This is a genomic window from Thauera terpenica 58Eu (assembly GCF_000443165.1).
Lineage (GTDB): Bacteria > Pseudomonadota > Gammaproteobacteria > Burkholderiales > Rhodocyclaceae > Thauera > Thauera terpenica.
The window spans coordinates 1-46929 of the sequence record NZ_ATJV01000055.1 but is presented as its reverse complement, the minus strand read 5'-3'; the positions used below and the strand labels follow the sequence as shown (position 1 = coordinate 46929).

General features: G+C 63.9%; 56 protein-coding genes. 26 read left to right on the top strand and 30 right to left on the bottom strand.

Translation table 11 applies throughout. The annotated features are described in order from the left end of the window. Positions 1-199: 199 nt before the first annotated feature. Both M622_RS30460 and M622_RS30455 read left to right on the top strand, forming a co-directional pair. A complete protein-coding gene (locus M622_RS30460) occupies positions 200-1363 on the top strand; it encodes a UbiH/UbiF family hydroxylase (RefSeq protein ID WP_021249442.1) in 1164 nt (387 codons plus the stop codon). 18 nt (positions 1364-1381) lie between these two features. Beyond that, positions 1382-2113 carry a DsbC family protein gene (locus M622_RS30455; RefSeq protein ID WP_021249441.1) on the top strand — a complete coding sequence of 244 codons (732 nt, stop codon included), beginning with the start codon at positions 1382-1384 and terminating at the stop codon, positions 2111-2113. A 63-nt stretch (positions 2114-2176) separates the two neighbouring features. Here the strand turns inward: M622_RS30455 and mltA are convergent, their stop codons facing one another. Next, positions 2177-3433 carry a murein transglycosylase A gene (mltA, locus tag M622_RS30450; RefSeq protein ID WP_031346883.1) on the bottom strand — a complete coding sequence of 419 codons (1257 nt, stop codon included), beginning with the start codon at positions 3431-3433 and terminating at the stop codon, positions 2177-2179. A 75-nt stretch (positions 3434-3508) separates the two neighbouring features. Here mltA and M622_RS40705 point away from each other — a divergent pair, with 75 nt between their 5' ends. Genes M622_RS40705 through M622_RS30440 form a run of 3 tightly spaced genes read left to right on the top strand, consistent with a single transcriptional unit; the run spans position 3509 to position 5481 of the window. Next, positions 3509-3640, top strand: coding sequence for a hypothetical protein (locus tag M622_RS40705; RefSeq protein WP_021249439.1), 132 nt, complete (start codon positions 3509-3511; stop codon positions 3638-3640). After that, positions 3633-4505 (top strand): ATP-binding protein, encoded by an 873-nt coding sequence (locus M622_RS30445; protein WP_021249438.1) that lies wholly within the window; start codon positions 3633-3635, stop codon positions 4503-4505. The genes M622_RS40705 and M622_RS30445 overlap by 8 nt, the downstream gene beginning before the upstream one ends. A gap of 4 nt (positions 4506-4509) precedes the next feature. Beyond that, positions 4510-5481 carry a Nudix family hydrolase gene (locus M622_RS30440; RefSeq protein WP_021249437.1) on the top strand — a complete coding sequence of 324 codons (972 nt, stop codon included), beginning with the start codon at positions 4510-4512 and terminating at the stop codon, positions 5479-5481. Between the two features lie 2 nt (positions 5482-5483). Here the strand turns inward: M622_RS30440 and M622_RS0120290 are convergent, their stop codons facing one another. The 12 genes from M622_RS0120290 to M622_RS30385 form a co-directional block, all read right to left on the bottom strand. Continuing rightward, a complete protein-coding gene (locus M622_RS0120290; protein WP_031346882.1) occupies positions 5484-5696 on the bottom strand; it encodes a DNA gyrase inhibitor YacG in 213 nt (70 codons plus the stop codon). A gap of 5 nt (positions 5697-5701) precedes the next feature. Then, positions 5702-6457 (bottom strand): cell division protein ZapD, encoded by a 756-nt coding sequence (gene zapD / locus M622_RS30435; protein WP_021249436.1) that lies wholly within the window; start codon positions 6455-6457, stop codon positions 5702-5704. A gap of 87 nt (positions 6458-6544) precedes the next feature. Then, positions 6545-7180, bottom strand: coding sequence for a dephospho-CoA kinase (coaE, locus tag M622_RS30430; protein ID WP_031346881.1), 636 nt, complete (start codon positions 7178-7180; stop codon positions 6545-6547). A gap of 3 nt (positions 7181-7183) precedes the next feature. After that, positions 7184-8062, bottom strand: coding sequence for an SPOR domain-containing protein (locus M622_RS30425; protein ID WP_021249434.1), 879 nt, complete (start codon positions 8060-8062; stop codon positions 7184-7186). 57 nt (positions 8063-8119) lie between these two features. Then, on the bottom strand, positions 8120-9484 hold the full coding sequence (locus M622_RS30420; RefSeq protein WP_021249433.1) for a TrpB-like pyridoxal phosphate-dependent enzyme: 1365 nt from the start codon (positions 9482-9484) through the stop codon (positions 8120-8122). A 35-nt stretch (positions 9485-9519) separates the two neighbouring features. Then, positions 9520-10245 carry a type III pantothenate kinase gene (locus M622_RS30415; RefSeq protein WP_021249432.1) on the bottom strand — a complete coding sequence of 242 codons (726 nt, stop codon included), beginning with the start codon at positions 10243-10245 and terminating at the stop codon, positions 9520-9522. Further along, on the bottom strand, positions 10242-11021 hold the full coding sequence (locus M622_RS30410) for a biotin--[acetyl-CoA-carboxylase] ligase (RefSeq protein ID WP_281168223.1): 780 nt from the start codon (positions 11019-11021) through the stop codon (positions 10242-10244). Before M622_RS30410 ends, M622_RS30415 begins: the two co-directional genes overlap by 4 nt. Before the next feature lie 184 nt (positions 11022-11205). Then, on the bottom strand, positions 11206-12645 hold the full coding sequence (gene ntrC / locus M622_RS30405; RefSeq protein WP_021249430.1) for a nitrogen regulation protein NR(I): 1440 nt from the start codon (positions 12643-12645) through the stop codon (positions 11206-11208). Between the two features lie 33 nt (positions 12646-12678). Further along, positions 12679-13752: a nitrogen regulation protein NR(II) gene (gene glnL, locus M622_RS30400; protein WP_021249429.1), complete on the bottom strand. Its 1074-nt coding sequence runs from the start codon at positions 13750-13752 to the stop codon at positions 12679-12681. A gap of 52 nt (positions 13753-13804) precedes the next feature. Then, positions 13805-14290 carry a DUF4124 domain-containing protein gene (locus M622_RS30395; protein WP_021249428.1) on the bottom strand — a complete coding sequence of 162 codons (486 nt, stop codon included), beginning with the start codon at positions 14288-14290 and terminating at the stop codon, positions 13805-13807. A gap of 152 nt (positions 14291-14442) precedes the next feature. Continuing rightward, entirely contained in the window at positions 14443-15852 is a 1410-nt protein-coding gene (glnA, locus tag M622_RS30390; RefSeq protein ID WP_031346879.1) for a type I glutamate--ammonia ligase, read from the bottom strand. A gap of 218 nt (positions 15853-16070) precedes the next feature. After that, the gene (locus M622_RS30385; protein WP_021249426.1) at positions 16071-17264 is read right to left on the bottom strand and encodes a cation diffusion facilitator family transporter; all 1194 of its coding nucleotides are present in this window, start codon (positions 17262-17264) and stop codon (positions 16071-16073) included. Positions 17265-17326: 62 nt separating this feature from the next. On the opposite strand from M622_RS30385, the gene M622_RS30380 reads away from it, so the two are divergent. From M622_RS30380 to clsB, 4 genes are all read left to right on the top strand, one after another. Continuing rightward, entirely contained in the window at positions 17327-17779 is a 453-nt protein-coding gene (locus tag M622_RS30380) for a rhodanese-like domain-containing protein (RefSeq protein WP_021249425.1), read from the top strand. Between the two features lie 145 nt (positions 17780-17924). Further along, positions 17925-19025, top strand: coding sequence for a quinolinate synthase NadA (gene nadA, locus M622_RS30375; protein WP_021249424.1), 1101 nt, complete (start codon positions 17925-17927; stop codon positions 19023-19025). Positions 19026-19050: 25 nt separating this feature from the next. Next, on the top strand, positions 19051-19800 hold the full coding sequence (locus M622_RS30370) for an endonuclease/exonuclease/phosphatase family protein (RefSeq protein ID WP_021249423.1): 750 nt from the start codon (positions 19051-19053) through the stop codon (positions 19798-19800). Beyond that, positions 19797-20954: a cardiolipin synthase ClsB gene (gene clsB, locus M622_RS30365; RefSeq protein WP_021249422.1), complete on the top strand. Its 1158-nt coding sequence runs from the start codon at positions 19797-19799 to the stop codon at positions 20952-20954. Before M622_RS30370 ends, clsB begins: the two co-directional genes overlap by 4 nt. Positions 20955-20985: 31 nt before the next feature. Here clsB and M622_RS30360 read toward each other — a convergent pair whose 3' ends face one another. Together M622_RS30360 and gluQRS are read right to left on the bottom strand one after the other, a co-directional pair. Further along, positions 20986-21411, bottom strand: a complete 426-nt coding sequence (locus tag M622_RS30360; RefSeq protein ID WP_021249421.1) for a CoA-binding protein — start codon at positions 21409-21411, stop codon at positions 20986-20988. A 7-nt stretch (positions 21412-21418) separates the two neighbouring features. Then, positions 21419-22342: a tRNA glutamyl-Q(34) synthetase GluQRS gene (gluQRS, locus tag M622_RS30355; protein ID WP_021249420.1), complete on the bottom strand. Its 924-nt coding sequence runs from the start codon at positions 22340-22342 to the stop codon at positions 21419-21421. Between the two features lie 267 nt (positions 22343-22609). Here gluQRS and M622_RS30350 point away from each other — a divergent pair, with 267 nt between their 5' ends. Further along, the gene (locus M622_RS30350) at positions 22610-23053 is read left to right on the top strand and encodes a c-type cytochrome (RefSeq protein ID WP_021249419.1); all 444 of its coding nucleotides are present in this window, start codon (positions 22610-22612) and stop codon (positions 23051-23053) included. A 100-nt stretch (positions 23054-23153) separates the two neighbouring features. Here M622_RS30350 and M622_RS0120280 read toward each other — a convergent pair whose 3' ends face one another. The 10 genes from M622_RS0120280 to nosZ form a co-directional block, all read right to left on the bottom strand. Next, positions 23154-23735, bottom strand: coding sequence for a nitrous oxide reductase accessory protein NosL (locus M622_RS0120280; protein ID WP_088178590.1), 582 nt, complete (start codon positions 23733-23735; stop codon positions 23154-23156). Positions 23736-23788: 53 nt separating this feature from the next. Then, on the bottom strand, positions 23789-24160 hold the full coding sequence (locus M622_RS30345) for a toxin-antitoxin system TumE family protein (protein ID WP_021249417.1): 372 nt from the start codon (positions 24158-24160) through the stop codon (positions 23789-23791). After that, a complete protein-coding gene (locus M622_RS30340) occupies positions 24160-24429 on the bottom strand; it encodes an MJ0235 family protein (protein WP_021249416.1) in 270 nt (89 codons plus the stop codon). Before M622_RS30340 ends, M622_RS30345 begins: the two co-directional genes overlap by 1 nt. A 13-nt stretch (positions 24430-24442) precedes the next feature. After that, positions 24443-24994 carry a nitrous oxide reductase accessory protein NosL gene (locus M622_RS30335; RefSeq protein WP_021249415.1) on the bottom strand — a complete coding sequence of 184 codons (552 nt, stop codon included), beginning with the start codon at positions 24992-24994 and terminating at the stop codon, positions 24443-24445. A 24-nt stretch (positions 24995-25018) separates the two neighbouring features. Beyond that, positions 25019-25849, bottom strand: a complete 831-nt coding sequence (locus M622_RS30330) for an ABC transporter permease (protein WP_021249414.1) — start codon at positions 25847-25849, stop codon at positions 25019-25021. A gap of 10 nt (positions 25850-25859) precedes the next feature. Next, positions 25860-26819 (bottom strand): ABC transporter ATP-binding protein, encoded by a 960-nt coding sequence (locus M622_RS30325; RefSeq protein WP_031346875.1) that lies wholly within the window; start codon positions 26817-26819, stop codon positions 25860-25862. Then, entirely contained in the window at positions 26791-28077 is a 1287-nt protein-coding gene (locus M622_RS30320) for a nitrous oxide reductase family maturation protein NosD (RefSeq protein ID WP_021249412.1), read from the bottom strand. Before M622_RS30320 ends, M622_RS30325 begins: the two co-directional genes overlap by 29 nt. A 156-nt stretch (positions 28078-28233) precedes the next feature. After that, entirely contained in the window at positions 28234-28659 is a 426-nt protein-coding gene (locus M622_RS0120275; protein WP_031346874.1) for a hypothetical protein, read from the bottom strand. Positions 28660-28690: 31 nt separating this feature from the next. After that, positions 28691-30874 (bottom strand): NosR/NirI family protein, encoded by a 2184-nt coding sequence (locus M622_RS0120270; RefSeq protein WP_031346873.1) that lies wholly within the window; start codon positions 30872-30874, stop codon positions 28691-28693. Positions 30875-31061: 187 nt separating this feature from the next. Then, positions 31062-33017, bottom strand: a complete 1956-nt coding sequence (gene nosZ / locus M622_RS30315) for a TAT-dependent nitrous-oxide reductase (RefSeq protein ID WP_031346872.1) — start codon at positions 33015-33017, stop codon at positions 31062-31064. 289 nt (positions 33018-33306) lie between these two features. Here nosZ and M622_RS30310 point away from each other — a divergent pair, with 289 nt between their 5' ends. Genes M622_RS30310 through M622_RS30290 form a run of 6 tightly spaced genes read left to right on the top strand, consistent with a single transcriptional unit; the run spans position 33307 to position 37994 of the window. Next, positions 33307-34593 (top strand): ATP-binding protein, encoded by a 1287-nt coding sequence (locus tag M622_RS30310; RefSeq protein ID WP_021249410.1) that lies wholly within the window; start codon positions 33307-33309, stop codon positions 34591-34593. After that, a complete protein-coding gene (locus tag M622_RS30305; RefSeq protein ID WP_021249409.1) occupies positions 34590-35132 on the top strand; it encodes a response regulator transcription factor in 543 nt (180 codons plus the stop codon). Before M622_RS30310 ends, M622_RS30305 begins: the two co-directional genes overlap by 4 nt. Next, positions 35107-36033, top strand: coding sequence for a DMT family transporter (locus tag M622_RS30300; protein ID WP_021249408.1), 927 nt, complete (start codon positions 35107-35109; stop codon positions 36031-36033). The genes M622_RS30305 and M622_RS30300 overlap by 26 nt, the downstream gene beginning before the upstream one ends. 43 nt (positions 36034-36076) lie before the next feature. Next, positions 36077-36238: a DUF2256 domain-containing protein gene (locus M622_RS39685; RefSeq protein WP_021249407.1), complete on the top strand. Its 162-nt coding sequence runs from the start codon at positions 36077-36079 to the stop codon at positions 36236-36238. Continuing rightward, positions 36235-36456, top strand: a complete 222-nt coding sequence (locus tag M622_RS40035) for an FAD-binding domain-containing protein (RefSeq protein WP_021249406.1) — start codon at positions 36235-36237, stop codon at positions 36454-36456. Before M622_RS39685 ends, M622_RS40035 begins: the two co-directional genes overlap by 4 nt. Then, complete coding sequence (locus M622_RS30290) at positions 36453-37994, top strand: cryptochrome/photolyase family protein (RefSeq protein ID WP_031346869.1); 1542 nt, start codon at positions 36453-36455, stop codon at positions 37992-37994. The genes M622_RS40035 and M622_RS30290 overlap by 4 nt, the downstream gene beginning before the upstream one ends. Before the next feature lie 121 nt (positions 37995-38115). Here M622_RS30290 and M622_RS0120265 read toward each other — a convergent pair whose 3' ends face one another. The 4 genes from M622_RS0120265 to M622_RS0120260 form a co-directional block, all read right to left on the bottom strand. After that, positions 38116-38490, bottom strand: coding sequence for a helix-turn-helix domain-containing protein (locus M622_RS0120265; RefSeq protein WP_084520731.1), 375 nt, complete (start codon positions 38488-38490; stop codon positions 38116-38118). Between the two features lie 312 nt (positions 38491-38802). Further along, positions 38803-40026: a type II toxin-antitoxin system HipA family toxin gene (locus M622_RS30285; protein ID WP_021249403.1), complete on the bottom strand. Its 1224-nt coding sequence runs from the start codon at positions 40024-40026 to the stop codon at positions 38803-38805. Next, positions 40023-40436 carry a helix-turn-helix domain-containing protein gene (locus M622_RS30280; RefSeq protein ID WP_245543062.1) on the bottom strand — a complete coding sequence of 138 codons (414 nt, stop codon included), beginning with the start codon at positions 40434-40436 and terminating at the stop codon, positions 40023-40025. The genes M622_RS30285 and M622_RS30280 overlap by 4 nt, the downstream gene beginning before the upstream one ends. A gap of 42 nt (positions 40437-40478) precedes the next feature. After that, positions 40479-40718 (bottom strand): helix-turn-helix domain-containing protein, encoded by a 240-nt coding sequence (locus M622_RS0120260; RefSeq protein ID WP_017936955.1) that lies wholly within the window; start codon positions 40716-40718, stop codon positions 40479-40481. Between the two features lie 323 nt (positions 40719-41041). Between M622_RS0120260 and M622_RS30275 the strand changes: the two genes are divergently transcribed. The 10 genes from M622_RS30275 to M622_RS0120250 all read left to right on the top strand — a co-directional run bounded on the left by M622_RS30275 (position 41042) and on the right by M622_RS0120250 (position 46659). Continuing rightward, positions 41042-41518 (top strand): hypothetical protein, encoded by a 477-nt coding sequence (locus tag M622_RS30275; RefSeq protein ID WP_217995313.1) that lies wholly within the window; start codon positions 41042-41044, stop codon positions 41516-41518. A 17-nt stretch (positions 41519-41535) separates the two neighbouring features. Next, positions 41536-42180, top strand: a complete 645-nt coding sequence (locus tag M622_RS0120255) for a hypothetical protein (RefSeq protein ID WP_031346864.1) — start codon at positions 41536-41538, stop codon at positions 42178-42180. Then, positions 42177-42602, top strand: a complete 426-nt coding sequence (locus M622_RS30270; protein WP_021249399.1) for a hypothetical protein — start codon at positions 42177-42179, stop codon at positions 42600-42602. Before M622_RS0120255 ends, M622_RS30270 begins: the two co-directional genes overlap by 4 nt. A 114-nt stretch (positions 42603-42716) precedes the next feature. After that, positions 42717-43454 carry a hypothetical protein gene (locus tag M622_RS30265; protein ID WP_245543061.1) on the top strand — a complete coding sequence of 246 codons (738 nt, stop codon included), beginning with the start codon at positions 42717-42719 and terminating at the stop codon, positions 43452-43454. Then, the gene (locus M622_RS30260) at positions 43451-44170 is read left to right on the top strand and encodes a hypothetical protein (protein ID WP_021249397.1); all 720 of its coding nucleotides are present in this window, start codon (positions 43451-43453) and stop codon (positions 44168-44170) included. The genes M622_RS30265 and M622_RS30260 overlap by 4 nt, the downstream gene beginning before the upstream one ends. Further along, positions 44167-44850, top strand: a complete 684-nt coding sequence (locus M622_RS30255; RefSeq protein WP_021249396.1) for a GIY-YIG nuclease family protein — start codon at positions 44167-44169, stop codon at positions 44848-44850. Before M622_RS30260 ends, M622_RS30255 begins: the two co-directional genes overlap by 4 nt. A 22-nt stretch (positions 44851-44872) precedes the next feature. Beyond that, positions 44873-45244, top strand: a complete 372-nt coding sequence (locus tag M622_RS30250; protein WP_021249395.1) for a hypothetical protein — start codon at positions 44873-44875, stop codon at positions 45242-45244. 47 nt (positions 45245-45291) lie between these two features. Further along, positions 45292-45915, top strand: a complete 624-nt coding sequence (locus M622_RS30245) for an SEN1982 family lipoprotein (RefSeq protein ID WP_021249394.1) — start codon at positions 45292-45294, stop codon at positions 45913-45915. An 11-nt stretch (positions 45916-45926) separates the two neighbouring features. Next, positions 45927-46391, top strand: a complete 465-nt coding sequence (locus M622_RS30240) for a putative molybdenum carrier protein (RefSeq protein WP_021249393.1) — start codon at positions 45927-45929, stop codon at positions 46389-46391. Next, a complete protein-coding gene (locus M622_RS0120250) occupies positions 46378-46659 on the top strand; it encodes a hypothetical protein (protein ID WP_011806693.1) in 282 nt (93 codons plus the stop codon). The genes M622_RS30240 and M622_RS0120250 overlap by 14 nt, the downstream gene beginning before the upstream one ends. Here the strand turns inward: M622_RS0120250 and M622_RS0120245 are convergent. Continuing rightward, positions 46640-46929 (bottom strand): hypothetical protein (locus M622_RS0120245; protein WP_031346856.1); only part of this gene is annotated, 290 nt, incomplete at its 5' end. The genes M622_RS0120250 and M622_RS0120245 overlap by 20 nt on opposite strands.

The window sequence follows — 46929 nt, the reverse complement described above, 5'->3', positions numbered from 1 at the left end:
CCTCGTGAAAGTAGGTCATCGTCAGACTAATTATATGAAAAACCCCCTTGTGCAAAAAAATGTACAAGGGGGTTTTTGCGTGGACGAAAGAAATGTTTCCGCCGCGTAACTGAGCACTACAAATCGGATCGTCGGGCGTGACGCCCCTCAGTGCATCCGGCACAATCAAGGCACTTGATACAGTGCAGGAAAGTGGTCAATGAACTTCGACCTCATCGTGGTGGGTGGCGGGCTTGCGGGTGCGGCTCTGGCAGTTGCGCTGCGCCGGACGCCCCTCAAGGTGGCGCTCATCGAAACCGCGGCGCCAGTGATGCCGCTTGAGCTCGATCAGCGCGTCTATGCCTACAGCCCGGCGAGCATCCGTTTCCTCGAGGAGCTCGGCGTCTGGCAACACCTGCAGCGCGAACGCCTGCAGGCCGTCTCCGAAATGCGCATCTTCGGTGATGCGGGAGGCGCACTACGTTTTTCCGCTTACGACAGCGGCTTGCCTGAGCTTGCATGGATCGGCGAGTCGAGTCGCATCCATGGTGAGCTGTGGGAAAGCCTCAAGCGTCAGCACAACGTCACTGTTTTTTGCCCCGCGACCCCCGCAAGCCTGGAGTGCACTTCAGACTCGGCCACCCTGGGCCTGGCGGACGGGCGCAGGCTGCACGCCCGCCTCATCGTTGGCGCAGATGGACGTGAGTCGTGGGTGCGCAAACAGGCTGGAATCGATGCCCACATCTCGCCTTACAACGAGCGCGGCGTGGTTGCGAACCTGAGCTGCACTCAGCCCCACCGCGCGATCGCCTCACAGTGGTTTCGCGATGACGGCATCCTCGCCTGGCTGCCGCTGCCGGGCAATCGGATCTCTATGGTCTGGTCGGCGCCCGACGCGCTTGCCGACGAGCTGATGGAGCTCGACGATGGCGCGTTTTGCGAGCGTGTCGCTGATGCGGGTGCACGCCATCTCGGCGCGTTCGAGTTGATCACGCCTCGCGCCGCCTTTCCCTTGCGCCTGATGCGGGTGAGCACGGTGGTGCAGGCGCGGCTCGCCCTGATTGGCGATGCCGCACATGCGATTCATCCACTGTCCGGGCACGGCATCAACCTCGGTTTCCAGGATGCACGAGCGCTGGCCGGAGTGCTCAGCAAGGTTCCGGCCTGGCGTGATATAGGCGAACTATCGATCCTGCGCGCTTATGCGCGAGAGCGCGCAGAAGAGCCTTTCCTCATGCAGAACCTCACCCACGGGCTGAATCGACTGTTTGTGCCACGCAATCCCTTTCTTTCCGCGCTGCGCAACCTGGGGATGAACCTCACCGGGCGCTTGCCTGTCGTAACCAACGCCCTGACACGCTATGCGGTCAACGGGCGCTTTTGAATGGATCCGGAGAAATTGATGACCTTGACTGCTCACCCTGCTGTTACCCGTCCGCTTGCGCTTGCGCTGGGCCTTGCCCTCGCCGGGCTGGCGCAGGCCTCTGAAGACGAGGTCAAAAAGAGCATGGAGGCCTTCATCGGCTCGCCTGCAGTCGAAACCGTTACGCGCACGCCTTATGCCGGCCTGTACGAAGTTGTGCTGAAGAACGGTCAGCTTGTGTACACCGATGAAAAAGCGGCCTTCATCCTTGACGGTAGCATCATCGACACCAAGACCCGGCGTGATGTGACCCAGGCGCGCATGAACGAACTCTCCGCCATTGATTTCGCCTCCCTGCCGCTGGCGCAGGCGATCAAGCAGGTGAAGGGCAAGGGGACGCGGGTGATCGCGACTTTTGAGGATCCGAACTGCGGCTACTGCAAGCGCCTTGGCAAGGAGCTTGTCGGCATGGATGACGTGACCATCTATACCTTCCTGTACCCCATCCTCAGCCCTGATTCGACCGCCAAGTCGAACAACATCTGGTGTGCAAAAGACAAGGTGCAGGCCTGGAATGGCTGGATCGTGGACGGTAAGGAGCCGGCGGCGAGCGATTGCGATGCAAGCGCAGTGGCCAGGAACGTGGAGCTCGGCCAGAAGCTGCGCATCAGTGGCACGCCGACCATTTTTCTCGCCGACGGTACCCGGATCGGCGGTTACGTCCCTGCGGCCGAGCTGGAGTTGGCGCTTGAGGGCGTCAAGACCAAGTAGGCAGCACTGGTTCTGAACTGAGGAGGTCCCGCGGGCACCCGTGCCACGGGACCTCTCGTCTTCTTAGCGCGGCGGAGAAACGCCCTTGGGCAGCAACAGCCACATCTGTCCCTGCTGGCGCATGCGGCCGGCTTCGCGGCCGGCCTGCTCGCCGAAACCCCAGAAGAAGTCCGCGCGCACCGCTCCCTTGATTGCGCTCCCCGTGTCCTGGGCAAGCATCAGACGATTCAGGGGGCGTGTGCTCAGGGGGTGGGTGGTGGCCAGGAACACCGGCGCGCCCAAGGGCACGTAGCGCGGATCGACGGCAATGCTGCGGCCTTCAGTGAGCGGCACATTGAGCGCGCCAATCGGTCCGGCGTTCGACGCCGGCAGTTCACGGAAGAACACATAGCTGGGGTTCGTGTTCAGCAGTTCGCGCAGGCGATGTGGATTTTCGCGCGCCCAGCGCTTGATGCCGTCCATCGACGCCTGATCCAGGCTGAGCTCGCCCTTGCTCACCAGCCAGCGACCAATCGATTGATAGGGGTGGCCATTCTGGTCGGCATAGCCGACGCGCACATGTTGCCCATCCGGCAGTTGAACCCGCCCCGAGCCCTGCACCTGCAGAAAGAACAGATCGATCGGATCGTCCGCCCACAGCAGGACGGGGTAGGGTACTTGCGCGCCGCGCGCGGACAGCTCTTCCCGGCTCCAGTAGGGCAGGACCTTGTTGCCGACGACGCGCCCGCGCAGGCGAAGCGGCTTGAGCTCGGGATAGATGTCGCCCAGTTCGATGGTCAGCATGTCGCTGGGCACGCCGTGAATCGGCCAGGCGTATTGACTGTTTCGAGTACGACTGCCGCGGATGAGGGGTTCGTAGTAACCGGTCACCAGGCCCTCGCTGCTGGGGCCGCTGTTGAGCAGTTGCCAGGGTACGAAGTGCTGTTCGAAGTAACGCCGCACCTGGGCGCTGGATGGGGCGCTGCCCAGCGTCGAGGCCATATCGCACGCCGGCTTCCATGGGGGCTGGCGTGCCAGCCTGGAGCATGAGGCCAGCAGTGCCGGCCAGGCGGCCGCCGGCTCATCTTCGCTCCAGCCCTTGACCGAGCTCCAGTTGCCTTGCACCGCCGGCGGAGGCTCGGCTGTGGCGTCGGCCGGACGCACGATGGGCGTTGCAGAGGGTGCAGCGGGTGTCGCACACACGGGGCAGGGGGCACAAGGGCCTTGTGGCGGACACTTTGCGTTCACGTCAGGCGCGATGGACGGCGTGGTGCACGCTGCGAGCAAGGAGACGAGGAGCGCCAGGGCGTAGCGCGGAGCGCGAGCAGGAAACGGAATCATGAGGGGTATCATTCAGACTTCAAGACTTTCGGCCATCAGTATACCGGTGCGAACATCCCGATCCGGAGGTTTGCGATGTGGGTGATCTTTCTCGAAGCGGGGCTGGCCCTGTGCCTGCTGCTGATCATCGTCTGGAGCACCTGGCCACGACGACGGGACGAGCCGACTGCGCCCGATGCCAATGACGACAACAAACACGATGACTGAACTCGCAGACCTGCTGAGTCGCGCCGAGCGCGTGCTCGAGCGCCTCGAATCCCTGCTCCCTGGCCCGGCGGCTGCGCCCGACTGGGACGCCGCCGTGGCTTTCCGCTGGCAGCGCCGACATGGGCGTGCAGCGCTCACGCCGGTGCGCATGCGGCACCGCATCCGCCTTGAGGATCTGCAGGATATTGACGAGCAAAAGGCGCGCATCGATCGCAACACGCGCCAGTTCCTGGCCGGACGGCGCGCCAACAACGTGCTCCTGACCGGTGCCCGCGGCACCGGGAAGTCGTCCTTGACCAAGGCCTTGCTCAATGAGTACTGCGCGCAGGGCTTGCGCTTGATCGAGGTCGACAAGACCGATCTCGTCGACCTGCCCGAGATCGTCGAGATGGTGGGCACTCGGCCCGAGCGCTTCATACTGTTCTGCGATGACCTGTCCTTCGAGGAGGGCGAGGATGCCTACAAGGCCCTCAAGAGCGTGCTCGATGGGTCGGTCGCCGCCATGTCGGACAACGTGCTGATCTATGCGACCTCCAACCGTCGCCACCTCATGCCCGAGTATCACGACGAGAACCTGCAGGCTCGCCATGTCGGTGGTGAAATCCATCCCGGCGAAGCGACCGAAGAGAAGATCTCCCTCTCCGAGCGCTTCGGACTGTGGATTTCCTTCTATCCCTTCAGTCAGGCGGAGTACCTGGACATCGTCGCGCACTGGCTGTCGAGCTTCGGCGTGCCCGATGGCGAACTCGCGGCGGTGCGCCAGGAGGCGCTGCAGTGGGCCTTGATGCGCGGCTCACGTTCGGGTCGGGTCGCGTGGCAATTCGCGCGTGACTACGCCGGACAGCGGCAGGACGGTGAGCGCTAGGCCAATGACGCGAAAGCTTGTCGATGTCTCGGCTGCGGTGTTGTTGGCGCCTGACGGTCGTTACCTGCTCGGTCAGCGCGGAGCGGACACGGTCTATGCCGGCTATTGGGAGTTTCCTGGCGGCAAGGTCGAGCGCGGTGAAACGCCCGCCCAGGCACTGTGTCGTGAACTCGAGGAGGAGCTTGGAATCCACGTCACCCAGCTGCGGCCCTGGTTGAGACGTGAGCATGTGTATGAACACGCCCATGTGCGCCTGCATTTTTTCGAGGTCTCGGCCTGGGAGGGCGAACTCAGCGCCAAGGTGCATGCGGCGCTAGACTGGGTGCGCTCCGACGGCCCCGCGCCTGAGCCCATGTTGCCCGCCAATGGGCCCATCCTGAAGGCGCTGCGCCTGCCGCGCCTGATGGGCATCACCCATGCTGCCCAGCTTGGTATCGCGGCCCAGCTTGCCGCGCTCGATGCGGCGCTGGAGGCCGGCTTGCGTCTGGTGCAGGTGCGCGAGGCCGCACTCGATCCGGAGCGCAGGGAGGGCTTCGCCCGTGAGGTGGTGCGGCGGGTGGAGGCTTGCGGCGGGCTGGTGCTCATCAACGATGATCCTGCACTCGCCCGCAGGGTCGGCGCCCATGGCGTGCATCTGCCCACGCGCAGCCTGATGACGCTGCGCGAGCGGCCGGACTGCAGCTGGGTGGGGGCGTCCTGCCACGCGCGCGCGGAACTCGAGCACGCGGCCCGCCTCGGGCTTGACTATGCCTTGCTCGGACCGCTGGCGCCGACGGCAAGTCATCCGGGTGCTGCTGGAATCGGCTGGGCACGCTTCAGCGAGCAGGCCTCAGGCTTGCCGATGCCGGTGCTTGCACTGGGCGGCCTGGCCGCGACCGACATGGACACGGCGCGCAATGCCGGTGCTCATGGCATCGCTGCCATCCGTGGCGCATGGGCGCAAACGCACAACGGCCAGGGGCCAGGGGTGCGCTGAATTCAGTCGCGCTCGACACCCGGTGGCAGGAAGTCCTCGCCGTCGCTGGCGTCGGGCGGGGAGGCGGGCACGCTGTAAGCCTCGGATGCCCACGCGCCCAGATCGATCTGCCGGCAGCGCGCGGAGCAGAAGGGTCGATACTGGCTTTCCGCCACCCAGCTAACGGACGTACCACAGGTGGGGCAGCGGACAGTGCGTGGCTTGTCACTCGTCATCATGTTCACAGACTGCAGAAGGTGAGTTCAAAATTCACGTCGCGTTCGACCTGGCGCGGGCGGGCGACGGTCTCGGGCAGCATGAAGCGAATGTTGAGCGCGTACTTGTTGGCGCTGATCTCGGGGACCACCGCATCTCCATGCGGCACCCGCACGCGTAGCATCAGCGCGCTGCGACCGGCCATGGTGAGCTGGTAAGCGCCACAGCGCGCGAGTTGCGCCTCGGGGCGGCCACTGGCGCGCAGCAGGCGCAGCACGATCTCCAGCCCGGCGCGGATCGGCGTCATCGGCGACATCCACTTGTCGAGGTCGCCACGACGCAGGTCGGGATCGCGGTTCAGCCAGTAATGATAGGAAGGCAGGTCGAACTGGCAGACTCCGCCCGGTATTGCCGCGCGGCTGCGAATGCTCATCAGCCACTCGTTTTCACGCAGGTACTGGCCGATCTTGCCGGCCATCGACAGCAGGCCGGTTGAGGCGTGTTCAATCTCGTACAGCGCCCCGGCAAGGGCGTCTTCGGATATCTCGGGGTTGTTGCGGAAGGACATCAGGATCTGGCGCTGGCGTTCGAGCTCCTGCACCAGATCGACCTTGAGATCAGCACGTCCGGCCACTTCCAGTGTCTCGAAGATGGTCTGCAGCGCGACGTGGTGGTCTTGCGGGGCATCACGATCGGAAAAGTGCGCAACCTTGTCGAACAGGTCCTCGAGACGCAACAAGGTGCGGATGCGCTCGTTGAGAGGATATTCGTAGCTAATCACCGCACATTTTCCGCAAGCACTGCGCCCCTGTCGTCAGTCGCGATGATAGCACAGCGGTTTCGCCCAACTCCTTGAGTGGCGGGCACTTCAGGCGCGCTGGGCGGCAAGCGCCGAGTAGCGCAGATGCAGTGCATCGACCTGCTCGCGCAGGTGTTCGAAGGTGCCGCTGTTGTCGATCACATCGTCGGCGGCGGCAAGGCGCTGCTCGCGGCTGGCCTGCGCCGCCATGATGGCGCGAATCTGCGCCTCATCCAGCGCGCTGCGTGCTCGTACCCGTTCGATCTGTATCTCGGGCGGGACGTCGACCACGCACACGCGATCGCAGCGCGCACGATAGTCGCCGGATTCGATCAGCAAGGGCACCGCCAGAATCACGTAAAGCCCCTGTGCAGCCAGGCGCTGGCGTGCACTCTCGGCGCCAATGAGCGGATGCAGGATGGCCTCGAGCTGCCGGCGCGCGGCGGCGTCGGCAAAGACGCGCGCCCGCATCGCCGCGCGGTCGAGGCTGCCGTCCTCGGCAATGAGCTCAGCCCCGAACTGCGCACGGATCGCGGCCATCGCCGCTCCCCTGGGGGCGGTGAGTGCGTGGGCGATGGCGTCGGTGTCCACCAGGCTGGCGCCAAGCTCGACGAAGCGGTCGGCAGCGGCGCTCTTGCCGCTGCCGATGCCGCCGGTGAGGCCGATGACCAAGGGCGGAGAGGTGCGCGAAGAAGGTGTATTCATGGCTCAGCGCCGGGGGCAGGTGCTGCGATTGCGGTCGATGCCAGGCACGCTGCCCTCGACGCTGCGCAGCATGTCGGTGGGGAGCTCGGCCTGTACGCGATAGCGGGTGGTCATGCGCGCCTCCACGCCGGCGTTGCGCACGCCTTGATTGCGCAACTGGTTGAGCATTACGCGCGCACGGCTCTCGGTCTTGAACACGCCGAGCGAGATGGCGTATTGCGTAGGGCCGGGCTCTTGCACGATGAACAAGTCCTTGACGCCAAGTGCGCGCAGCTCGTCCGCCCGGCGCTCGGCCTGGCTGCGGCTGCCTTGCGCAGGAATGCGGACCCACCATGAATCTGGTATGTCGCTGCGGCTGCGCTCGGGGTCCGCGCCGCTGCGGCGCAGACGACGGCTGAGGGCGTCTGCCTGGGCCTCGCTCAGCGCGCTCCACACGAAGCAGCTTGTGGCAGGCGTTGTCGCGACAACAGGCGCCTCCACCCGCGCCGCAGCAGGCTCTGGCTGCGCTGGCGCGGGCTCTGCGGTGTCCTCCACAGGCGCTGCGGCGGCAGGCGGATCCTCTTCAATAGCCGTGTCGGCCACCATGGCGGCAGCGGTGTCGGCAGTGAGCACCTCAGGCGCCTCGGTGCCCGCGGCCGCCATGGGGGGCGACTGCGGCTGCGCGGGGGCCGCCTCATACGCCGGGCTCGCAGGCTGCAGCGATGCCTGCAGCCCTTGCGCAGGCGAATCAGTGGCAAGCCGGATGTGCTCGGGGTTGAGCTGCATGCTGATGCGCTCGTGCTCGCTCCCGGGTGTGCTCGTGCCCAGCCAGCCCTTGATGCCGGCGAAGGCGAGCGCATTCAAGGCGACGAGTACGAGGAGGGTGACGCGCAACAGGCTCATCGCGAGCGTCCGTGTGCTCGATACGCTGATTCATGCGCTCGCATCGCGGCCTCTCCCTCAGCCCGGCTTCGGCAGGTGGGCCAGCGAAGCCGCAACCGCGTCGGCTGGGTAGTCATAGTTCTCCAGCTTGCCCGCAAAGTAGCGTTCATACGAACTCATGTCGAAATGGCCGTGACCAGTGAGGTTGAACAGGATGGTCTTCGCCTCGCCCGTCTCCTTGCAGCGCAGGGCTTCATCGATTGCGGCGCGGATGGCGTGGCAGGACTCGGGTGCGGGGATGATGCCCTCGGCGCGCGCAAACTGCACGCCGGCATCGAAGGTGGCCAGCTGGGGAACGGCCACGGCCTCGATCAGACCGTCGTGGAACAGCTGCGACACCAGCGGTGAGTCGCCGTGATAGCGCAGGCCGCCAGCGTGAATGCCAGGCGGCATGAAGTCGTGGCCCAGCGTGTACATCTTCATCAGCGGCGTGAAACCCGAGGCATCGCCATAATCGTAGGCGAACTGCCCCTTGGTCAGGGTCGGGCAGGAGCTGGGCTCCACCGCGATGCAGCGCAGCTTCTCGGCGCGCTTGTCGCCGCTGGCCTTGTCGGCAAGGAAGGGGAAGGCGATGCCGGCAAAGCTCGAGCCGCCGCCGCAGGGACCGATCACCAGGTCGGGGTAGAGCCCGATCTTGTCGAATTGCTTCTTTGCCTCCAGGCCGATGATGCTCTGGTGCAGCACGACGTGGTTGAGCACCGAGCCCAGGGTGTAATTGGTATCGGCACGACTCGCGGCCTCTTCCACCGCTTCCGAGATGGCGATGCCCAGCGAGCCTTCATTGTCGGGGTTCTCAGCGAGCAGGCGACGGCCGGTTTCGGTCAGCGGCGAAGGGCTGGCGAAAACCTCCGCGCCCCAGGTCTGCATCATCAGCCGGCGATAAGGCTTTTGATCGTAGCTCACCTTCACCATGTAGACCCGGACATCGAGTCCGAACATCTGGCCCGCAAACGCGATCGATGAGCCCCACTGGCCAGCACCGGTCTCGGTGCTCAGGCGCTTGATGCCCGCCTGCTTGTTGTAATAGGCCTGAGGCACGGCGGAGTTGGGTTTGTGCGAACCCGCGGGGGAAACACCTTCGTACTTGAAGAAGATCTTCGCTGGTGTGCCCAGCGCCCGCTCCAGGCGTACTGCCCGCACCAGCGGGCTGGGGCGCCACAGGCGGTAGATTTCGCGCACTTCCTGCGGGATCTCGATCCAGCGCTGGGCGCTCATCTCCTGTTCGAGGATGGCGCCGGGGAAGATGGCGCCCATCTGCTCGGGCGTGGCGGGTTTGCCGTCCGGTCCCAGCGGCGGCGCCGGGGGTGTGGGCATGTCGGCGACGACGTTGTACCAGTGGGTGGGGATGTCCTTGGCTTCGAGTTCGATGCGGGTGGCTTCCATCGGGTGTCTCCCTGGGGTTCTTGATCGTTGGCGTGTTATTGAGGGTGCGAAGCGGCGAAAACGGCAAGGCCGTGCAGCACCAGGTTGTCAATGCGTTGCAGCGGAATGTCGAGCAGTTCGGCAAACCCATCGGCAGCACCGCCACTGAGCAGGCACAGCGCATCCGGCTGTGTGGCGATCTGGCGGAACATGCGCTCGACCGCGCCGGCTTGCGCCTGCAGGCAGCCCGAGCGGATCGCATCCAGCGTGCACCGTGGTTGCAGCCTGAACTTGCCGCTTGCGGACGGGAGCTGGGCCGTACCCCTGGCAAGCGATTGTTGCATGAGTTCGACGCCCGGCAGGATCAGGCCACCGAGAAAGTCGCCGCTGGCCGAGAGCAGGTCCACCGTGGTGGCGGTGCCGGCCATCACCACCACACTGGCGTACGCATGCACAGCGCGCGCGCCGATGAGCGCTGCCCAGCGATCGGCGCCGAGCTGGAGCGGATGCTCGTAGAGGTTGCGCACACCGCAGGCCTGTTGCCCGGGGCGCAGCCAGTCGATGTGCTCGCCGCCCAGCGCGCGGGCGATGCGCTCGGCGACGGCCGTGCCCGCCACGTTGCTGCCCACGATGCGGGCTGCGCTCAGCGCCTGCGGGCGCAGGCTGGCGAGGCGGTCGATGTCGTCGTGGACGAGCGCGCCTTCGGCCTCCACCCGCCCCTTCGATGCGCACTGCAGCCGCCATTTGATGCGGCTGTTGCCAGCGTCGATGAGCAGGATCATGTGCGCTCTCCACCCAGCGGACGCAAGGAAACGTCACCCGCCAGGATGCGTGTCACACCGTCGCTGGTACGCAGGAGCAGGGCGCCATCCTCATCCACGCCCAGGCAGATGCCGTCGCTCGCGTCGCGCTCGCCGCTGATGCGTACCGGGAGCTCGGCAAAGGCGTTGCGCTGCTCCCATGCGCCCCTGAGGGCGGGAAAGCCTGCAAGCGCATAGGTGTCGAGCAGCGCCTGAAGCTCGGCGAGCAGGCGCGCCAGCAGCGCGGGTCTGGAGGGCGGGGCGTGCTCGAGTGCCCGCATCAGATCGGTGACGCCGGCGTGGTGCTCGATGTGCGCATCCGGGGGCAGCTGCAGATTGATGCCGATGCCGATCACCGCGCTCAGCGAGCGGTCGCGTGCGGGGAGCAGCTCGACCAGAATGCCGGCGAGCTTTTCGCCATTGACCAGCACATCATTGGGCCATTTCAGCTGCACCCCGAGCACCCCCAGTTGCTCTATCGTGCGCGCCACGGCGAGGCCGGCCACCAGCGACAGCCCGGCAGGCACCGGCGCGCCGGGTGCGAAGCGCCACAGCAGGGAAAACGTCAGGCTGCCTTCTGCCCAGGATTGCCACTGTCGCCCGCGCCGGCCGCGCCCCGCGCTCTGGCGCTCCGCAACCAGTACATGCACCTTGCCATCGTCGGCCGGCGGGTGCTCCATCAGGCTGCTGTTGGTCGATGCGCAACTGTCCACCCACTCGATCGCAAAGCGTGCTGCGAGTGGACCCAGCTCGGCCACGGTGGTGGTCAGCGCGCCGGCAGGGGTGGAGGTGTCTGGGGTGGCAGGGGTGGGCACGGTGTGAATTTGCGAACAGCGGATGTGCGCACATTATCCGTCAACCGTGAGTCGCTTACGAGTCGGCCAGTCGGCCGGGCTTCCTGCGTCCGCGCTGCGGCCCACTTCTGTTCACTGGCTGGGGAGCTCAGCTGTCGCCGCCCTCGTCCTTGCCACTGGGCGGAGCGCCCTTGCGCTCGTCCTGCATGCCGAGCTCATGGATCTTGCGGCTGATGGTGTTGCGGCCGATTCCGAGCAGCTGTGCGGCCTCGATCCGACGTCCGCCAGTGGCGGACAGCGCGCGCTCGATCAGGGTGCGTTCGAAGGCGCGCGTGAGCTGCTCGAACACGCGCCCGGGCGCCGCGGCAAGGAGGCGATCGGATTCCATCCTGAGCCCGTCGATCCAGCTTGCGGACAGCTCACGCGCCGGCTGTTCGCGCATCTCCGCCGGCAGGTCGGCAATCTCGATCAGCTGGGCAGGGGCCATCACGGTCAGCCAGTGACACAGATTTTCGAGCTGGCGCACATTGCCCGGGAAGGGCTGGTGCTGCAGGAAGTCCACCGTGGTGTCGGCGACGCGCTTGCACTCCACGCCCAGTTCGTGCGCGCTCTTGCGCAGGAAGTGGCGCAACAGCAAGGGGATGTCCTCGCGCCGTTCGCGCAGCGCGGGCAGGCGCAGGCGGATGACGTTGAGACGGTGGAAGAGATCTTCGCGGAACAGCCCCTGGCGCACGCGTGCGTCCAGATCCTGATGGGTGGCGGCGATCACGCGCACATTGGCGCGCACCGGCTGCTGGCCGCCCACGCGGTAGAAGTGGCCGTCGGAGAGCACACGCAGCAGGCGGGTCTGCAGCTCGGCCGGCATGTCGCCGATCTCGTCGAGAAACAGGGTGCCACCGTCGGCCTGTTCGAAGCGGCCGCGGCGCAGCGTGGTGGCGCCGGTGAATGCACCGCGCTCATGGCCGAAGAGCTCGGACTCGAGCAGATCGCGCGGGATGGCGGCGGTGTTGATGGCGATGAAGGGGGCATCACAGCGCGGACTGTGACGGTGCAGGGCAAGCGCCACGAGCTCCTTGCCAGTGCCGGATTCGCCGTTGATGAGCACCGTGGCATGAGACTGCGCAAGGCGACCAATGGCGCGAAACAGCTCCTGCATGGCAGCGGCCTGACCGAGGATCTCGGGCGCGAGCACCGCCTCCGTCGCCGCACCATTTTGCTGCAGGCCCTGCGCAAGCGCACGTTGGATGAGCGCAAGCGCCTGATCGATATCAAAGGGCTTGGGCAGATATTCGAACGCACCGCCCTGAAAGCTCGACACCGCGCTGTCCAGGTCCGAGAACGCGGTCATGATGATGACCGGCAGCTGTGCATGGCGCAGCTTCATCTTTTGCAGCAGCTCCAGGCCAGAGGCGCCCGGCATGCGGATGTCGGACAGCATCACCGCGGGTGGCTGCGAGCTGTGGTCGAGTTCGGCGAGCGCCTCGGTCGCCGAGTCGAAGCTGCGAAATGGGATGTCCTCGCGGCTGAGTGCCTTTTCGAGCACCCAGCGGATGGAGCGGTCGTCGTCGATGATCCAGACCTTGTTCATTCGGCATGCACCATAAGGGTGCGTGAGCTGGGCTCACACACGGTCGGAAATCGGCAGCAGGATCGTGAAGCAGGTGCGCCCCGGGCGGCTGTCCACTTCGATCATGCCCTGATGTTGTTCGATGAAGCCCTGGGCCAGCGACAGTCCGAGGCCGCTGCCGCCGGCGCGCCCCGACACCAGCGGATAGAAGATCTGCTCGCGGATGTGGGTGGCGATGCCGGGGCCGTTGTCGATCACTTGCAATTCCAGTGCCAGCTTGTAGCGACGCTTTGCCAGGGTGACCTGGCGTGCCACCCGCGTGCGCAGCAGGATCTCGCCTGCGCCCTCCACTGCCTGCGCGGCGTTGCGCACGATGTTGAGAATGGCCTGGATGAGCTGCTCGCGATCGGCGCTGAGCTCGGGCAGGCTGAGGTCATAGTCACCGCGTATGTCGAGCGCGGGGAACTCAGCCAGGATCAGGCGGCGCACGCGCTCGAGCACATCGTGAATATTCAGCGGCGCCGGACGCATCATGCAGTGCGAGCTCAGCAGCCGGCTCATGAGCTCGTTCAGACGGTCGGCCTCGGCGATGATGACGGCGGTGAATTCGCGCAGTTGCGCATCGCCCAGTTCACGCTGCAGCAATTGGGCGGAGCCCCGGATGCCGCCGAGCGGGTTCTTGATTTCGTGCGCGAGATTGCGGATCAGCTCACGGTTGGCCTGTTGCTGCTGGAGCAGCTGCTCTTCGCGCGCAACCCGCAGCTGGGCGTCGATGGGACGGAACTCCAGCACCAGGCGGATGCCTGCGCTGTCGACCGGGCTCACCGTGCAGTCGAGCCGGATCGGATCGGCGTTGGGGTGCGCGACCGTCATGTCCTGGCCGGTATAGCTCCAGTTGCTGTGCAGCGCGTTGTCGAGCGCCGCAGCCAGTCCCGGCGGCTTCCCCAGAAGCAGGCTCAGGGGCATGCCGAGGAGCTTGTGACGGCTGATCGCGAACAGGTTTTCCGCGCTGGGGTTGAGGTGGCGAATGCACAGGTCGGCGTCGACCAGCACCACCGCCGTCGACAGCAGCTCAATCCCGGCGAACAGTCCGTTGTTGATCAAGGGGGTGGATCTGGGTTTGGGCATGGGGGCGTCCCGTTTTGTGTCCAGGATGCCAAGCAAGACGCGCGCCAGTGCTCTACTTCAGGCCGGAGATCTCGCGCCGCAGCGCCTCGATGTTGCGTTTGTGCAGTTCAAGCTTGTCCTTGAAGGGTTGCAGCCGGTCGAGCACTTTCTGGTAGTTGCGCTCGTTGCCGAGCCGGATCGACTCCTGCTCAAGGAGGCTGTGCTCGGCTTCCGCCAGCGCCTTCTCCTCGGTCGCCAGCTCGGACTCCAGCACCTGGCGTCGACCATCGTCGCGTGCGCGCTGGTCGTCTGCGCTGACGCGCGGGAAGGCCGGTGAGGTGGAGGAGGAGCTGCCCGGACTTGCTGCCGGGCGCCGAACCGGAGCCGGCACGGTCGACACCGCCTGGCCTGAGTCGAGCAGCTTGCAGCCACGCGCCAGGCTGGGGTCGTTGGTGTAAGTCACCCTGCCATCGCCATCGATGCATTTGTATACCGCAGCCTGTGCGGGAAGGGCGGTATGCAGCAGCAGGATCAGGGGGAGTGCTCGAAGCGGTCGCATGCTCGTGTCGGTGGGGGCTTTGCCGGAGCGGACGGCAGGCCGGGCGGAAAGAGTCAGTCCGGCGCTGTGCGGGCGCAGTCAAGCTCGATTAGACCCGATAAAAAAAGGACGGGCAATGCCCGTCCTTTGTGCGCTGCGCTTGGAGTCCTGGCTTAGAGGCTGTAATACATGTCGAACTCCACCGGGTGGGTGGTGATGCGCATGCGGTCGACCTCTTCCATCTTCAGGGTGATGTAGGCGTCAATGAAGTCATTGGAGAACACGCCGCCACGGGTCAGGAACTCGCGGTCCTTGTCCAGATGTTCCAGCGCCTGCTCGAGGCTGGTGCACACGGTCGGGATCAGCGCGTCCTCTTCCGGTGGCAGATCGTACAGGTTCTTGTCGGCCGGATCGCCGGGGTGGATCTTGTTCTGGATGCCGTCCAGGCCGGCCATCATCAGCGCCGCGAAGCACAGGTAGGGGTTGGCCAGGGGGTCGGGGAAGCGCGCCTCGACACGGCGCCCCTTCGGGTTGGCGACGTAGGGGATGCGGATCGAGGCCGAGCGGTTGCGCGCCGAGTAAGCGAGCTTGGTCGGGGCTTCGTAGTGCGGCACCAGGCGCTTGTAGGAGTTGGTGCCCGGGTTGGTGATGGCGTTGAGCGCGCGCGCGTGCTTGATGATGCCGCCGATGTAATACAGCGCGGTCTCGGACAGGCCGGCGTAGCCGTTGCCAGCGAACAGGTTCTGGCCGTCCTTCCAGATCGACTGATGGACGTGCATGCCGGAGCCGTTGTCACCGACGATGGGCTTGGGCATGAAGGTGGCGGTCTTGCCGTACTGGTGCGCGACGTTGTGCACGATGTACTTCAGCACCTGGGTCCAGTCAGCGCGCTGGGTGAGCGTGCTGAAGCGGGTGCCGATCTCGCACTGGCCGGCATTGGCGACTTCGTGGTGATGCACTTCGACCGGCACGCCGCAGGCTTCGAGCGCCAGGCACATGGCGGCACGCACGTCGTTCAGGCTGTCGACCGGCGGCACCGGGAAGTAACCGCCCTTGACGCGCGGACGGTGGCCGGTGTTGCCGCCTTCGAACTTCTCGGCGGTGGACCAGGCGGCCTCTTCGGAGATGATCTTGCTGTACACGCCGGACATGTCGATCGACCATTCGACGGCGTCAAAGATGAAGAACTCGGGCTCGGGGCCGAAGTAGGCGGTGTCGCCGATACCGGTGCTCTTCAGATAGGCCTCGGCGCGCTTGGCGATCGAGCGCGGATCGCGGTCGTAGCCCTTGCCGTCCGAGGGTTCGACGACGTCGCAGGTGATGACCAGCGTGGCCTCGTCGAAGAAGGGGTCGAGATAGGCGGTGGACGGCTCCGGCATCAGGATCATGTCCGAGGCCTGGATGCCTTTCCAGCCGGCCAGCGAGGAGCCGTCGAAGGGGTGGCCTTGCTCGAAGTGCTCTTCCTCGAAGGCCGAAACCGGCAGGCCGACGTGGTGTTCCTTGCCGCGGGTATCGGTGAAGCGCAGGTCCACGAAGCGGACTTCGTTTTCCTGGATCATCTTCATGACGTCTTGAGCGTTCATTTTCACTCCTGGTGAGATGAGGCGTTGTGTGCGTTGAGCGGGGCGCGCTCCGGTTCGGTACCGGAGCGCGGAATTTGATGAGTCAGATAAAGCACTAAGTGTGCCAGGCTGGCACATGCATGAAGATCATTGTGCCACACGGGGCCTTGCACGAAAGTCTCGGTCAGTGGGCTTTCGTGATGCACTGCATTGGGGCGAAAGTCAGCATGCATGCACCATCATGGTGCGATCGGCGTGTAAAAGCTGATCGAGCGGTAGTGCGCCTGTTGCGCCAGCCAGTCCTGGGTGCGCCGCCGCAGTGCCTGCGCATCGGCCGCGGCAGGCGCGGTGTCCAGCAAGACGTCGACATCCACGCGCCCGCCCAGGTAATGGATCTGTACGCGTTTGGGCACGGCCACATCGGGGCCGAGCAGGGTGGCGACCGTAGCGAGCACATCCGCGCGTTCGGGTAGTCGCCCGGGCGGCACGGCCTGCAGGCTGTCGTCGTCCTCGGGGTCGATATGCACAAGCACGTCCTGCACTTCGGGATGGGCGGCGCGCACGCGCAGATAGACGCTATCGGACACGCGGTGGCCTTCGGAGACGGTGAGGCGGGGCGCCACCTGCACGTGGGCATCGCAAAGCACGCGGCCGGCCATGCGCCGCGTGCGCATCTCGTGCAGGCCGATGACGCCCGGCGTTTGCTCGATCGTCTGGCGCAGATGTTCAAGCTCCTGCTCGGACACGCCGGTGTCGATCAGTTCGCGGATCGCCGTCCACCCCAGGCGCAGGCCCATGTGCAGGATCAGGAAGCCGACCACGGCTGCGGCCAGCGGCTCGAGGAAGGGGTAGCCCGCCAGGCTGCCGCCGATGCCCACTGCCACCACCAGTGATGAGGCTGCGTCCGAGCGCGCATGCCAGGCGTTGGCTTCGAGCAAAGGCGCCTTCAGTCGGTGCGCGGCAGCGAGGGTGAAGCGGAACAGGCTCTCCTTGGCGATCAGGGTCAGCACCGCCACGCCGAGGGCGACCGGATGCAGATCGGGCAGGGCGTTCATGTTCTGCAGCCGCAAGCCCGAGTTCCACAAAAAGCCCACGCCTACCGCGGCCAGCACGGCGCCGAGCACCATGGTGGTGGCAGTCTCGATGCGACCGTGGCCATAGGGGTGGTTGATGTCGGCGGGGTCGGCGCCATGGCGCGCGGCCAGCAGCACGAGCAGATCAGTGACCAGATCCGACAAGGTGTGCGCGGCATCGGCCACGAGGCTGAAGGCGTTGGCAAACAAGCCGATGACGAACTGGGCGACCGCGAGCGTGGCGTTGGTGGCGACGGCCACCAGGGTGGTGCGCTGAATGTCGCGCTTGCGGGCATCGTCGTTGTCGGGGTGCGCGCGCGCAGCACGCGGCAGCTGCGGATGAGACAGGGGAGGGGGCATGCGAGGGGCCAGAAAGGACGCGCTATACTTGGCGCAAGACATGATTTTAGACGGATGATCGCATGGGAACCCTGTCCGACCTGCTGGCCCTTGCGCGACAGCGTGCGCTCAAGCTCGGTCTGCCCTATCAGGGCGCACTGACGCCAGCTGAAAGCTGGGAGATCTGGCAACTCGCGCCGGGCGCGAAGCTGGTGGACATCCGCACCCGTGCCGAACTCGATTGGGTCGGTCGCGTGCCTGCTGCAGTCGAGCTCGAATGGTCATCGTGGCCGGGCATGCAGCGCAACCCCAACTTCCTGACCCAGCTCAGGCAGCAGGTCGATACCGAGGCCTTGGTGATGTTCCTGTGTCGCTCGGGCGTGCGCTCGGACGGCGCCGCCCGCCTTGCCGCCGGCGCGGGCTACAGCAATTGCTACAACATTCTCGAAGGCTTCGAGGGTGACAAGGACGGCAAGGGCCAGCGCAATCGCATTGGCGGCTGGCGCCATGCCGGTCTGCCCTGGCACCAGGGCTGACGTTTTATTACAAACCGGGTTTGCGCCGCGCCGGAACCCCTGCCGCCGCCGCAGGGTCCGATGCGCAAGGTCACATCCAGCCACGAACCCACCCTACCCAAAGTCAATGGACGCATTCTCTTCTGACAGGAGCCGGATTCGCCTCATGCAAGTAGCCACCATCAGTTTCGACCGTTTCAACGCGCTCGCCGACGCCGAGGCGCATGAGCGCATCCGTGCCGCCCGCGCCCGCCTTGGCGAGCGCGCAGTGCTGCTGTGCCACCATTACCAGCGCGCCGATGTCTATCAGTACGCCGACCTCACCGGAGATTCGCTCAAGCTCGCGCGCCTCGCCTCGCAGACCGAAGCCGAGTTCATCGTCTTCTGCGGCGTTCATTTCATGGCCGAGGTTGCCGACATCCTGTCCAAGCCCAGCCAGGTCGCCATCCTGCCCGACCTCGCGGCGGGTTGCTCGATGGCCGACATGGCCAACCTGGCCAAGGTCGAGCGCTGCTGGCGCGAACTGGCCGAGGTCCTCGACGCGCCTGATGAGATCATCACGCCGGTGACCTACATCAACTCCGCTGCGGACCTGAAGGCCTTTTGTGGTGAGCATGGCGGCATCGTGTGCACTTCCACCAATGCCCCGACCATTCTCGACTGGGCCTTTGCCAAGCGCGAGAAGGTGCTGTTCTTCCCCGACCAGCACCTCGGGCGCTGGAGCGGTTACAAGAAAGGCATCGCGCTCGAGCAGATGGTGGTGTGGGATCCCGACCTCGAATACGGCGGCCTCACGCCCGAGCAGATCCGCAATGCGAAGATCCTGCTGTGGAAAGGGCACTGTTCGGTGCACCAGATGTTCCAGCCGGCGCACATCGACCGTTGGCGCGAGAAGAATCCGCAGGGCTTCGTCATCTCCCACCCGGAAAGCAGCCTGGAGGTGTGCCAGAAGTCGGATTATGTGGGTTCGACCGAGTACATCATCAACACCATCAGCGCGGGCCCGGCGGGCAGTCACTGGCTGGTCGGCACCGAGCTCAACCTGGTCAGCCGCCTGGCCGAGGAGATGAAGCCGCAGGGCAAGGTCGTGCAGTTCATGGCGCCGACGGTGTGCATGTGTTCGACCATGCAGCGCATCGATCCGCAGCATCTGGCCTGGGCGCTGGAAAATCTTGCCGACGGCAAGATCGTCAACCAGATCAAGGTGCCCGGGCGGGAGGCCGAACTCGCACGCATCGCTCTCGATCGCATGCTGGCTTTATCCTGATCCGCCTTGCGTGGAGAGGCGGTCGATGACGCTGAGGATCTGTTCCTACAATATCCACAAGGGCTTTTCGCAGTTCAACCGCCGTATGGTGGTGCATGAGCTGCGTGATCGCTTGCGCACGCTGGATTCCGATCTGGTGTTCCTGCAGGAGGTGCAGGGCCTGCACCTCGCTCATCCGCAGCGTCATTCGAGCTGGCCAGCGCAGCCGCAACATGAATTTCTGGCTGAGGAGAGCTGGCAGCAGACCGCCTACGGCGGCAATGCGGTCTACGACCACGGCCACCATGGCAATGCCATCCTCAGCCGCCATGCCATCCTCAGTCAGGCCAACCAGGACGTCTCGGCGCACCGCTTCGAGCGCCGCGGGCTGCTGCATTGCGAGATCCAGCTGCCCGGGGTCGCGGCCGCGGTGCATTGCGTCTGCGTGCACCTGGGGCTGACCGGAGGGGGGCGCCGACGGCAGATGGAGGCGCTCGCCGAGCGCATGGAAGATCTGGCACCCGATGGGGCGCCGCTGATCATTGCGGGGGATTTCAACGACTGGCGCAATCGAGCCGACCGCCTGCTCGCCGATCGGCTCGGGCTGGTCGAAGCCTTTGGCGGCGGCATCGGGCGCCCGGCGCGCAGCTACCCGAGCGCGCTGCCGTTTTTCCGTCTCGATCGCATCTATGTGCGTGGCTTTCGCGTGCGTCGTGCCGAGGTGCATTTCGGTGCGCCCTGGGCACAGATCTCCGATCACGCAGCGCTCACGGCCGAACTGGAACCGCTGGCTTGAAGCAGTGCCAGCCCGGCAATGCGGTGCGCTTGCTGGAGAATGGCGAACAGTATTTTCCCGCGCTGGAGGCGGCGGTCGATCGCGCCGAGCGTGAGATATTCCTGCAGGTCTACATCTTCGAGGATGATGAAACCGGGCGCCGCATCGCTGCGGCACTGGAGCGCGCGGCCGCCCGCGGCGTTACGGTAAAAGTCATGGTCGATGGCTTCGGTAGCCGCCGTTTCCTCATGCGGCTGCTGCCGCGCCTGCATGAGCAAGGTGTTCAGGTACTGATCTATCGCCGCGAGGTGCGCAAGTTGTCGCTGCATCGTCACCGCTTGCGCCGCCTGCATCGCAAGGTTGTGGTCATCGACGGGCGCGAAGCCTTTGTCGGCGGCATCAATATCATCGATGACTTCACCGCCGGCGGCCCGCCTCATCCGCGTTACGACTTCGCCGTGCATGTGCGCGGGCCGGTGCTCGCGCCCATCGTCAGCTCGATGAACCGCCTCTGGCGCCTGGTTGCCTGGGCCAGCTTTCGTCGTCGCCAGCAACTCCCCCTGCTGGCACCGGCGCAAGCCGAGCCGGTGGGAGAGATCTGCGCGGCTTACGTCGTACGCGACAACCTGCGCTTTCGCCATGCGATCGAGGATGCCTATCTGGCGGCAATCGACGGCGCCCAGCGTGAGATTGTCATCGCCAGCGCGTATTTCTTTCCTGGCAGGCGCTTCCGCCAGGCTCTGATCGACGCCGCCGAGCGCGGGGTGAGCATCACCTTGTTGTTGCAGGGTATCGCCGACCATCCGCTGCAGCGTTACGCCACGCGGGCGCTCTATCCCTACTTCCTGCGCCAGGGCATCCGCTTGTTCGAGTATCACCGCAGCCACCTGCATGCCAAGGTGGCGGTGGTTGACGGCAGATGGGCGACGGTGGGCTCAAGCAATATCGACGCCTTCAGCCTGCTGCTCGCGCGCGAGGCCAATATCTTCATCGATGACAGCGGCTTTGCCACGCAGCTGCGCGCCCGCCTCGAGCACGCGATCTGCAATGGCGCGAGCGAGTTGCGCGCGACCGATTGGCGCCGTCTGTCGCTGCTGCAGCGCGCCCTCAACTGGGTTTCATACCAGCTCGTCCGCCTCGCGATCGGGCTCGCCGGCTACGGCGACAAGCACTGAGCCGCCAGGCTGAGATCGAGCTCCGCGCTGCTCAGCGTCCGATCAGGACCGCATGCTCGATCTTGGTGCAGCGATCGATCACCACCTTCAGCCCGGCGTCAGCGGCGCGCGCGCTCGCTTCGGGTGCGATCACGCCCAGCTGCAGCCACAGGCTGCGCGCACCGACGGCGATCGCGTCCTCGGCCACCGCCATCACTTCTTCCGACCTGCGAAACACGTCGACCATGTCAATCGGTCCGGGCACGTCACGCAGGCTGGGATAGCACTTTTCGCCCAGCACGTCGGTGCACGCCGGGTTGACCGGGATGATGGTGTAACCGGCTGCGCGCAGGTAGCGCGCGACCTCGTTGCTGGCGCGCTCGGGGCGGGGCGAGAGACCGACGATGGCAATGGTACGGGTGTCCTCGAGTAGGGCACGAAGGGCATTGCGGTCGGCGCTGATGTCATTGCTGTGCATGGAATCCTCAATCGATATCGACTGCCGGCGCGTGGCGGCAGCGGGGGACGGCGCTGAGTTGCCAGTGATGGAGCGCCCACTGCCAGAGCTCGGCGGTATTGGCGCGCCCCAATGCGGCAGGCGGAGCCTGGCCGAGAAAGCGGAGGGCCGCAAGCAGGGCGTGGGCGGGCGGGTGGGTGTCGATGGCACGGGCGAGGGTCTGCTTCGACAGCTTTTCGCCGGCGGCATTGGTGGCTACCGGCAAATGAGCATAGTACGGCGAGGGCAGGCCGAGCAGGCCTTGCAGGTGAATCTGGCGGGCGGTGGAGTCGAGCAGGTCGGCACCGCGCACGACGTGGGTGATGCCGGCGTCGGCATCGTCGACCACCACCGCGAGCTGATAAGCGAACAGGCCGTCGGCACGCAGCACCACGTAATCGCCCGAGTCGGCGGCGAGGTCTTCCTGTTGCCAGCCCTGAACGCCATCCTCGAAGCCCACCACGCCCTGCGCACGCACCCGCCAGGCGCGTGCGCTGCGCCCGGCAGGCAGGCCTTCACGACAGGTGCCGGGGTAGCGCCGTGAGCCATCGCGCGCGAGTCCGGAGTCGGCCATCTCGCGGCGCGTGCACGCGCAGGCAAAGGCGTGACCTGCTGCCTGCAGATGTTCGAGCGCGGCACGGTAGGCTTCGCTGCGCTGGCTTTGCCACACGATGTCGCCGTCCCACTCGAAACCGAAGCGTGCGAGCGTGGCGATGATGTGCTCTGCTGCGCCGGGCACGGTGCGTGGGGTGTCGACGTCCTCGATGCGCAGCAGCCAGCGCCCGCCGTGGGTGCGCGCATCGAGATAGCTGCCCATCGCCGCCGCCAGCGAGCCGAAATGCAGCGCGCCGCTGGGCGAGGGGGCGAAGCGGCCAATGTAGGCGGGGGCTGAGGGGAGCGTGAGTGCGCTCATCGAGGGCTGACAATACCGGGCGTGGGCCGAGCGCGTATCGAGTGCCCGGTCTTGTTGGCGGTGGACCTTGCGCGGGATTCTGCCTCAATCCTCGAACTCTGGCACCATGGTCGGGCGATCGAACTCGCGCCCGCCTGCGACGGAGGTGATTTCGCAGGAATTGATTCCTGTCAATCGTATCGATTTCGCTGTGCGCTAGCATCTCGCCAAGTTCGATGTGGCTCGATGGGTGCTGCATCGCTTGCCCCATACGAACGGAGATTTGTCATGAAAAAAACCCCGCTGATCGTCGCCGCTGTGCTCGCTGGCCTGCTTGCTGCCTGTGGTGGCCAGGACTCCGGCACCCCGGCCGCTTCGACCTCAGCGCCCACAGCCGCCGCGCCTGCCGCGGCACCGGCTGCTGCGCCGGCACCGGTTGCTGCACCCGCGCCTGCACCGGTGGCCGCTGCTCCGGCCAGTGCCGGGGGTGAGAGTGTGTACAAGAAGACCTGCGCGCTGTGCCACGCCTCAGGCGTTGCCGGTGCACCGCTTCCGGGTAACAAGGACGAGTGGGCTCCGCGTATCGCCCAGGGCAAGGACACCTTGTACAAGCACGCGCTCGAGGGCTACACCGGCGAAAAAGGCATGATGCCCGCACGTGGTGGCGCGCCGAACCTGAGCGACGATGAGGTGAAGGCGGCGGTGGACTTCATGGTGGCGAAGTCGGAGTAAGCTCAACACCGGCTTGAAGCGATCACGGAACGGAGGCGCAAGCCTCCGTTTTTCGTTCACGCCCGCTTCGCGCGGGTGGCAGACTGGGCCAGGGCTTCGCTTAGTGGGTGTGCCCGGCGTGGGTCGAACTGCGCAATCCGCCCATCACGCTGCGGTCAAGGTCGACAAAGCCGAGCGTACGACCGCCGTACTCGGTGGCAAAGGCCTGAGCGTCGGCAAGCTTGGCAAAGGCTGGCAGGTCGGGCCCTCGCATCGGCCCCTTGGCGCTGGAGTCGATGACGAAAGTCGCCTGGCGGGCGTCCACCCAGGCGCCACTGCGATGGTCTGCGACATACAACGCAGCCGCGTCTTCCGCCTTGTGGGTGGGGTCGAAGCGCGCAGAGTCCTCCAGGAACATGAAGAGGTCGACCGGCGAGTCGAAGAAGTGCGCCGAACCGTCCTTGAAGATGATCTGTGCTGCCCATTTCGGGAAGCGTGCCGGATACATGCCGCACACAGGACAACGGGCGTCTGCAGGAATCGGGCGGACGTCATACATGCCGAGCCCCGATGCAGGGTCGTAGGGGTGGGCAAGCGACACGCGTGCAGGCGGCACGATGCAGATGTCTTCCTGGGGGGGGGTGAAGTCAGCCCCTCCCCTGCTTGTCGCATACTGCCAGAACAACGCCCCTGCGACCGTCATGCACACGGCCGCGGAGCCAAGCAGGAGGGCGCGGCTGCGCACAGGGGCGGATGTCACGCTTGCGTGCCGAGTTGCGGGTCGTGGGCGAGGGCGGAGACCAGCGCACACACGTTGGCCTCGGGGCTGGCATCGGTGCGCGTGACCGGATCGGGCACGACCGTCCCGTCGGCCAGGTGCAGGTGGTTGGGGTGTGTTGCGAGGTGGGGATGGCTGGGTGCGGTATCGATGCCAAGCTCTGCCATGTCGCTTCCCAGGCCCGTACGCCAGCGCAGCGAGTAGGCGTCGGCGGCGGCGTAGCGTACCGTCAGCATGACCCCATTGCGCAAGCGGATGTCGAGGGCGTCCTGGTTCAGCTGGGGTGCTGCGGCGAGCAGGTCGCCGTGTTCATGTTCGATGCATTCGAGAATGCGTGCATGCAGATCCATCAGCCATTGACCTCGTGCAGAAGCGCCGCCACTGCCTTGCGTGCGGCCTCGTGGGTGTCGGCAAGAATGCGGGCGGCCAAATAGTGCTCATAAGCCGGGTGTTCCCCTATCTCCGCCGCAGCGATGCGCGCCAGCAGGCTGGCTTCGTCGCTCGCGCCAACGGCATCCAGCACCTGGCGGCGGTTTTCGCGTGCTTCATAGACCAGCCGCGAAAGCGGCTCCAGTTCGAGCGCGACCTCGGGTGTCAGGGCGCCGTAAATCGGATTCATGCTGTTACGTCCCTTACATGGATTGGTCGTGCAAGGCGCCGCCGTCGAGGATGACCATGTCGGGCTTGACCTCGTCGAACTTCAACACCTTGCCGCCGTGCTGTGCGGCAAAGGCCTGGGCGTCTGCCTCGCTTGAGAAGGATGCAGCGGTCGGCCCCATCGAGCCCAGTCGCTTCGAGCCGAACACGTAGATGGCCGTCTTCGCATCGATCCAGTTGGCCACGGGTTTGTCCCAGTCCGTCTTGCCCATGTCCTGCACGAACATGCCGGTGACGAGACGTGCCTGCTCGGGGTTCAGGTAGACGTTGAACATCTCCAGCGTGTCGCAGAACCAGTCGGGCTGTGCCAGGCCGCTGTAGTGAACCTGCGCCTTGGGGCCGGGATAGTCGGCGAGCAGCATGCCGTCGAGGGCGCAACTGGTGCTGCGATCGATCTCGAGCGCGGCGACCGCGCCACTACCGTCACTGGATCCGCCGCAAGCGGCGAGCAGGCCGGCGGCGGCGCTGGCGATCAGGAAGCGGCGGCGGTCAAGCGCAGGGTGCTTGCAGCCATGGTGTATGCACATCGGAAGTTCTCCAGTCGCAGTCGATCAGGCGCGGCTCGCGCTGAGCCGGAAGCGCCAGCCCGCGATCGCGAGCGGGGCGATGATCCAGCCCAGCATCACGAGCCCGAGTAGCCAGGGCTTGGCCAGCGCTGGCGGGAAGACGGTGGATAGACCGTACAGGGTGCGTACGTCTTCCAGCGAAAATATGTTGAGGATGCGGAACACGTCCGCCGGGTTCAACAACAGCAGGTAGGGCAAGGCCTCGCCACCCCACTGGCCGGCGGTGACGACCAGTACGGCCAGTAGCAGCAGGTCGAAGATCAGCACGAAGAAGAACCACATCGCGATCGCCAGCCCGGAGGCGCGCGTGCGATCGGACGCGAACACTGAGAGCATCACCGCCAGGCTGAGAAAGGCGCATCCCAGCAGCACTGAACTGAGCATGAAGCCGAAGTAGTGGAATAGGGCGTTGAGGTCTAGCTGTGCCGAGAGCACGAGTCCGACCAGGCCGAAGCCGGCCACGGTGGAAAATGCAAGCGCGCCGGCCAGGCCGAGGTATTTGCCCAGCAGTAACTCGCCGCGAGTGATCGGCATCGACAGCAGCAGGTCGAGCGAGCCGTGTTCGCGCTCGCCGACGATGGCGTCGAAGCCGAGCATCAGCGCGATCAGCGGAATCAGGTAGATGACCAGGCTGACGAGGCTGGCGATGGTGACTTCGATCGAGCGGAAGCCTACCGTGCCCTGTTGCGCTGCGCCGAAGTAGGCGATCGAGAGCGCGAAGGCGGTGAACACCAATGCCACCGCCAGCACCCAGCGGTTGCGGATGCGGTCCCAGAACTCCTTGCTGGCGATGGCGGCAATCTGCGAGAACTCCATGATCCGCCCCTTAGTCCGAAAAGCCGAAGAACACGTCTTCGAGCGAGGGTTCGCGCACGTTGAGATCGCGCACCTTGTCGCCCAGCGTGGCGAGTGCGGCGATCACCGCCATCTTCGTGTCGCGCTTGCACTGCACCGCCACATGGTCGTCGCGTGCCTCGATTGCCGCCACCGGCAGGTGGCCGAGCGCGGCGCGCACGGCCTCGAAGTCCTCCGCTGCCACACGTACGCTGAACCACAGGGGCAGGTCCATCTGCTCGCGCAGTCCCTGCACGGTGCCGGTGGCCTGCACCTTGCCGGCGGCCATGATGGTCAGACGGTCTACCCGCTCCTGGATCTCGGCCAGGATGTGCGAGGTGATGATCATGGTCACGCCTTCGCTCTTCAGCTGTCGCAGGATGGCGTAGAAACCCCGGATCGCCTCCGGATCGAGGCCGGAGGTGGGTTCGTCGAGGAACAGGATACGGGGCGTGCCGAGCAGCGCCTGAGCGAAGCCGAGGCGCTGGCGCATGCCCTTGGAGTATTCGCGCACCCGTCGCTTGGCCGCGTGAGCGAGGCCGACGCGTTCGAGCAGCGTGGCGTTGTCCTTGGGCGAGACGCCCTTCAGCTTGGAGAAGAAGTGCAGAGTCTCGAGGCCGGTAAGGTTGTCGTAGAGCACGACGCTCTCGGGCAGGTAGCCGATCTTGCGCCGCACCGCACGAAAGTCGCCGCCCGCGCTGCCGACGGGCGCACCGTCGATATGGATGTCGCCGGCCGTGACCGGGATGAGGCCGAGCATCATCTTGAACATCGTGCTCTTGCCGGCACCGTTGTGCCCGATCAGGCCGAACAGCTCGCCTTCCTGTACGTCGAGGTCGACGCCGTCGACCGCATGGATGCTGCCGTAATGCTTGTGCACGCCACGGGCGACGATCACCGCGCGTGCTCCGCGCGAAGGTTGATTACTTGGAGCGGGGGAAATATCGGCCACGCCATTGGCTCCAGTCAGGGTTGAACGGCTGCATGCGAGGCTTGGGGTCGACGATGCTCGGGGCACGCAAGAGCGGGAACTGCTGTCCGACCAGGCGTAGCGTCTGCACCGCCGGGCTTGCCAGCAGCAGTTTCATCATCGGGTGGCGCCAGGACAGGCGGTCCACCATGTCGTTGGCCTCGTACTGCACGTCGCCGATGTCGTCGCCGTTGCGGTCCCAGCCGAGGTAGTTGCTCCAGTAGTTGCCTTCCTTCTCACCCCAGATCATGTCGCGCGCAGCGACGTAGCGGATCTGTTCACGGTTGGCGATGAAGTCGTTGGTTTCGACCTGGTTGTTCTTCGAGCCGGCCCACAGGTGAATGCCGACCATGTTGTCGATCACACGGTTGCCCCGAATCTCGTTGTATTCAGCATCGTAGATGAAGAAGCCGCGCTGGTTGCCGGCGACGATGTTGCCCTCGATCACCGAGTCCTGAATGGTGCGCAGCATGATGCCGTGGTCAGAATTGCCCCAGGCGATGTTGTTGCGCACAACCTGGCTGCGCACTTCCATGAGCGCCAGACCACCGCGGTTGTACCAGGTCTCGTTGCCTTCCCACAGATTGCGGTAGGAGGTCATGTAGTGCGTGCCATAGCGGCTGTGGTGCAGCTTGTTGCCACGGAAGATGGCGTCATGCGACACGTCGACGTAGATCGCGTCGCGCACGAAGCTGATGTTGTTGCCGATGATGCGCGCGCGCTGGGTGTTGTACAGCTGGATGCCGTTGCCGCGCCGCGGGGAATCGAAATCGCGCTTGCCGGTGATGAGATTGTTCTCGATCAGCACGTCGTCCGCTTTCTCGATCCACATCCCGAACAGGGTGTAGGAGAAGTCGCAGTTGCGCACCACGGCCTTGTGCGAACCGGGGTAGATGTAGACGCCAGCGTGCTGGTAAAGGGTGTCGCCCCCCGAATTGGCGACGATCAGTCCTTCGACGGTAACGTTTTCCGCCTTCACGCTGATCGTGTTCTCCTTCAACTCGCCATCGATCGTCGGGCGGTTGATGCCACGCAGCGTCAAGGGCTTGTCAACCAGCAGGTGGCCGAAATAGCGAGCACGCTCGATTTCGATGGTGTCGCCGGGTTCGGCGCGGTCGATCGCCACCTGGATGGATTCGCCGGCCTTAACCCGCCACACCGCGGCCGTGGCCGGCGTGGTCAGCCCGGCAAGCAGCGCTGCGGTGCCAAGGGTAATGAGAAGGCGAAGGGAGGGGTGCATTGAACGGTGGGTGCTTGACGATTGCGAGCAGTATGCGACGCAATGTCAGCGCGGTAATTGATCTAGGTGAAGCGCTACGAGCGCCGGCCGTGAGTGAGGAAAACAAGGCGCCGCCCCTAAGGGCGGCGCACAGGGTAAACAGCGTGGGGCGGGGCCTCAGATCTGGATCAGTCCCAGGCTCTTGAGCAGCAGAAACAGCGTGGCACCGATCAGCAGGTTCTTGAAGCCAACATAGCACACCATGTCCATCAGGCTGGCGCGACGGTAGCGATTTCCCCACCACGGGCCGTCCTTGACGTAGGGCTTGGAGCCGAGGCGTACCAGTACTTCGAAGACGCTCCACCCGAACCACCAGCCAATGATGGCGCCAGGCGTCATGCTGCCCATCGCAGCCAGGATCCATGCCACGCTGGCGGCGACGGCCAGCGCCAGACCGGCAGCCTGGATCATGCGCTGACGCTGGAAGCCGTTGCGACTCCACGGCCACAGGTGGTCCCAGACTTCGGCCAGCAGGCGGCTTGCGGCGCCGCTGCTGGCATAGGGCGGCTCAACCGCCTCAGTCAGAATACGTGGATCGACCATGATCGAATCCTCCTTCATTACCGTGTCGGAATCAGGCACGGGGCGCCGCGGGCGCCACGGGCTTGATCGGGATGTAGTAGCCGTCCTTGCCGATCGGTGTCAGCGGCAGTCCGGCCTTGGTGCGACGCTTGCGCTCCTTGGCCAGCGGCGGGCAGGCGTGCTCATCGGTGTACATCACCATGCAGTCCAGGCACAGCATGCACTCGCGATGGTCGATGCGACCCTTGTCGTCGATCGCCAGTGAGCCGCAGCCTACGGCGCAGGCCTTGCAGGTGTCGCACTCCTGCTTGCGCTTGAGGCCGAACCAGCGGAAGGTCGAAGGCATGGCCAGCGCGGCCCCCAGCGGGCACAGGTACTTGCAGAACGGGCGCTCGGTGAAGATGGACAGGCCGAGCAGACCGGCTGCGAACAGGGTGTAGGGCCAGCTGCGATTGAGGAGACCGACCAGGAAGGTAGTCTTGAACGGCTCCACCTCGGCCAGCTTCTCGGCCAGACCCATAGACAGCACCGACACCGCGAGCAGGCCGAAGAACACGAAGTATTTCACCCACTTCAGGCGGTTGTGCCACTTCATCGGCAGCATGAACTGGAAGCGCTTGAGGCCGAGCTTGCTGCCGACCTTGTAGAGCAACTCGGACAAGGAGCCGAAGGGGCACAGCCAGCCGCAGAATAGTCCACGTCCCCACAGGAACACGGTGACGATGATGAAGATCCAGAACAGGAAGATGAAGGGATCGGTCAGGAACAGCTCCCATTTCCACTGGAACAGCAGGGCGTGGAACCAGGTCAGCACCTGAGTGATGGACGGTTGCGCCATCAGGTAGAAGCCGATGAAGAAGATGCTGATGATCCAGGCGGCGTACTTGAAGCCGTCGATTGGCCACTTGTTCTTGCGCGTAGACATCCGCGTCAGGCGGTCACGCATCGCGTACACCGCGCCCACGCCCACGAGCAGGATCGAGAACAGCACGATCTCGACCGCGCGCGTCTTCCACACCCGGACCCAGGGTGCGTCTGGCTTGGTCACCACCGGACGGCCGCCTTCCAGATAGGCGGCGGGCAGCCAGTATTCCCTGTCGAAGTTGAGGAAGGTGCGGGCGCCGGTCTCACGGTCGACGCGGTTGCCGAGGAAGATGAACTTCCATGGAAAGGCGCCGGAGAACGAGGACGAGTGCACGATGAAGATCGCCGACTCGGTGAAGGACGGTGCTCCCTGTGCCTGCACTCCCCAAAGGGGCAGATAGTCGAGGTCGCGGAAGGTGAACACATCCTGGCCCTGGCGCAACTGCACGCGATCGTAGATGCCGCCGCGCACGAAGCCTGAACCCTTGAATGATTCCTTGCCGCCGGCACGGATCACGAACAGCGCATGCTCGCCCTCCTTGATGCGCCCCATCAGGTCGCGCCAGCCGGTGTCGCCCATGATTGCGCGTCCGACTTCGGGGTGGTTCAGGTAACCGAACCACAGATCGATGAACGGTTCCTTGTCGCGCTTGAGGCCGACCTGCTCGGGCTTCACCGTCAGGCGCTGGACCAGGCCTTCCTCGACCAGCGTTGCCCAGTCGAGCGTACGGCCGCGGTCTACGAACGTCGCCTGTGGGCGCACGGTCGCTTCCAGAATGCCGACCTGGCGCCCGACCGCGGCGCCCGACATCATCATGACCTGATTCTGCGCGATCACGGTTACTGTGGCGCCCGAGATGGCGTCAAGGCCGATCATGTCTTCTTCCGGGCGTGAGCGGCCGATTTCAATGTTGGCGCCGACGAACTTGCCCAGGTATTGGTCGTTGAACTCGGTGAGGGCTGACTCGGGGATGCCAAGCAACAAAATGGGTTCAGAGTGCTTGAGGATCTTGATGCCGGCGAAGTTGCCTTCCGGCGTCAGACCGATCAGCGTGATGACCGGCTTTCCGGAATAGGCGGGGGTGTCGGTGACATCGGTGGACAGCACGACGTAGCCGACCAGCTTGCGCTCGCCATTTTCTTCGGAGTAGCCCTCGACGTAGGGCGGCTGACCCTTGCGCTCGGAGAAGCTGGTCGCGCCCGGCAGGACTTCGCTACAGGGTACGTAGTTGCACAGCGCGGGTGCAGTGTTGACCTCGGGCGGCAGGTTTGCCTCGTAGGCGGTTTGCGCGGAGGCGGCCTGCGGCAGGAGGGGCGCGATGGCGAGCAGGGCTGCGAGCGCAACACCCCGCAGGGCAGAGAGGGGCTTCATGATGAGCTCCATAAGTAACTTGCGATGGAGTTTATGCCGCCACACCCTGCGCGTATTTGTCTAGGGTCAAATTGTCGCAGGCTGCCGCCAGAATCGGAGATGAGCAGACGGCGGAAAGCAATCGAGGGGCGCGAGCCCCTCGATCTTCAGACGGCGTCACTCAAGAGTGACACGGTGCAGTCCGAGCTTACGGACGCACGAGCATGCGCGTGCGCATCTCCAGGTGCAAGGCGTGGCAGAAGTGCGTGCAGTAGCACCAGAACACACCCGGCTTGTCGGCCGTGAAGGTGACGGACTTCGTCTCCAGCGGGTTGACGGTGAAGTTGATGTCGTACTTGGGTATCGCCCAGCCGTGGGTGAGGTCTTCGATCTTGTCGAGGTTGGTCAGGATGATCGTCACCTCGTCGCCCAGCTTCACCTCGAACTCGCGCAGACTGTAGGCAGGAGCCTGCGAGGCGATCCTGACCGTGACCTTGTTGCCGTCGCGGAACACGCCGGATTCCTTCGCGTCCTTGAGCGACAGCGGGTGGTCGGCAAGGTTGCCGACCTGCTTGGTCTTGATGATCTCGCGCTTGACGATGACGAAGTCGTGCGGCTCCGGATGCACTGGGTGGTCGGCCAGCAGCACCATCTTCTCGCCACGGATGTCGATCAGTTGTTCGTTTTCCGGGTGCATCGGGCCGACCGGCAGGAAGCGGTCCTTGGAGAACTTGCAACCCACGGCCAGGAACTGGCCGCCGGCTTCCTTGGTCTCGCCCATGTCGGAGCTGATGTGGCCGGGCTGGTAATGCACGTCAATGCGGTCGACCACATACTGGACGTTCTTGTCGCCTTCGTAGAACTTGATCGCGGCGTCGATGTTCCACTTCACGATCTGGCTGTCCAGGAACAGCGTGGTGAAGGCGTTGCCGCGACCGTCGTAGGTGGTGTGCAGGGGGCCGAGGCCAACTTCGACTTCGGAAACCACTGACTTGCGGATGTCGTCGAGCTTGCCGTCAAAGAAGTCGGCAACCTTGCTGACTTCAATGACCGTGCACGTGGGCGACAGCTTGCCCGAGCAGATCATGTACTTGCCGTCCGGGCTGGCATTGACGCCGTGCGGGTTCTTCGGCACTGGCACATAGGCGGTGAGGGCAGTCTTCGGGTCCGTGTTGGCGGCCTTGGTGCCGTCGACAACGGGCACCTTGGAGGTGCCGACAGTGAAGGACTTGCCGTCCTTGATGGCCTGCTCGATGCGAGCGACGTCGAAGAATACGCAGGCGTCCATCTCGGCCGACATCATGTCTTCGTAGCGTGCACCACCCTCGGTGTTGTACTGGTTGGAGCAGGCGAAGCGACCGTCATAGGAGGTGGCGACCAGGTCCATGTTGCCGTCGACCTTGCACTGCCAGCGCACTTGCATGGTATCGGCGTCGACGCAGGTGAACAGGCAGTAGTACAGGGTCGGGTCGTCCAGATCGCGGCCGTCGTTCGGCTGCGGAATGTGGAACTCGTTGCCGCAGAACACGCGGGTGGTGTGGTTGATCGCCGGGTCGACCGGGTCGCGCTTGTCCGAGAAGATGCCGTGGAAGCCCTGGATGTTGGGCAGTTCGGTGATCGCGTCGCACTCGAAGACGTCGCCGCGGATACGACCGAGGCGGCCGTGGATCTTGTCGTTGACCCAGAAGTACTTGCCGTCGTAGGTGCCGTCGGTGTAGGAGCCGTGGATGTGGTGAGTGTCGCCGGTCTTGTACTTCAGCTCACCGTTTGCACGGGTGCCGATGACCTTCTTCGACTCGTTGGTGATGCCCCAGCCGCTCATGCAATCGATGTTGAAGGTCGGGATGCGCTTGATTTCACGGCCAGAGGGCAAGCCGAGAATGCGGCACTCGCCCGAGTGGCCGCCGGACCAGATGCCATAATAGGTGTCGAGTTCGCCCGGTGCCATGTGGAGCTTCAGGTCACTGCCGGAGGCGACTGCCTTGGGTGCGGCTGCGGGGGCGGTGCCGGCGGCAGGGGCAGGGGCAGATTCCTTGTTGCAGGCCGAAAGGCCGACCGACAAGCCGGCACCCGCCAAGCCGGCCAGTGCGGCGGTGTTGAGGAACTTGCGGCGGCTCGGGTCGGGGCTTACTTCGACCTGATTCATCTTGGCGTTTTCATTCATGAGCATGGTGCTCCCGTTCTGGCTTGATCGGTGCCCGTCCAGTCATCCGGGGTTCGTGTGCGGGGCGCAGACGACGCAGATGGCTGTGACAGAATGTCCTGTGGCGTTTTGTCGCAGGTGGACTATAGGTCTGCACACTGGAGTAAACCTTGATTTGGGTTAAAGGAATCTCATTTGGTCCGGTGGTGATTCGCCCTTGCAAACAGAGGAATTCAGTTCAATGAGCCTGCTCCGATCTGAGTCGACAGGATCCAGGCCCGACGCAGGCATGGGGCCTGAGACGTCGCGGGTGGACGGACCCTGGGTGGGCGCAGATGCGTCGATCGCGGCTTTACGCACCGAGCGCGGCCACCTGTTGCAATTCCGTTGGCTGTCCGTTGTCGCCATGATGGTGATGGCGTTGGTCGCATTTCCGTTGCTGGCGCCAGCGCACCCGGCTCAGCCCTTGCTGGGCGTGGCGCTGGTCCTGACCGCTGTCAACCTGGCCCTGATGGCGGGTGTTGCACGCTGGCTCCATGTTCGGGAGGCTGCGTTTCTGCAGCTGCTGATCGACCTGCTGGCATGGGCCGCCTTCCTTTACTTCGGCGGGGGGGTGACAAATCCCGCCATTTCCTTGCTGCTGCCGGTGGTGGCGGTGGGGGCCTCGATTCTGCCCGCCCGTCACGCGTGGACGCTCGCAGCGGTTGCGGTGGGCGTCTATTCGATGCTGTGGGATTTCCACCATCCGGTGCAACTCGCCGATGCGGCGTCGGGCATGCACTGGCATCTCGCCGGCATGTGGCTCAGTTTCGCGCTGGCGGCGGTGACGGTGGTGTGGTTCATCGTGCGTCTCAATGCCGCCCTGGCAAAAGGCGAGGCCGCGCTGCTCGAGTCGCGCGCCGCTCGTGCCCGCGATGCCTATGTCGTTGGTCTTGGTAACCTGGCGGCGAGTGCCGCGCACCGCTTGGGTACACCGCTCGGCACCTTGCGCATCCTGAGCGATGAACTGGCGCGTCTCCAGAGCTTGCCGGATGAGGTGCGCGAGGACCTTGCCCTGATGCGCGAGCAGGTGTCCCACTGCCGCGACATCCTCAACAGTCTGACGCGTGAGGCCGGACAGCAACGTGCAGAAGGAGGGGGGCTGGAGCCTGTCGCGCCGTGGTTGCGCGCGGCGGTGGCAGGCTGGCAGCATTTGCGGCCAGCGGTCACCTTGCAGTTCGAGGTGGCGGCGGAACTGGCCGCGGAGGCCATCGTGGCCGATGCAAGCCTGACAGAGGCCCTGCAGAGCCTGGTCGACAATGCGGCCAATGCCAACCAGGCCGCCGCACGCGGCGATGCCGCAGTGGAGGTGAGCGCGCGGCCCTCCGGCAAGATGTTGTGCATCGAGGTCGCTGATCGCGGGCCAGGCCTGCTTCCCGAGCGCATTGCTGCCGCCCGCCATGCGCCGGGGGCGAGTCATGCCGAAGGGATGGGTGTGGGTCTGATGCTGGCCTTTGCTGCGGTCGAGCATCACGGTGGTGGGCTTGATTTCCGTTTGCGCCCCGGTGGTGGCACCATTGCACGCCTCCTCATTCCCTTGCGAGCGCCTGCTGCATGAGTCCGGAACACGCTCCCACCCTGCTCGTCGTCGATGATGATCCCGCCTTCAATCGCGTCCTGCTACGCGCGCTTAGCCAGCGCGGCTTCGACACCTATGGTGCGACCGACAGCGAAGGGGCGCTGGAGCTGGCGCAGGATCATTCGCCCGAGTTCATCGTGCTCGACCTCAATATTGGCGGCGAATCCGGTCTCAAGCTGATCCGCCCGCTGCTTGAGGCCAGCCCCGGAGTCCGCATCCTGGTGCTCACCGGCTATGCCAGCATTGCCACCGCGGTGGATGCGGTCAAGCTCGGTGCCATCCAGTATCTCGCCAAACCGGCCGAGGTCGATGCCATCATCAAGGCCTTGCGGGCGGATGATGTGATCATCGGCGAACACGTGCCTGATGCGCCGATGTCGGTCGATCGTCTCGAATGGGAGCACATCCAGCGCGTATTGGCTGAGAACGACGGCAATATCTCGGCCACTGCGCGTGCCCTGCAGATGCACCGCCGCACCCTGCAGCGCAAGCTTGCGCGTCCGCCTGGTGGAGCCTGAGCGACTGACTCCCGAATCGCCTCATCCGCTCAAGGCGGACCTGATCCTCGTCGGCGCCACGCTGGTGGCTGCCGCGGGATGGATCTTTTCCAAGGAGTCGCTCGCCGGGCTGCCGCCGCTGCTCTTCGTCGGCGTGCGCTTCCTGCTCGCCGGCGTGGTGTTGATGGCTTTCAGCTGGCGGCAGTTGCGCCTGCTCGATCGTGCCGGCTGGCGCGGCTCCGTGCTCGTCGGGGCGCTGTTCACCCTGGCCATGATGCTGTGGATCAAGGGCCTGGAGCATGCCAGCCATCTCGGTGAAGGCGCTTTCATTTCCAGCCTGGGCGCGGTGCTGGTGCCGGTCGTGGCGCGTCTGTTTTTCGGCGAGCATCCGCCGCGCATCGCCTGGGTGGCGATGCCGGTGGCCATGGTGGGCTTTGCCTTCCTTTCGCTCGAGCACGGTTTTCGCTTCGAACCCGGGCAGTGGCTTTTCCTCGCCGCCGCGCTGGTGTTTGCGGTGCTGATCAATCTCAACGGCCGCGTCGTGCGCCAGGTGCCGCCGCTGGCGCTGAGCGCGGTGCAGGTGAGCATGGTCGGAGTGCTCGTGCTGCCCTCGTCCGCGCTCTACGAGAACTGGCCTGCGGCGGTGTCGCTGCCGGTGCTGGGCTGGGTGCTGGCCAGTGCGCTGATCGCCACCACCCTGCGCTTCTTCATCCAGCTTTACGGCCAGAGCCTGACCACGCCCAGCCACGCCTCGATGATCCTGATGCTGGAGCCGATGTGGACGGCGATGCTGGCCGCCGGCTGGTTCGGTGAGCGCATGAGCGCGCAGCAGTTTGTGGGCTGTGCGCTGATCTTTTCGGCCCTGGTTCTCAGTCGCTGGCGCGTGGTGCGCGATGTGCTGAAGACGCTGGGCGGGCGCTGAGCGAGCAGGGGCAGCGAAGAGCCCGAATCTGGGTGTTTGAACCATGCACAAGAAAGCATATTTGCCTGAAAAACTTTGCCAGCGCTGCGGCCTGCCCTTTGCCTGGCGCAAGAAATGGGAAAAGGTGTGGGCGGAGGTGAAGTACTGCTCCGAGCGCTGCCGCCACGAACGCAAGCGCAGCCCGCGTGCCGGAGGTGAGGCGTGACGACCGTGCTGTACTGGTTTGGCGGTGACCGGCGCGCGGGCGCGGCGTGGTTCGAGTCTCAGCTGCTGGATTACGACGTCCATAGCAAGCAGGGCAACTGTTTGTATATCGCTGGCCGCGGCACGGACCCGCGCGGCGGGCGGCGTTTCAATGTCGCCAAGCAGACTGCCGAACATGACCCGGACGGCGCGTATCGGCGTCTGTGGGCCGCGCCATGACGGCGAGCTGCCACTGCTTGCGCCTGGTGCTGGGCGATCAGCTCAATCCCGCGCATTCATGGTTTCAAACCGTGGATGCGCAGGTGGTCTACGTGCTGATGGAGGTGCGTCAGGAGACCGACTACGTCCTGCACCATGCGCAGAAAATCCTCGCCATCTTTGCCGCCATGCGTGACTTCGCCCGCCATCTGCGCGCCGCCGGACATCGCGTGCGCTATGTGGCGGTGGACGACCCGAGCAACCGGCAGACTATCCCTGACAATCTGACTGCGCTGATGCAGCACTACGATGCCCAGCGCATCGAGTGGCAGGCGCCCGATGAATGGCGACTGGACGAGCAGCTGCGCCAGTGGGCGACGGATCAAGCCTTCGCCAGCGCAAGCGTCGACAGCGAGCATTTTCTGAGCACTCGTCATGAGATAGCCGAGTTCTTCGCCGGGCGCAAACAGTGGCTGATGGAGCACTTCTATCGCCACATGCGTCGTCGTTTCGGGCTGCTGATCGATGCCCAGGGCAAGCCTGAAGGCGGCAAGTGGAACTTCGACCACGATAACCGCAAGCCCTGGCCGGGCACGCCCGCCGAGCCGGTGGATGCGCGCCCGCAACACGACCATCAGGCCTTGTGGCAAAGCGTGCAGCACTGCGGCGTCAATAGCTTTGGTGACGCGCAGGCCGCCCGCCTGCGCTGGCCACTGAACCGTGACGAGGCGCTGGCCTGCCTGCAAGCCTTCATCCAGGATGGGCTACCGCACTTTGGCGACTTTGAAGACGCCATGAGCAGCACGGGCCAGCGCCTGTTCCATTCGCTGCTGTCATTCGCCCTCAACGTGAAAATGCTCCACCCGCTCGAAGTGGTGCAGCGCGCACAAGCGGCTTACTACAGCGGCGCTGCACCACTGGCCGCGGTCGAGGGCTTCATTCGCCAGATCATGGGCTGGCGCGAGTATGTGCGCGGGATCTACTGGGCGCACATGCCGGCTTACGCGCAGCACAATGCGCTCGACCATCATCAGCCTTTGCCGCACTGGTTCTGGAGCGGCGACACCGGCATGCGCTGCCTGCAGCACGCGATCGGACAGTCGCTGCACACGGCGCACGCGCATCACATCCAGCGCCTGATGGTGATAGGCAACTTTGCGCTGCTCGCCGGGCTGGACCCGCAGGCACTACACCGCTGGTATCTGGGCATCTATATCGACGCCTTCGAGTGGGTGGAACTGCCCAACACCCTGGGCATGAGCCAATGGGCCGATGGCGGTCTGATTGCCACCAAGCCCTATGTCAGCAGCGCGGCCTACATCCATCGCATGAGCGACTATTGCCAGGGCTGTCGCTACGATCACAAGCAAAAGCTGGGCGAACGCGCCTGCCCCTTCAATGCCTTGTACTGGGATTTCTTTGATCGCCACCAAGCGCTGCTGAGTGGCAACCATCGCTTGGGGATGGTGTACCGTCAACTGCAAAAAATGCACGGACCCCAGCTTGATGCCTTGAAGGCGCAGGCGCTGCAAATACGCGCGCGGCTGGATACGCTGTAGGCGTGTGCGTGGCGTCGCGCTCAGTGTTGAGCGTTCCGCTCAGGGATGCGCTGCAAGCGGCAACTCATCGTGTCGTATTGCACCAGCGCCTTGGGGCGGGCTCCCTGTGGTGAGCCGCCGGTCAGGGCTGGCTCACGTAGTGGCCAATCTTCACCCCAGCCGCTTTACTGGACGGAGATCTGCTTGATGGCGATTTGCGGCGCGGCGCGCGTTGGCGCTGTTCGACGGCTTGGGCCTGTTCCATCTGGGCGATGGACTGGCGCTTGAGGACGAAGAGCTCGTCCAGTTCAGCGCTGAGGCCCAAGGCTTGCACCACCCGCACCAGGGTTGCGAGAGAACATTGTCCGTCCGACTCCAGCTTGCGCAGTGCGCCCAGTGACAGCCCGGCCATGTGCGCCAGATCGCGCTGCGTCAAACTCTGGGCAAGCCGTTGCTTGCGCAAACGAGTGCCCAGCGCAAATAGCACTTCCTCGGGTAGCGACAAGGCAAAAGCCACGTTAATGCACCTAATCAGCAAAAAAATCGATTAGGGTTCATTGTAGTGGCTTTTAAGCTAATGGGTAGAGAGGCCTGCCGTATAAGAGGAGCACGCCCGATGAGGGCGCCAGCGGCGTGCCAGGCCGCTTTCCGGAGCAATCGGCGGAAATGTCCGTATGCGCTCAGACGTTGAACAGCGATTGTGACTGCAAGTCATTGAATGAAAAGTTAACCATGCTGCTCCATTAAAAAACATACTCATGTTTGTACTCAAGAAACTCAGCATTGAGTATGTTCAACCGTGATCTGGCGCCGTTGCGCCGGCTCGGATTCAGCTTTCCAGGCGCCGGCGACAGGCATCAATGGTGGATTTGATCTGTTGCACCAGCATCTGCCTGATCGGCGCACGCTCCAACCGCTCACCCAATGAGCTTGCCTGCAGCAACATCCGTTCGATGACCTCTTCCGCCCGTTTCCTTGGGACGCCACCTTCCTCCGCCAGACGCAATAAATGCCGGCGTTCGATGGCAGCACCTTCGCCGCAAACGTCCAGGTGATGCTGGCCCATCGGGCCTTCGCTGAAGGTCAGGTCGAATGCCGGAGCCAGACGCCAGCGCCGGTCAGGCCCGAGACGCCACGCGAAATTCTTGGGATGGTCGTCACGGTTGTGGAAAAGCACATTGAAGACGGCTCGTGCGTAGGCTTTCTCCACTTCGCGCTCGTCGCGCGTCAGGAAACGGGTAGCCCGCAGGAAGGCGGTATAGTCGGTGGCACCGGGCAGGCGAAAATCCACTTGCAACAATCCAGCCAGACTGTGCACCGGGACGCGTTGCCCTCCCTCCCGGTCGAAGCGCGCGACGCCGAAGGCGGCCAGTTCGGGGCCAAGGTCGAACCAACGACTTTCGGGCACATCCAGTCCGCAATCCCGAGCCAACTCGGCATAGAGCTGCTCGATGACGCAAACCTCTTTGTGTTCGTTCTGCGCCGGGAACTTGACCAGCCAGGGACTGCCGGGCGCATCCGGACGGGTGCTGACTTGCCCGGTCATTGCGTCGTACTGCACCAAGGCCTTGGGGCGAGCCCCTTGCGGTGAGCCGCCGGTGAGCGCGAGCTCGCGCAGGGCTGCCCCCGCCTCGCCCGCGAGCGCGAGACGGCTTTGCTCGGCCAGCGCCAGCAAGGACCAGTCGGGCTCGTGGGCGCCGGCGTCGCTTGCCGGAACGAAGCGCAACGCGCCCATCGCGCGCTCACCAATGAAGGCCAGCCGGTCCAGTGGCCCGGGATGGCGCAAGCCGTGTTGACGGAACAACCGATCCATCAGCAGCAAACCCCAGCCGTCAGGCAGACTGTCGGCGATCAGGCCCGGAAGGCGATGCAAATGGATCGGAAAACCTCCGTAGGCATCCGCCCGCAGCTTGAGGTGCAAGGGCGACAGTTCCAAGCCTTGAGACAAGGCTTCGGGAGAATATTCGAAGAGCAGGGATTGACCGTCATCGGCCAGGCGTCCCAACGGCCAGTCTTCTCCCCAGCCGCAATAATGCACGGTAAGCAGCTTCATGATGCTCTCTTACGCGGCGCACGCTGGCGGCGGCTCACAAGGTCCACCTGCTCCATCTGGGCGATGGATTGCCGTTTGAGCACGAAGAGATCGTCCAGCGCCTCCAGCAAGCCAAGTGCCTGCGCGACACGGACCAGCGTTTCCAGTGAGCACTGACCGTCGCTTTCGAGTTTGCGCAACGCCCCCAAGGACAGTCCGGCCATTTGCGCCAGTTCACGCTGCGTGAGCGATTGGGCAAGCCGCTGCTCGCGCAGACGAACACCCAGCGCATGCAGGATCTCAGCGGGAGTTGAGAGATGAAAAGTCACTTTTATGACCCTTAACGCGAAAAAAATTGCGTAAGCGCCATTGTAGTGGGCTTTACTTGTTCTTGAAAGCAGATGGCTGCGATAGCTGCCGCGAGCGATCATGCGGAGACCATCGTAACGCTACGATAACGTAGCGCTACGATGTTACGGAGTTGGCTCCTGTCCAGCAGCCGGCGCCTCCAGCAGTACTGAAGGCTCCACCCCCAGTGCCTCGGCCAGCTTGAAGATGTTGAGTAAGGCGATGTTGCGTTGCCCACGCTCAACACCCCCCAGATAGCTGCGCGCCAAGCCACTTTCCAGTGCCAGGCGTTCTTGCGACCACCCTCTGGTCTTTCTGATTTCTATCAGCTTCAAGCCGAAGCGTAGTCGGGGATCAAGGGCCATATTTCTCTCTTCTTAAAGAGAAATGACTCTATGAGTACCCCCTCTATAGGGCTACGCCCGATAGGTGCCCGCACTATAAGTGACAATTTAATTCAAGCGCCATAGAATGACCTCTATGAGTAACAACATGGAGGTGATGACGTATGGCAAGCGTCTGGAAGACTGCTGGGATGGGGGCGGCTGCGGGGCTGGCAGTTCCGGTGGCTGGGCTTTCAGGTCTTGCTGCCACTGCTCTTACGCTGATTCTTGTACTGGCGATGTTCGGCGTGGGGCCTGCGCGCCTGTCACAGACATCGCTTTGGGGACTGTTGACCAGTGAGCTGATGCTCTATCTGCTGATTTCGCTGGCGATCTTCATGCTGTCCTTCCGCTTTCTGGCGCGCTTGCAGGCCCGCTGTCAGGCACTTGTAGCCAAGCTCAACGCTCAGCAGGGGCTGTCATTCGATGCTGGACATCTCTTGGGCTACCCCGCGCCGGCCTTTCTAGTGTTTGACCGGCAGCATCGCAAACTGGCTGTCTGCTCAATCGTGGATGAAGCCTGGCGTATCCACGACTTCTCCTGGCTGCTTGGGTGGCGGATGACCTGGCGCGAGGTCGAGAGCATGGAGATGAACGGCGGTAGCCGTCAGGTCAACGCCAGCGGCATGAGCGTGCCGACCTTCGAGCGCACGGTGCGCGCCAAGGACTTCGCCATCGAGCTGCAAACCGCCGACCCGCAACGACCGCTGCTCAGTTTTCCCATGAGCCGTCGGGCGGCGGAAACCTGGTGCGCCCGGCTCAATACCCTCTTCAACGGATAACCTCGCGAGGAACTGCGATGAAACACTACCGGAGCTTATTGCTTCTGCCTTTTGTATTGACGGGTTGTGCCACAACCGACATGCAGGGGGCGCTGGATTCCCTGAACGGACTAGGACACTCCATTGGAACCAGTCTGTCGCAAGCGGCTACGCCCGCAAGCGCGGCAACCCGAAACAGCTTGCTGGGCACTCCACTGCATAACGCCTTGCGCCAGAATCTGTCTACCGACGGCCGCGCCCCGGAATGGCCCAAGGTGGCGATCAGCAATCTGCAAATTCCGGCTGATCAGATGACGCTGACCCGTAGCCTCACGCTCAAAGCCAGTGATTGTATTCGCTTTGACGCAGTACTCTGGCACGACGCCAAGCGCTCCGAGCGCTTCAGCAATCTGTCGCTCTGCGCGCCGGAGCTGCCGAAACAGTCGAACAATTTCGTGCTGACTTGGAAGAGCTTTTCCATCTCCGGCAAAACCAGTGGTCAGGTTCGCAGTGACGGGCCAACCCCACCGTACAGCAAGTTGCCCGGCGACCCGGCGATGGAGCGCTGGCTGATGAATCAGTTCGGCCTTTACTATGTCGGTTCGCTGCTGACCCTGGTCGGCTACGACCCCAACTTCACGGTCGATGACCGCCGCTTCTGGATCAGGAACATCAAGGGATGAAGGCGTTGCTGCTGGCGGCCATGCCGGTTGTGCTGATGGATGGCAATACGACAGACATCGACCGCTGGTTGCGGATCGAGCCGGCCATTGTCGCCGCCGTGGAATGCCGCCAAGCCTTGCCGATGCGCGTGCTGGAGGGCATTGCGCCCAATGCTCCCGGCAGTTGGGCGCTGACGCCGGCACGCAGCTTCACGGTGTTCGGGTTGCCGGTGAAGCGGATCGAGCTGTTCATCGACCCGGATGGCGAGCTGGGTGCAAGCTATACAGCGGTTATTGAAAAGCGCAGCCTGGAACAGGTGCGCGAGCAACTGAAGCTTGCCAGCCAGCGCGGGCGCATCGGCCAGCTATCGGCAGATCAGCCCAGCGCAGAGGTTTTAGTGAGCTGCACGGAGGTCTGGCAGGGGCAGAATGTGGGGCAATAGCTGTTGAAAGGCGCCTATTGCTAATGAGTGACAACTCTGCGTTGCAACATAGCATAATGATTTTGCATGCCTGAGAACCCAAACTGGATGGGTTGCAACAGTGGGAATGGATGCATGAGCCTGCGTCATCGAAAGCAACGCCCTCCCTTCAGCTCTTTGCCACGGCGTAAGCGAAGCGATGAGGTCATCCGCCTCAAAGGTAAGATGCGTCGCGACGCCGCCGAATATGGCGGGCGATTCACCAGCCATCTCGTGCTAAACGAGCCGGGCCGCCCCGATCTGTACAACCAATGGTTCGACTTTTACTTCCTCGGCATGGATCGATTCACGATCTGGAACGCCGAGATTGTGACGGCACGGCAAGCGTTCTGGGATGCCGCGCACCACGAGGCATCCTCGCGGGCCTACGCAGCACTGGGAGACGCCGGCCTGGACAGGGAATCAAAGCTGGATTTCGAGCCAGCCGATGTCTCGCGCACGGGGAAGGTTCTCACCTATCGGATGGTGAAGCGAGAACCTGTTCGGTACGTACAGTTCGACGGACGGACACTCTCCGAGCAGATCGACCTGCTGGAAACAGCCATCATTCGCGACGAGCCGCCTGTGATCTACGAATCGTTCAAGCTCGACTGGAGCTATGCCTACGGGATTGGCCTTCGTATCGTCCTGGATGTGGAGGTCATCAATCAAGCAGCTATCGAAGCTGCGATTGACCGCTTCCTCGCGATTGGCGAAACCGATTGGGTGTCGTCCGAGGCGGTGCCGCGTGATCACCTGCCATTGGTGCGTGAGCAAGAGGCACTGGCAAGCGTTGACTACCCTTCTGCCCAACTTGGGATGCCAGTTCGATGAAGCCGAAGAAAAAGCCGCTGTTGCCTGTGGACATCAAGTTGCCCGAGCGCGTCTTGCTTGAGGATGGCGTCATGTTTGCCACCCTGCGGACACTCGATGAGCTTGAGCAATTCTGGGAGGAGCACAAGGGCCAATTCGAACTTGCCTGCGAGGGCAAAGGCGTAACCAGCGGACAGACCTTCTTGCGCGAATACGAATGGGTGTTCGGCACGTCGAAGTCTGCCGTCGTGCGAACCGTTATGCGGTGGGGACAGTCGGGCATCGGTTGTGACTTTTACGACTGGGCGAAACACGATCCCAGAATGCACGAATGCTTCTTCCATGACCGTGATGCCTACCGTGGCTCACGGATTGAACGGGGTACATGGTCGGACAAGGATGAGGCCGAGTATCTTGCCGACTGCGCCCGCCGCACGCCTGAGATCTATCGCGGATGGTGGCGCTTTTGCGATCTGCCCAATGGATACGCCCCTGACGACTGGTTCAATCCGGGCATCGACCACGAAGAGCTGTTTGATCCGAAAATGGCTCTTGCCGAGGTCGCGGAAAAACTGCATGAGCAGACCTTCGATGACTGGAAACAGCATGGTGTCTGGGAGGAGATCGAGGCTCACGACAGGGCAAGCATCGACGAGACGATCCGCTATTGGCGGAACGAGCAAGCGGCAGGCGAAAGCTACTACGGCGATGAAAACGAGGCCGCAAGTGTTTCATGACGATGAAAGCCACGTTGCAAGCCGCCATCTCCTCTGGGCAAATCAACACGAAGCAAGAACTGCTTGAGCGTGCAGAAGCTCTCGGCCTGACGGTGACAAGGAATGGGCGTGATTACATCGGGTTGCTTGGGCCTGATGGGAAGCGGTTCCGGATTCGTTTCGCGTTTGCCGGCGGCGCATTTCCTACAAGGCCGGAATGTTCGATTGGCACGGGCGCCGTCCCGGTCATCCGTTCACGCGGATACTGGATTTATGCGCTGACGGCGCATAGCCGGAATGGCGAGCGAAAAGCCTGCTACATCGGGCAGACGGTAAATCTCAAACGTCGATTTCGTGAGCATCTTCGTCGGCATCGCCCCGGCCATGCCTCGTTCGCTCTCTTCGCGTGGGCCGTTCGCGAACAGGCCGAGGTTCGTGCGACCGTTCTCTCATGGGTTGATGGCGACCAGAGTTATGCATCCCGATTTGAGGGTTACTGGCTGAAATTGGCGGTTGAGGCGGGCTTCGAAGCTCCCGATGCCCATAACTGGGGACGGTTGCCGCAGCCAGAAAACCCAACAGGCCAGCCGAATCGCTGGCCTGCAATGGAAGTCTTTGCCGCGTCTCTCCCCCTGCTGGAACTGGTCGAGCGTGGCATCACGCCTGTCGAGTTGTTTGTTGCCAGTCGAACTCCGTTGTGATCGAAGACGAAGGAAGGAAAGCATGATCGGATGGTGGATCGTCATTGCCGCCCAGACGCCCGAGGAGCGGGATACAGGCATTGGTCGAAGGGATGCGGTGCTGGCGAACTGGGAAACCAGTGTCGGCGGAAATGGTTGGGTGCAGCGGCTGGTTGATGAAGGCAAGGCGGTACAACTGCTGTCGGGAGGCTATCCCAACCGTTACACGGCCAAGGCCAGTGATGTCCTGCCGATCATCGAGAGCGGCCCGCCAGCGCGCAACGATCCTGCCGTCATCGGCGACGACCATGTGATGCCCGCCAACCGGGCTCGCGACGTCATCTTGCATCACGGCAAGATTGCTGCCTGTCCGCCCGACAAGGTGCTGACCATCGAAGTCTGGGATCTGTCCTGACACCACTTTCATTCATATTCACCAACAAGAACAGGGAGTTCATGCCTATGTCCAAACAGCTTGCCATCCTCGCCGTACTCGGCACCGTCACGCTCGCCGCTTGTGGTAGCAAAACCGATGCAAACGAAAAGAACTTCGGTGCGGCGCTGAGCCAGTATTTCGAGAAAAAGGGGCAGTTGTGCCTCAACCAGTACCGCGACTTCCCGGTGGCGGTCACCGAAATGGACATGCGTCTTCAGAAGACCATGCAAAGCGGTACAGCCAATCAGATGGCCGCGCTTGAGGCCGCCGGGCTGGTGAAGTGCGAAGCTGCGGACAAGGGACAGCGTTGTTCGCTGACCGATGCCGCCAAACCCTTTGTCCGGGAGAAGGAAGCAACCAGTTGGGGTTTGAACGGTTCCCAGAAGGTGACCCAGACTGATCTGTGCTGGGGACAGAAGAGCCTCGACAAGGTGGTGAAGTGGGAAGGCCCGATGAAGCTCGGTGACTACCAGGAGGCAGGCATCACCTACACCTATAATGTCAACGACCTTGCCGACTGGGCCAAGAAGCCCGAGGTGCAAGCCGCTTTCCCGGTGGTCAAGAGCATTCTCGATGGTGTTGGCAACAAGGAATCCAAGCACGCCGTCAAGCTGACCAGCCAAGGCTGGGAAGCAAAGGGTCTGGATTGATTGGCGTTCTAATGATCATCTCCGGCGGCCAAACCGGCGTAGACCGGGCGGCGCTGGATTTCGCCATTGCCCGGCAGATTCCGCACGGCGGTTGGTGCCCGGCAGGCCGACGGGCCGCTGATGGCGTACTGGATGCTCGCTACCAGTTGCTGGAGACCGAATCCAGCGGCTACCGCCAGCGCACCAAACGCAATGTGCTGGACTCTGATGCCACACTGATCCTTTACCGGGACAGGCTCGAAGGTGGCAGCTTGCTCACTCGCGATCTGGCGACGGGACACGGCAAGCCGCTGCTGCTGTGCGATTTGCATGACCCTACAGAAGAGCTGTTGGCGGCATGGCAAGACTGGCTGGTTGGTCATGCCATCGCTATTCTCAACATTGCTGGCCCGAGTGAAGCACGCAACCCCGGTATTTACCTGCAGGCGAGCACGCTGCTGGGCCTTTTCTGGAGCACGGAACATGAGCCGATCTGATGCCCGTTGCGCGACACCTTATATCTACTCGGGTGAGTTGCAAATCCGTCCCGAAGTGGATGCCGCGCTGGCTGCGCTGAAAGACAAACCCTACACCGCCATCCCCAGCTGGAAAAATGACGGAACCTGGGAGCTATGGACAGTGGAAGGCGACGGCGAAACCGAGCCCTGCATCATCAGCGGCCCATCGACAACCTATGCCAGCGAGGCCGATGCGCTGGCCGCCGGTGCGGCCTGGATCGCCAACCTCAATTCCATCCCTCGCTGACAAAGCCAATGCCACGGCGGCTGATCTCCACCAGCGGCCTGATGTCTTGCACCTGGACGACTCCTCGGTCATCACGAGCTGCCGAGCCCAAGGCCCGCTGCAGAACCAGACGCACACTGCGCGGCGGCAAGGCTTGCAGACGGGACAGGACATCATCATCCAGTCGCTCGGCAAAGGCCGTGCCCCCCCGAGTTCGACAGTTCGCCTCCAAAAAAGCCGTTTTTTGAGAAATCGCGCCAGTGTTCATGCGGGTTTCAAGCCGTTTTCCCA

What these genes read in the sequence shown, in the direction of transcription:
- gluQRS (WP_021249420.1), bottom strand. Translation starts at nt 22,342, where the DNA reads ATGAGCGCACTCACGCTCCCCTCAGCCCCCGCCTACATTGGCCGCTTC.
- M622_RS0120270 (WP_031346873.1), bottom strand. Translation starts at nt 30,874, where the DNA reads ATGAAGCCCCTCTCTGCCCTGCGGGGTGTTGCGCTCGCAGCCCTGCTC.
- M622_RS30360 (WP_021249421.1), bottom strand. Translation starts at nt 21,411, where the DNA reads ATGCACAGCAATGACATCAGCGCCGACCGCAATGCCCTTCGTGCCCTA.
- M622_RS30415 (WP_021249432.1), bottom strand. Translation starts at nt 10,245, where the DNA reads ATGATCCTGCTCATCGACGCTGGCAACAGCCGCATCAAATGGCGGCTG.
- M622_RS30445 (WP_021249438.1), top strand. Translation starts at nt 3,633, where the DNA reads ATGACTGAACTCGCAGACCTGCTGAGTCGCGCCGAGCGCGTGCTCGAG.
- M622_RS0120260 (WP_017936955.1), bottom strand. Translation starts at nt 40,718, where the DNA reads ATGGCCCTTGATCCCCGACTACGCTTCGGCTTGAAGCTGATAGAAATC.
- M622_RS30305 (WP_021249409.1), top strand. Translation starts at nt 34,590, where the DNA reads ATGAGTCCGGAACACGCTCCCACCCTGCTCGTCGTCGATGATGATCCC.
- mltA (WP_031346883.1), bottom strand. Translation starts at nt 3,433, where the DNA reads ATGATTCCGTTTCCTGCTCGCGCTCCGCGCTACGCCCTGGCGCTCCTC.
- M622_RS0120275 (WP_031346874.1), bottom strand. Translation starts at nt 28,659, where the DNA reads ATGGTCGATCCACGTATTCTGACTGAGGCGGTTGAGCCGCCCTATGCC.
- nosZ (WP_031346872.1), bottom strand. Translation starts at nt 33,017, where the DNA reads ATGAATGAAAACGCCAAGATGAATCAGGTCGAAGTAAGCCCCGACCCG.
- M622_RS30345 (WP_021249417.1), bottom strand. Translation starts at nt 24,160, where the DNA reads ATGGATCTGCATGCACGCATTCTCGAATGCATCGAACATGAACACGGC.
- M622_RS30260 (WP_021249397.1), top strand. Translation starts at nt 43,451, where the DNA reads ATGAAGCCGAAGAAAAAGCCGCTGTTGCCTGTGGACATCAAGTTGCCC.
- nadA (WP_021249424.1), top strand. Translation starts at nt 17,925, where the DNA reads ATGCAAGTAGCCACCATCAGTTTCGACCGTTTCAACGCGCTCGCCGAC.
- M622_RS30425 (WP_021249434.1), bottom strand. Translation starts at nt 8,062, where the DNA reads ATGAGCCTGTTGCGCGTCACCCTCCTCGTACTCGTCGCCTTGAATGCG.
- M622_RS30380 (WP_021249425.1), top strand. Translation starts at nt 17,327, where the DNA reads ATGGGAACCCTGTCCGACCTGCTGGCCCTTGCGCGACAGCGTGCGCTC.
- M622_RS30330 (WP_021249414.1), bottom strand. Translation starts at nt 25,849, where the DNA reads ATGGAGTTCTCGCAGATTGCCGCCATCGCCAGCAAGGAGTTCTGGGAC.
- M622_RS30240 (WP_021249393.1), top strand. Translation starts at nt 45,927, where the DNA reads ATGATCATCTCCGGCGGCCAAACCGGCGTAGACCGGGCGGCGCTGGAT.
- M622_RS30440 (WP_021249437.1), top strand. Translation starts at nt 4,510, where the DNA reads ATGACGCGAAAGCTTGTCGATGTCTCGGCTGCGGTGTTGTTGGCGCCT.
- M622_RS30245 (WP_021249394.1), top strand. Translation starts at nt 45,292, where the DNA reads ATGTCCAAACAGCTTGCCATCCTCGCCGTACTCGGCACCGTCACGCTC.
- glnL (WP_021249429.1), bottom strand. Translation starts at nt 13,752, where the DNA reads ATGCCCAAACCCAGATCCACCCCCTTGATCAACAACGGACTGTTCGCC.
- ntrC (WP_021249430.1), bottom strand. Translation starts at nt 12,645, where the DNA reads ATGAACAAGGTCTGGATCATCGACGACGACCGCTCCATCCGCTGGGTG.
- M622_RS30255 (WP_021249396.1), top strand. Translation starts at nt 44,167, where the DNA reads ATGACGATGAAAGCCACGTTGCAAGCCGCCATCTCCTCTGGGCAAATC.
- M622_RS0120250 (WP_011806693.1), top strand. Translation starts at nt 46,378, where the DNA reads ATGAGCCGATCTGATGCCCGTTGCGCGACACCTTATATCTACTCGGGT.
- M622_RS30280 (WP_245543062.1), bottom strand. Translation starts at nt 40,436, where the DNA reads ATGATCGCTCGCGGCAGCTATCGCAGCCATCTGCTTTCAAGAACAAGT.
- M622_RS30455 (WP_021249441.1), top strand. Translation starts at nt 1,382, where the DNA reads ATGACCTTGACTGCTCACCCTGCTGTTACCCGTCCGCTTGCGCTTGCG.
- M622_RS30460 (WP_021249442.1), top strand. Translation starts at nt 200, where the DNA reads ATGAACTTCGACCTCATCGTGGTGGGTGGCGGGCTTGCGGGTGCGGCT.
- glnA (WP_031346879.1), bottom strand. Translation starts at nt 15,852, where the DNA reads ATGAACGCTCAAGACGTCATGAAGATGATCCAGGAAAACGAAGTCCGC.
- M622_RS30340 (WP_021249416.1), bottom strand. Translation starts at nt 24,429, where the DNA reads ATGAATCCGATTTACGGCGCCCTGACACCCGAGGTCGCGCTCGAACTG.
- M622_RS30270 (WP_021249399.1), top strand. Translation starts at nt 42,177, where the DNA reads ATGAAGGCGTTGCTGCTGGCGGCCATGCCGGTTGTGCTGATGGATGGC.
- M622_RS30250 (WP_021249395.1), top strand. Translation starts at nt 44,873, where the DNA reads ATGATCGGATGGTGGATCGTCATTGCCGCCCAGACGCCCGAGGAGCGG.
- M622_RS30385 (WP_021249426.1), bottom strand. Translation starts at nt 17,264, where the DNA reads ATGCCCCCTCCCCTGTCTCATCCGCAGCTGCCGCGTGCTGCGCGCGCG.
- M622_RS0120255 (WP_031346864.1), top strand. Translation starts at nt 41,536, where the DNA reads ATGAAACACTACCGGAGCTTATTGCTTCTGCCTTTTGTATTGACGGGT.
- M622_RS30335 (WP_021249415.1), bottom strand. Translation starts at nt 24,994, where the DNA reads ATGTGCATACACCATGGCTGCAAGCACCCTGCGCTTGACCGCCGCCGC.
- M622_RS30290 (WP_031346869.1), top strand. Translation starts at nt 36,453, where the DNA reads ATGACGGCGAGCTGCCACTGCTTGCGCCTGGTGCTGGGCGATCAGCTC.
- M622_RS30275 (WP_217995313.1), top strand. Translation starts at nt 41,042, where the DNA reads ATGCTCTATCTGCTGATTTCGCTGGCGATCTTCATGCTGTCCTTCCGC.
- M622_RS30370 (WP_021249423.1), top strand. Translation starts at nt 19,051, where the DNA reads ATGACGCTGAGGATCTGTTCCTACAATATCCACAAGGGCTTTTCGCAG.
- M622_RS0120290 (WP_031346882.1), bottom strand. Translation starts at nt 5,696, where the DNA reads ATGACGAGTGACAAGCCACGCACTGTCCGCTGCCCCACCTGTGGTACG.
- M622_RS39685 (WP_021249407.1), top strand. Translation starts at nt 36,077, where the DNA reads ATGCACAAGAAAGCATATTTGCCTGAAAAACTTTGCCAGCGCTGCGGC.
- M622_RS30265 (WP_245543061.1), top strand. Translation starts at nt 42,717, where the DNA reads ATGAGCCTGCGTCATCGAAAGCAACGCCCTCCCTTCAGCTCTTTGCCA.
- M622_RS0120280 (WP_088178590.1), bottom strand. Translation starts at nt 23,735, where the DNA reads ATGACGGTCGCAGGGGCGTTGTTCTGGCAGTATGCGACAAGCAGGGGA.
- M622_RS30350 (WP_021249419.1), top strand. Translation starts at nt 22,610, where the DNA reads ATGAAAAAAACCCCGCTGATCGTCGCCGCTGTGCTCGCTGGCCTGCTT.
- M622_RS30285 (WP_021249403.1), bottom strand. Translation starts at nt 40,026, where the DNA reads ATGAAGCTGCTTACCGTGCATTATTGCGGCTGGGGAGAAGACTGGCCG.
- coaE (WP_031346881.1), bottom strand. Translation starts at nt 7,180, where the DNA reads ATGAATACACCTTCTTCGCGCACCTCTCCGCCCTTGGTCATCGGCCTC.
- M622_RS30395 (WP_021249428.1), bottom strand. Translation starts at nt 14,290, where the DNA reads ATGCGACCGCTTCGAGCACTCCCCCTGATCCTGCTGCTGCATACCGCC.
- M622_RS30320 (WP_021249412.1), bottom strand. Translation starts at nt 28,077, where the DNA reads ATGCACCCCTCCCTTCGCCTTCTCATTACCCTTGGCACCGCAGCGCTG.
- M622_RS30420 (WP_021249433.1), bottom strand. Translation starts at nt 9,484, where the DNA reads ATGGAAGCCACCCGCATCGAACTCGAAGCCAAGGACATCCCCACCCAC.
- M622_RS40705 (WP_021249439.1), top strand. Translation starts at nt 3,509, where the DNA reads ATGTGGGTGATCTTTCTCGAAGCGGGGCTGGCCCTGTGCCTGCTGCTG.